This is a genomic window from Amycolatopsis halotolerans (genome assembly GCF_042647905.1).
Classification (GTDB): domain Bacteria; phylum Actinomycetota; class Actinomycetes; order Mycobacteriales; family Pseudonocardiaceae; genus Amycolatopsis; species Amycolatopsis halotolerans.
Window position 1 is genome coordinate 112,053 of record NZ_JBHRWI010000019.1, and the last position, 56,461, is coordinate 168,513.

The 56,461-nt window shown below is 67.2% G+C and carries 51 protein-coding genes (1 of these 51 running past the window's edge); 31 read left to right on the top strand and 20 right to left on the bottom strand.

All coding sequences use genetic code 11. The annotated features are described in order from the left end of the window. The 5 genes from aceB to ACFORO_RS14615 all read left to right on the top strand — a co-directional run. Positions 1-1,173: the 3' portion of a malate synthase A gene (gene aceB / locus ACFORO_RS14595; protein WP_377875001.1), read on the top strand. It extends 432 nt beyond the left edge of the window; the window shows 1,173 of its 1,605 coding nt (coding positions 433-1,605); the start codon falls outside the window, past its left edge; it ends in the stop codon at positions 1,171-1,173. Positions 1,174-2,089: 916 nt separating this feature from the next. Beyond that, positions 2,090-2,407 carry a DMT family transporter gene (locus ACFORO_RS14600; protein ID WP_354739163.1) on the top strand — a complete coding sequence of 106 codons (318 nt, stop codon included), beginning with the start codon at positions 2,090-2,092 and terminating at the stop codon, positions 2,405-2,407. A 34-nt stretch (positions 2,408-2,441) separates the two neighbouring features. Then, complete coding sequence (locus tag ACFORO_RS14605; RefSeq protein WP_377874998.1) at positions 2,442-2,846, top strand: DMT family transporter; 405 nt, start codon at positions 2,442-2,444, stop codon at positions 2,844-2,846. A 150-nt stretch (positions 2,847-2,996) separates the two neighbouring features. Next, positions 2,997-3,782: an alpha/beta fold hydrolase gene (locus ACFORO_RS14610; RefSeq protein ID WP_377874996.1), complete on the top strand. Its 786-nt coding sequence runs from the start codon at positions 2,997-2,999 to the stop codon at positions 3,780-3,782. Between the two features lie 233 nt (positions 3,783-4,015). Then, positions 4,016-4,477 (top strand): MarR family winged helix-turn-helix transcriptional regulator, encoded by a 462-nt coding sequence (locus ACFORO_RS14615; protein ID WP_377874994.1) that lies wholly within the window; start codon positions 4,016-4,018, stop codon positions 4,475-4,477. Between the two features lie 67 nt (positions 4,478-4,544). Here the strand turns inward: ACFORO_RS14615 and ACFORO_RS14620 are convergent, their stop codons facing one another. Continuing rightward, positions 4,545-5,798 carry a glycosyltransferase family 4 protein gene (locus ACFORO_RS14620; protein WP_377874992.1) on the bottom strand — a complete coding sequence of 418 codons (1,254 nt, stop codon included), beginning with the start codon at positions 5,796-5,798 and terminating at the stop codon, positions 4,545-4,547. A 532-nt stretch (positions 5,799-6,330) separates the two neighbouring features. Here ACFORO_RS14620 and ACFORO_RS14625 point away from each other — a divergent pair. Beyond that, positions 6,331-8,145: a glycoside hydrolase family 2 protein gene (locus ACFORO_RS14625; protein WP_377874990.1), complete on the top strand. Its 1,815-nt coding sequence runs from the start codon at positions 6,331-6,333 to the stop codon at positions 8,143-8,145. Positions 8,146-8,673: 528 nt separating this feature from the next. Here ACFORO_RS14625 and ACFORO_RS14630 read toward each other — a convergent pair. Genes ACFORO_RS14630 through ACFORO_RS14640 form a run of 3 tightly spaced genes read right to left on the bottom strand, consistent with a single transcriptional unit; the run spans position 8,674 to position 11,482 of the window. Further along, positions 8,674-9,165 (bottom strand): glutathione peroxidase, encoded by a 492-nt coding sequence (locus ACFORO_RS14630; protein ID WP_377874988.1) that lies wholly within the window; start codon positions 9,163-9,165, stop codon positions 8,674-8,676. 17 nt (positions 9,166-9,182) lie between these two features. Continuing rightward, positions 9,183-10,712, bottom strand: a complete 1,530-nt coding sequence (locus ACFORO_RS14635; RefSeq protein ID WP_377874986.1) for a 1,4-alpha-glucan branching protein domain-containing protein — start codon at positions 10,710-10,712, stop codon at positions 9,183-9,185. Then, complete coding sequence (locus ACFORO_RS14640; RefSeq protein ID WP_377874984.1) at positions 10,709-11,482, bottom strand: class I SAM-dependent methyltransferase; 774 nt, start codon at positions 11,480-11,482, stop codon at positions 10,709-10,711. The genes ACFORO_RS14635 and ACFORO_RS14640 overlap by 4 nt, the downstream gene beginning before the upstream one ends. Before the next feature lie 53 nt (positions 11,483-11,535). Between ACFORO_RS14640 and ACFORO_RS14645 the strand changes: the two genes are divergently transcribed. Further along, on the top strand, positions 11,536-11,967 hold the full coding sequence (locus ACFORO_RS14645) for a hypothetical protein (protein ID WP_354739178.1): 432 nt from the start codon (positions 11,536-11,538) through the stop codon (positions 11,965-11,967). Here the strand turns inward: ACFORO_RS14645 and ACFORO_RS14650 are convergent. Next, positions 11,945-12,784, bottom strand: a complete 840-nt coding sequence (locus tag ACFORO_RS14650; RefSeq protein ID WP_354739180.1) for a DegV family protein — start codon at positions 12,782-12,784, stop codon at positions 11,945-11,947. The two genes, ACFORO_RS14645 and ACFORO_RS14650, sit on opposite strands and share 23 nt — an antisense overlap. Positions 12,785-13,027: 243 nt before the next feature. On the opposite strand from ACFORO_RS14650, the gene ACFORO_RS14655 reads away from it, so the two are divergent. From ACFORO_RS14655 to ACFORO_RS14670, 4 genes are all read left to right on the top strand, one after another. Beyond that, complete coding sequence (locus tag ACFORO_RS14655; protein ID WP_354739182.1) at positions 13,028-13,813, top strand: electron transfer flavoprotein subunit beta/FixA family protein; 786 nt, start codon at positions 13,028-13,030, stop codon at positions 13,811-13,813. A 28-nt stretch (positions 13,814-13,841) separates the two neighbouring features. Then, on the top strand, positions 13,842-14,801 hold the full coding sequence (locus ACFORO_RS14660; RefSeq protein WP_377874980.1) for an electron transfer flavoprotein subunit alpha/FixB family protein: 960 nt from the start codon (positions 13,842-13,844) through the stop codon (positions 14,799-14,801). Between the two features lie 176 nt (positions 14,802-14,977). Continuing rightward, positions 14,978-15,760, top strand: coding sequence for a GNAT family N-acetyltransferase (locus tag ACFORO_RS14665; RefSeq protein ID WP_377874978.1), 783 nt, complete (start codon positions 14,978-14,980; stop codon positions 15,758-15,760). After that, on the top strand, positions 15,757-16,641 hold the full coding sequence (locus tag ACFORO_RS14670; protein WP_377874976.1) for a lysophospholipid acyltransferase family protein: 885 nt from the start codon (positions 15,757-15,759) through the stop codon (positions 16,639-16,641). Before ACFORO_RS14665 ends, ACFORO_RS14670 begins: the two co-directional genes overlap by 4 nt. 427 nt (positions 16,642-17,068) lie before the next feature. On the opposite strand, the gene ACFORO_RS14675 is transcribed toward ACFORO_RS14670, so the two are convergent. Continuing rightward, complete coding sequence (locus tag ACFORO_RS14675; RefSeq protein ID WP_377874974.1) at positions 17,069-17,974, bottom strand: NADP-dependent oxidoreductase; 906 nt, start codon at positions 17,972-17,974, stop codon at positions 17,069-17,071. Positions 17,975-18,414: 440 nt separating this feature from the next. On the opposite strand from ACFORO_RS14675, the gene ACFORO_RS14680 reads away from it, so the two are divergent. From ACFORO_RS14680 to mnmA, 3 genes are all read left to right on the top strand, one after another. Beyond that, a complete protein-coding gene (locus ACFORO_RS14680; RefSeq protein WP_377874972.1) occupies positions 18,415-19,779 on the top strand; it encodes an MFS transporter in 1,365 nt (454 codons plus the stop codon). Positions 19,780-19,843: 64 nt separating this feature from the next. Next, a complete protein-coding gene (locus ACFORO_RS14685; protein ID WP_377874970.1) occupies positions 19,844-21,040 on the top strand; it encodes a cysteine desulfurase family protein in 1,197 nt (398 codons plus the stop codon). Positions 21,041-21,044: 4 nt separating this feature from the next. Continuing rightward, on the top strand, positions 21,045-22,139 hold the full coding sequence (gene mnmA, locus ACFORO_RS14690) for a tRNA 2-thiouridine(34) synthase MnmA (protein WP_377874968.1): 1,095 nt from the start codon (positions 21,045-21,047) through the stop codon (positions 22,137-22,139). Positions 22,140-22,144: 5 nt separating this feature from the next. Here the strand turns inward: mnmA and ACFORO_RS14695 are convergent, their stop codons facing one another. The 4 genes from ACFORO_RS14695 to ACFORO_RS14710 form a co-directional block, all read right to left on the bottom strand. Continuing rightward, the gene (locus ACFORO_RS14695; RefSeq protein ID WP_377874966.1) at positions 22,145-23,419 is read right to left on the bottom strand and encodes a DUF222 domain-containing protein; all 1,275 of its coding nucleotides are present in this window, start codon (positions 23,417-23,419) and stop codon (positions 22,145-22,147) included. 151 nt (positions 23,420-23,570) lie between these two features. Further along, positions 23,571-24,014 (bottom strand): GNAT family N-acetyltransferase, encoded by a 444-nt coding sequence (locus ACFORO_RS14700; RefSeq protein ID WP_377874964.1) that lies wholly within the window; start codon positions 24,012-24,014, stop codon positions 23,571-23,573. Between the two features lie 52 nt (positions 24,015-24,066). Continuing rightward, the gene (locus ACFORO_RS14705) at positions 24,067-25,110 is read right to left on the bottom strand and encodes an MBL fold metallo-hydrolase (protein ID WP_377874962.1); all 1,044 of its coding nucleotides are present in this window, start codon (positions 25,108-25,110) and stop codon (positions 24,067-24,069) included. A 105-nt stretch (positions 25,111-25,215) separates the two neighbouring features. Next, positions 25,216-25,839, bottom strand: coding sequence for a hypothetical protein (locus tag ACFORO_RS14710; protein WP_377874960.1), 624 nt, complete (start codon positions 25,837-25,839; stop codon positions 25,216-25,218). A 221-nt stretch (positions 25,840-26,060) separates the two neighbouring features. Between ACFORO_RS14710 and ACFORO_RS14715 the strand changes: the two genes are divergently transcribed. The 4 genes from ACFORO_RS14715 (at position 26,061) to ACFORO_RS14730 (ending at position 30,537) form a co-directional block, all read left to right on the top strand. After that, positions 26,061-27,095, top strand: a complete 1,035-nt coding sequence (locus ACFORO_RS14715; RefSeq protein ID WP_377874958.1) for a methionine synthase — start codon at positions 26,061-26,063, stop codon at positions 27,093-27,095. 73 nt (positions 27,096-27,168) lie between these two features. Beyond that, on the top strand, positions 27,169-27,879 hold the full coding sequence (locus ACFORO_RS14720) for a hypothetical protein (protein WP_354739206.1): 711 nt from the start codon (positions 27,169-27,171) through the stop codon (positions 27,877-27,879). An 11-nt stretch (positions 27,880-27,890) separates the two neighbouring features. Further along, positions 27,891-30,050 carry an NAD-dependent DNA ligase LigA gene (gene ligA / locus ACFORO_RS14725; protein ID WP_377874955.1) on the top strand — a complete coding sequence of 720 codons (2,160 nt, stop codon included), beginning with the start codon at positions 27,891-27,893 and terminating at the stop codon, positions 30,048-30,050. Next, the gene (locus tag ACFORO_RS14730; protein WP_377874953.1) at positions 30,043-30,537 is read left to right on the top strand and encodes a GNAT family N-acetyltransferase; all 495 of its coding nucleotides are present in this window, start codon (positions 30,043-30,045) and stop codon (positions 30,535-30,537) included. The genes ligA and ACFORO_RS14730 overlap by 8 nt, the downstream gene beginning before the upstream one ends. 946 nt (positions 30,538-31,483) lie before the next feature. Here ACFORO_RS14730 and ACFORO_RS14735 read toward each other — a convergent pair. Further along, positions 31,484-32,137, bottom strand: coding sequence for an amino acid-binding protein (locus tag ACFORO_RS14735; RefSeq protein ID WP_037367388.1), 654 nt, complete (start codon positions 32,135-32,137; stop codon positions 31,484-31,486). 221 nt (positions 32,138-32,358) lie between these two features. Between ACFORO_RS14735 and gatC the strand changes: the two genes are divergently transcribed. Genes gatC through ACFORO_RS14755 form a run of 4 tightly spaced genes read left to right on the top strand, consistent with a single transcriptional unit; the run spans position 32,359 to position 36,193 of the window. Further along, complete coding sequence (gene gatC / locus ACFORO_RS14740; protein ID WP_009073996.1) at positions 32,359-32,658, top strand: Asp-tRNA(Asn)/Glu-tRNA(Gln) amidotransferase subunit GatC; 300 nt, start codon at positions 32,359-32,361, stop codon at positions 32,656-32,658. Next, positions 32,655-34,172, top strand: coding sequence for an Asp-tRNA(Asn)/Glu-tRNA(Gln) amidotransferase subunit GatA (gatA, locus tag ACFORO_RS14745; protein WP_377874950.1), 1,518 nt, complete (start codon positions 32,655-32,657; stop codon positions 34,170-34,172). The genes gatC and gatA overlap by 4 nt, the downstream gene beginning before the upstream one ends. After that, the gene (gene gatB / locus ACFORO_RS14750; RefSeq protein ID WP_377874948.1) at positions 34,169-35,674 is read left to right on the top strand and encodes an Asp-tRNA(Asn)/Glu-tRNA(Gln) amidotransferase subunit GatB; all 1,506 of its coding nucleotides are present in this window, start codon (positions 34,169-34,171) and stop codon (positions 35,672-35,674) included. The genes gatA and gatB overlap by 4 nt, the downstream gene beginning before the upstream one ends. Continuing rightward, positions 35,675-36,193: a hypothetical protein gene (locus tag ACFORO_RS14755; RefSeq protein ID WP_377874946.1), complete on the top strand. Its 519-nt coding sequence runs from the start codon at positions 35,675-35,677 to the stop codon at positions 36,191-36,193. It begins immediately after the preceding gene. A 746-nt stretch (positions 36,194-36,939) separates the two neighbouring features. On the opposite strand, the gene ACFORO_RS14760 is transcribed toward ACFORO_RS14755, so the two are convergent. After that, positions 36,940-38,148 carry a PQQ-dependent sugar dehydrogenase gene (locus ACFORO_RS14760; protein WP_354739412.1) on the bottom strand — a complete coding sequence of 403 codons (1,209 nt, stop codon included), beginning with the start codon at positions 38,146-38,148 and terminating at the stop codon, positions 36,940-36,942. A gap of 58 nt (positions 38,149-38,206) precedes the next feature. Between ACFORO_RS14760 and ACFORO_RS14765 the strand changes: the two genes are divergently transcribed. Continuing rightward, positions 38,207-39,115, top strand: coding sequence for a 2-hydroxyacid dehydrogenase (locus tag ACFORO_RS14765; RefSeq protein WP_377874944.1), 909 nt, complete (start codon positions 38,207-38,209; stop codon positions 39,113-39,115). A gap of 105 nt (positions 39,116-39,220) precedes the next feature. Next, the gene (locus ACFORO_RS14770; RefSeq protein WP_354739220.1) at positions 39,221-39,796 is read left to right on the top strand and encodes a DoxX family protein; all 576 of its coding nucleotides are present in this window, start codon (positions 39,221-39,223) and stop codon (positions 39,794-39,796) included. 706 nt (positions 39,797-40,502) lie between these two features. Here the strand turns inward: ACFORO_RS14770 and ilvD are convergent. Both ilvD and ACFORO_RS14780 read right to left on the bottom strand, forming a co-directional pair. Next, positions 40,503-42,347 (bottom strand): dihydroxy-acid dehydratase, encoded by a 1,845-nt coding sequence (gene ilvD, locus ACFORO_RS14775; RefSeq protein ID WP_377874941.1) that lies wholly within the window; start codon positions 42,345-42,347, stop codon positions 40,503-40,505. 72 nt (positions 42,348-42,419) lie between these two features. Beyond that, entirely contained in the window at positions 42,420-42,962 is a 543-nt protein-coding gene (locus tag ACFORO_RS14780; protein ID WP_377874939.1) for a PH domain-containing protein, read from the bottom strand. A gap of 324 nt (positions 42,963-43,286) precedes the next feature. On the opposite strand from ACFORO_RS14780, the gene ACFORO_RS14785 reads away from it, so the two are divergent. From ACFORO_RS14785 to ACFORO_RS14800, 4 genes are all read left to right on the top strand, one after another. Beyond that, positions 43,287-45,182 carry an acetolactate synthase large subunit gene (locus tag ACFORO_RS14785; protein WP_354739226.1) on the top strand — a complete coding sequence of 632 codons (1,896 nt, stop codon included), beginning with the start codon at positions 43,287-43,289 and terminating at the stop codon, positions 45,180-45,182. Then, positions 45,179-45,685 carry an acetolactate synthase small subunit gene (gene ilvN / locus ACFORO_RS14790; RefSeq protein WP_184780531.1) on the top strand — a complete coding sequence of 169 codons (507 nt, stop codon included), beginning with the start codon at positions 45,179-45,181 and terminating at the stop codon, positions 45,683-45,685. Before ACFORO_RS14785 ends, ilvN begins: the two co-directional genes overlap by 4 nt. A gap of 43 nt (positions 45,686-45,728) precedes the next feature. Then, the gene (gene ilvC, locus ACFORO_RS14795; protein WP_093573946.1) at positions 45,729-46,742 is read left to right on the top strand and encodes a ketol-acid reductoisomerase; all 1,014 of its coding nucleotides are present in this window, start codon (positions 45,729-45,731) and stop codon (positions 46,740-46,742) included. Between the two features lie 98 nt (positions 46,743-46,840). Then, positions 46,841-47,107 carry a DUF397 domain-containing protein gene (locus ACFORO_RS14800; RefSeq protein WP_009074021.1) on the top strand — a complete coding sequence of 89 codons (267 nt, stop codon included), beginning with the start codon at positions 46,841-46,843 and terminating at the stop codon, positions 47,105-47,107. 174 nt (positions 47,108-47,281) lie between these two features. Here the strand turns inward: ACFORO_RS14800 and ACFORO_RS14805 are convergent, their stop codons facing one another. Together ACFORO_RS14805 and ACFORO_RS14810 are read right to left on the bottom strand one after the other, a co-directional pair. Then, positions 47,282-48,106, bottom strand: a complete 825-nt coding sequence (locus ACFORO_RS14805) for a M55 family metallopeptidase (protein ID WP_377874932.1) — start codon at positions 48,104-48,106, stop codon at positions 47,282-47,284. A 221-nt stretch (positions 48,107-48,327) separates the two neighbouring features. After that, a complete protein-coding gene (locus tag ACFORO_RS14810) occupies positions 48,328-48,888 on the bottom strand; it encodes a TetR/AcrR family transcriptional regulator (protein ID WP_377874930.1) in 561 nt (186 codons plus the stop codon). Positions 48,889-48,993: 105 nt separating this feature from the next. Here ACFORO_RS14810 and ACFORO_RS14815 point away from each other — a divergent pair, with 105 nt between their 5' ends. The 3 genes from ACFORO_RS14815 to ACFORO_RS14825 all read left to right on the top strand — a co-directional run bounded on the left by ACFORO_RS14815 (position 48,994) and on the right by ACFORO_RS14825 (position 51,345). Further along, a complete protein-coding gene (locus tag ACFORO_RS14815) occupies positions 48,994-49,551 on the top strand; it encodes a cupin domain-containing protein (RefSeq protein WP_377874928.1) in 558 nt (185 codons plus the stop codon). Between the two features lie 91 nt (positions 49,552-49,642). After that, positions 49,643-50,323, top strand: a complete 681-nt coding sequence (locus tag ACFORO_RS14820; protein ID WP_377874926.1) for a HEAT repeat domain-containing protein — start codon at positions 49,643-49,645, stop codon at positions 50,321-50,323. Further along, positions 50,317-51,345: a HEAT repeat domain-containing protein gene (locus ACFORO_RS14825; protein WP_377874924.1), complete on the top strand. Its 1,029-nt coding sequence runs from the start codon at positions 50,317-50,319 to the stop codon at positions 51,343-51,345. Before ACFORO_RS14820 ends, ACFORO_RS14825 begins: the two co-directional genes overlap by 7 nt. Before the next feature lie 617 nt (positions 51,346-51,962). On the opposite strand, the gene ACFORO_RS14830 is transcribed toward ACFORO_RS14825, so the two are convergent. The 4 genes from ACFORO_RS14830 to ACFORO_RS14845 all read right to left on the bottom strand — a co-directional run bounded on the left by ACFORO_RS14830 (position 51,963) and on the right by ACFORO_RS14845 (position 56,281). Continuing rightward, a complete protein-coding gene (locus tag ACFORO_RS14830) occupies positions 51,963-52,859 on the bottom strand; it encodes a nuclear transport factor 2 family protein (RefSeq protein WP_377874922.1) in 897 nt (298 codons plus the stop codon). 93 nt (positions 52,860-52,952) lie between these two features. Continuing rightward, positions 52,953-54,299 (bottom strand): ankyrin repeat domain-containing protein, encoded by a 1,347-nt coding sequence (locus tag ACFORO_RS14835; protein ID WP_377874920.1) that lies wholly within the window; start codon positions 54,297-54,299, stop codon positions 52,953-52,955. Positions 54,300-54,455: 156 nt separating this feature from the next. After that, complete coding sequence (locus ACFORO_RS14840; protein ID WP_377874918.1) at positions 54,456-55,082, bottom strand: DUF1345 domain-containing protein; 627 nt, start codon at positions 55,080-55,082, stop codon at positions 54,456-54,458. Positions 55,083-55,435: 353 nt separating this feature from the next. Further along, complete coding sequence (locus ACFORO_RS14845; RefSeq protein ID WP_377874916.1) at positions 55,436-56,281, bottom strand: TIGR03620 family F420-dependent LLM class oxidoreductase; 846 nt, start codon at positions 56,279-56,281, stop codon at positions 55,436-55,438. Positions 56,282-56,461: the final 180 nt, after the last annotated feature.

A 56,461-nucleotide genomic window follows, 5' to 3' on the forward strand; every position in this document is an offset into this window, starting at 1 on the left:
GACTTCACCACCGAAGCGGGCAAGCGCTACACGATCGGCGACGACCCGGCGACGATCGTCGCCCGCCCCCGCGGCTGGCACCTGGTCGAGAAGCACATCCGCATCGATGGCCGCCCGGTTTCGGCGAGCCTCGTGGACTTCGGCCTGTACTTCTTCCACAACGCCCGGCAGCTCCTGGCCCGCGGCAGCGGCCCGTACTTCTACCTGCCGAAGCTGGAAAGCCACCAGGAAGCGCGGCTGTGGAACGACGTGTTCCTGCTGGCGCAGAAGGAACTCGGCATCCCGCGCGGCACGATCCGCGCGACTGTGCTGATCGAGACGATCACCGCGGCGTTCGAGATGGACGAGATCCTCTACGAACTGCGCGAGCACGCGGCGGGCCTGAACGCCGGCCGCTGGGACTACATCTTCAGCGTCATCAAGAACTTCTCCGCGCACGGTGCCGACTTCGTGCTGCCGGACCGCGCCCAGGTGACGATGACGGTTCCCTTCATGCGCGCCTACACCGAACTGCTCGTCAGCACCTGCCACCGTCGCGGGGCGCACGCGATCGGCGGGATGGCGGCGTTCATCCCGAGCAAAGACCCGGTCACTAACGAGAACGCGCTCGAAAAGGTCCGTCAGGACAAGGAACGCGAGGCCGGTGACGGCTTCGACGGTTCGTGGGTCGCGCACCCCGGCCTGGTCCCGGTGTGCCGCGAGGTCTTCGACCGCGTGCTCGGCGGCTGGCCGAACCAGCTCGGCAAGCTGCGCGAAGACGTGACTGTCGACGCTTCGGACCTGCTCGATGTTGCGAGCGCCGGCGGTGAGGTCACCGAAGCGGGCGTGCGAGCGAACATCAACGTCGCCCTCCGCTACATCGACTCCTGGCTGCGCGGCACCGGTGCCGCGGCGATCCACAACCTCATGGAAGACGCCGCGACGGCCGAGATCGCGCGGTGCCAGGTGTGGCAGTGGATCCGCAACGGCACGAAGCTCGAGGACGGCACGGCGCTGACCCACGAGCTGGCCGACGAATTCCTGGACGACGAACTGGCGAAGGTCCGCGCAGACCTCAGCCCGTCGGCCCGTCTCGACGATGCCCGGGCGATCTTCACCGAGACTGCCCTCGGCGAGAAACTGCCGAGCTTCCTCACGACGGTCGCCTACGCCCGCTACCTGACCGAGCGGTGACAAGCTCCGGTCGCCAGTGACCTGACCACCGGCGACCGGTTACCCCGCACCACATTTTGGGATGGTGCTGGGAACGGGTCCGGTGGCGGAGGCTCCCCGCCACCGGACCCGGGTCTTTCCGGACCCGCGCTCTTTCGCCGCTGAGCGGCGAGAGGCGCGGGTTTTCGGTTTCTGCGGAGTTTTCTGACGCTCCGGGCTTGGGCGCTCGGTCTGATGTCGGGGCTTCGCGCTGGGGCGTGGCCTGAGTTTTGCTCACTTCTGGACTTCGCTTGGGGTCGTTCGGTTCGTGCTGGCGGCGCTCGGCTTTCTGGGCGCTCATACGCGGCTCTTTGCTCGATTCCGGGACCAGCAAGCCGAGTCGGCCGTTCGCCCTCGGGCACCTGCTGGTGCTTGCCCGGCGAGTCCCGCTCGTTCTCCGCCCTGTTCACCCCGCTCAGCTCGGACGCGTCCAGCAGCCCGATCCATCCGGCCAGGCGTGCCCCGTCGAACAGCCGCGTTCCGCGAGGGTCTTTGCCGAACCGAACGTCCGATCTGCTTAACCGGTATCCGGGCCCCGACCGCGCCAAGTCAACGCGTTCCGGACGGACGACCCCGTCGAGATCAGACACCTCGCCCCGTCCTGTCGATTGACCTGAACGGGCCGCGCAGAAGTCGCCGATTCCGGCGTCGGTCGCCCGAACTACCGTCGCCGCTCAGTGGCGAATACCTGGTCAACGCCGCTTTTTGAGCAACCAGCGCGCTGCTGGCCACCGCAGCCCGTTCCATCGGCAGCGATCCCGGCACTCCTCCTCCCACCTGCTGATCACCCCTTGCCTATTTGATTCGACATACATATATTGCACATGTAACTACCTGGGGGAGCGTCGCCGGCGAGGGTGCCGAGCAGCTTCCGATCTCACTCTCACCCGGAGAAACTATGCACTGGCTCTACCTCGGCATCGCTGTGTTCTTCGAGATCGCTTTCGCGCTCGGGGCCAACGCAACCGACGGGTTCACCAAGCTGTGGCCGTCGGTGTTCACGCTGGTCATGGCGGCCGGCGGCATCTTTTTCCTCAGCCGCGCCCTGCTGACCATGGACGTCGGCGTCGGCTATGCGATCTGGACTGGTCTCGGCTCGGTCGGCATCGTGCTGCTGGGCGCGCTGATCTTCAAAGAGAAGCTCAACTGGCGCAAGCTCATCGGCTTCGGCCTGGTGGTCTGCGGCATCATCGGCCTTCAGCTGACCGGTGCCTGACTCTCTTCTTCCTGCCCTCGAAAGGATTTCCGTCGTGTCCGTTCAGCCAGAAGCCGCACCAGTCATCGCACCGGAAAAGACGCAGACCAGTCGCCGAGCGTGGGGCATTCTCCTCTTCGCCGGTGTCTGCGAAATCGCGTTCGCCGTCAGCACGGACGGCAGCCGCGGCTTCACCAACCTGCCGTGGTCGATCGCCACCGTGATCACTGCCGCCGCAACGATTTTCACCCTCAGCCTGGCCTTGCGCACCATCGACGTCGGCGTCGGCTACGCGGTCTGGACCGGAATCGGCGCGAGCGGTGCGGCGATCTTCGGCGCGATCATCTTCGGCGAAAGCCTGGGACCGCTGCGGATTCTGTTCCTCGCAGTGATCATCACCGGTGTCATCTGCCTCAAACTCGCCGGCGGCTCAACCGATTCGGCGAAATCCGACGACTGACCGTATCCAGCCCGACGTCCCACTGACACTCGCCAGCGGCCGCCAACCTGCCTAAATCTCGCCACAGGCACAGTAATCACGGCTTTTTCACTACGCTGCACCGGCGCGGCACCACTGCCTGCGACGAACCTGGAGGCCAGTCGAATGCCCATGGCAACGGTCAACGACCGCCCGATCTTCTTCGCCGACACCGGGGGAGACGGACCGGCCTTGTTGCTGGGACACGGCTACTTCCTGGATCACTCAACCTTCTCGCCGCAAGCAGAGATGCTCGCGCCGGAGCAGCGCCTGATCACCTGGGACGCCCGCGGCCACGGACAAACCCCGGACGACGACGCCAGCACGTCATACACCTATTGGGACCAGGCCAAAGACGCACTCGGCCTGCTGGACCACCTCGGCATCGAGCGCGCTGTCGTAGGCGGACTTTCCCAAGGCGGCTTCACGGCGCTACGGATTGCGCTGCTGGCACCCAAGCGGGTCGCAGGATTGGTGCTGTGGGACACCGAAGCAACACCGTGCGACCCAGTCGACAAGGCAGCTTACGGCGGCATGTTCGCAGCCTTGCGCGAATACGGACCAGTTGATGACCTGATCATACCCCTGTCCACGCAACTGCTCGGAGAATCGGCCCTCCGTGGCGAATTATGCGCACGATGGCGTGCCGCTCCCGCGCTGCCGCTAGGCCCGGCCGCGCACTGTCTGCTGGAGCGAGACGACGTCTCGAACCGCCTGAACGAAATCACCTGTCCGACGTTGCTGATGTGGGGCGAGCAGGACGTTTCCCTCCCGCGCGACCGCATGGACCTGCTGAGCGAACGCCTGCCAAACGCTGGCGACGTGCACGTCATCCACGGTGCAACCCACACTCCGACCCTGACTCACCCAGAGCAGGTCAACCCGTTGCTGCAACAGTTCCTGCGGACGTTGGCCTGACCGGTTTCGCCAATCACTCCAAGCCGGACTGTTAACTACGCAGCCGACGATTCGTCCAGGCTGCACTCGACCAGAATGCCCGGCTCTCGCCAGCCCCATGCCGCGCAGCTCAACGGTCTCCCAGCGATGCGAGGCTTGCCGAGCGCTCAATTGCATGCACGCACATGTGCTATACAAGAGGTCTCTGCACCACTTCTCGGTGCTGGACAAGGTTTGCCGGAGAGGTCGTTCGCGTGGCCACCACACCTTCCCCTGGACGCAAGTCAGCAGGGGCGAAACTCACCACCCTCGGCGCGATGTGGCCCCGCATGATGGCCCTTCGCAGCCGCGTCGACCACGAGGTCGAGCAAGCGTTGCAACGGCAGTTGCACCTGGGCTTCTCGGAATTCGTCGCCCTGATGTCGCTGGCCGACCGCCCCGACGGCGAGCTCCGCATGCAGGAACTGGCTGACGCGACGTCGCTCAACCAGAGTTCCGCGACCCGCCTCGTCGGCCGCCTTGAGCGTACCGGTCTGACCGAACGACGTCTCTGCGAATACGACCGCCGCGGCGTCTACACCGGAATCACCGATACCGGACGCGTCACGTTGCGCAAAGCCGTCCCGGTCTACGAAGCTGCCCTGGCGAGCGCCTTCGATCGCGTGGCAGCAGACCCCGACTACCGTGACCTGATCGCCGCCGTCGACCCCCGCTGACAAGTGTCCTGATCAGGGATTCGCCACTGAACGGCGAATCTCGCGAGCCTCCGCCGAGCGGCGCGTCCTACACCTCGAACGCGTTGCCAGTCGCGATCTTCGGCCGCCCCAACTCTACCGGCTCGCCGACACGCGCCCGCCGGTAAACCTCGACGGTCGCCTCAGCGATCCGCCCCCAATCGAAGTCCGCGCCGAGCCGAGCCTGCGCCGCACGCGCCCGCCGGGTCGCGGCCGGAACGTCGCTCAAGACAGTCGTCACGGACGAGGCGAGCCCGGAGACATCACCCGGCGCGAACGCCAGACCGGTCTCCCCATCGATGACAACCTCGCCGAGCCCGCCTGCGGTCGACGCCACCAACGGTGCCTTCGCGGCCGCGGCTTCCAGCGCAACGATCCCGAACGGCTCGTACCGGCTCGGCAGCACGACCGCGTCGGCAGCGGCCAGGAGAGCACGCAGGTCGCGGTCGGAGAGATGACCGACGAAGTCCACCGCCCGGCGAATCCGCAGCTTGCGCGCCTGCGCGACGAGTTCGTCGTGATGTCGCCCTTTCCCGGCAACGACCACTCGCGTCCCGGGGAACTGACGGCGGATCCGGGGTAGCGCGGCCAGCAGGTCTTGCACGCCCTTTTCCCACTCCAGCCGACCGAAGAACAGCAGGAACGGAGCACCGTCTGGACTGTGCTGCGCCCGCATCCTCGCGACTTCGCCGGACGAGACGCGCCAGCTGCGTCCCTCGATGCCGTTGTGGATCACCGCGACGTCGGCCGGGTCGATTTCGAAGAGGTGCGCGACCTCTTTGCGCATAGCCTGCGAACAGGTGATCACCGCGTCTGCGCGATTGGCCAGCCACCATTCGACCGAATGCACCTGCTGGTTGAGCGGATGGGACAGCCAGCCCGAATGCCGGCCCGCTTCGGTCGCATGGATCGTCCCGACCAGCGGCACCCGAGCAGCCTCCGCGACAGCAATCGCCGGATGCGTGACCAGCCAATCGTGGGCATGGACGACGTCGGGTTGCCACGTGCGGAGCAAATCCTGCGCCGCCCGGATCATGGCGTGGCCCATGGCGAGCGTCCATGCGACGAGATCCCGCTCGAAGGTCAGGTGCATCGGATCCTCGGCGACGCGGACGACCCGGACCCCCTCGATGACCCGATCGCTGCGCGGATGCGTCGACGCGTCGGTGCCCGCGGTGTGCCGACAGAGGACGACTACCTCGTGGCCCTGCAGCGCGAGGTGCCGCGCCAGCGCGTGAACGTGCCGGGCCAGGCCGCCGATAACCACCGGCGGATACTCCCAGGACAACATCAGCACGCGCATGGCCCGAGGTTACTCGCCAGTCGCTTACCCTGGGGCGGCCGCCCGAACGACCGCCGGAAAGCCGCGTCGACACCCGGCTGAATAGTGCCCGAGCAGTGGAGAATCCGCTGGTCAGAGCGTTTCGCCAAAAAACGGCAACAACCTCTAATCGGCCGGTTGGCCAGCCCGCGACGACAGTATCCGCGCAGCTCAGCACTGCTGTTCCAAGCATGTAACGACCGCCAAGCCGATGAACGAGTTCCTATCGCAGTCACCTGCTGAGACTGCAGCCTTCACCCGCTGCTGGCACCCGTTGCTACCTCGCGCTGAAGCGGGCTCGCCAGCGGCTGACCAGCTATTAGCCACTGAACGGCGAAACGGTCGTCGACACCAGCTCCACGATGTCGTCGCAGGAGGCTCCGCCGAGGACCAGCCATCAGCCGCCGACCGTCGGCAGTCGACGATGGCTCATCGATCAGGACCCGTTCACCGGCTGCCCGAGCATCCCTCAAGCCATGCCGCAGATCGCGATTCTCTGCCACCATGATCGGTGATGACTCCAACAGAGCCCGAATGGCAGCGCGCGGATCCGCCGCTGACCACACCGTGGACCGACCGAGTCGACCCGGCCGCGGTGCTGCCCGAGTACCCGCGTCCCCAGCTGCGCCGACCGGAATGGCTGAACCTCAACGGCATCTGGGAGTACGCGGGCTGGCCTGCTTCGCCCACGGAGCCGCGGCCCGTCGGCTACAGCGAACGCATCCTGGTTCCCTTCGCGCCGGAATCCGCGCTCTCCGGAATCGGCCGACGCGACGAAGTGCTGTGGTACCGGCGGCTGTTCGAGGTTCCGGAAAGCTGGAGCGGGCGACGGGTGTTGCTGCATTTCGGTGCAGTCGACCAGAAAGCCGAAGTGCGGGTCAACAACCAGACGGTGGTCACCCATGAGGGCGGGTACACGTCGTTCTCAGCGGACATCACGGATGCGCTCCGTGCATCAGGACCGCAGGAAATTACCGTTCGCGCAGAGGACCGTACGGACATCGAGCCGTACCCGATCGGCAAGCAGCGCAACGAACCTGGCGGTATCTGCTACACACCGACGTCGGGAATCTGGCAGACCGTGTGGGTCGAGCCGGCGCCGAACGAGCACATTTCCGGCCTCGAAGTCACTTCGGACCTGTCTGGTGTCTCGGTGTTTCCGCAGGTCGCTGGTGGCACTCAAGTGGAGTTGATCGTTTCGCCGCAAAACGGCGACGAGGCGGCGCGCGTTCGGGGCACTGCCGGCGCACGGCTGCGGGCCGACCTTCCAGAACCTCATCCGTGGTCTCCGGATGATCCGTTTCTCTATGACATCACTGTCCGCCTTCTGGACGCGCAGGGTGATGTCCTGGACGAGGTCGCCAGTTACTGCGGCCTGCGAACGGTAGAAATCGTCCCGGATGTCGACGGACGGCCACGGATCGCGTTGAACGGCCGGATCACCTTCCTGCACGGACCACTCGACCAGGGCTACTGGCCGGATGGCGGTTACACAGCTCCGACGGACGAGGCGCTCAGGTTCGATCTCGAGAAGACGAAGGAACTCGGGTTCAACCTGGTTCGCAAGCACGTCAAGGTCGAGCCCGCGCGCTGGTATTACTGGGCGGACCGGCTGGGTTTGGCTGTCTGGCAGGACATGCCGTCGCTGGTCGTCTCGTTCGCTGGCCCGCCCGGGCACGCGCCGGATCCGTTGCCCGAAGGACAACGGCGATTCGAGACCGAGCTGCGGGAAATGGTCGCGCAGCTGCGCAATGTCACGTCGATCGTCGCCTGGGTGCCGTTCAACGAAGGCTGGGGAGAATTCGATACGGCCCGGATAGCGGCGCTCGTGAAGGACCTCGACCCGACCCGGCTGGTGATCGCCAACAGCGGCGTGAACTGTTGCTTCTCCCGCCCGGACACCGGGGCCGGCGACATCTACGACGACCACACGTATGTCGGGCCGGGGGAGCCGCGTGAGGGGGACCATCGCGCATTAGCGGACGGCGAATACGGCGGCCTGGGCTTAGTCCTAGAAGACCACATTTGGCCAGGCCAGCCCAATGCCTACGAAATGACGACCGATTCGGCACACCTCACTCGCCGGTACGCGGAGGTGAGCGAACGCCTCGAAGGGTTGGTTTCCGAGCTGGGATTGTCCGGCGCGATCTACACTCAGACCACTGATGTGGAGAACGAAGTGAACGGCCTCCTCACCTACGACCGCCGAGTGCAGAAGCTCGACTTCGCCGACGCTGCGAACCACAACCGAGCGGTGATCGCGCGTGGTTCGTACCCCGAGGTGCAGACCGCTGCCGAGTTGGCTGACGAGGCTCCGAACAGCCGTTGACCTGCGATTCGCCACTGAGCGGCAACACAAGATATGCAGCCCTGCACAGGGGCTGTGGCCTGGGGGGCAAACCAGGCCACCTTGCGGTTCGCCGCTCACCGGCGACGAACTGGCTGACGGCATATCGAGGGTGACGTGATGCCGCCCGGAGCTGAGGTGCTGCTTCGTGCCCTCGCCGGCCAGCGGCTACAGCGCTGCGGCGACCCAGTGGTGCCGAATTTGCCTGTGAACGGCGACGGCATCGGGGTGCCCGGCGTCCCCAAGGCTGACTTTGCTGCGCCTGGCGAAGACGATCCGTGGCGGCTTAGGTCGTTGGTCGGCAGTTGTCGATGAGAGGCGATAACTGCCGCGGGCGAGCAGGCGTGAGGAACGCCAGACCTTTCGCCACTGAACGGCAACGGCACAAGTCAACGGCCAGCGGTATCTCCTCCGCAGAACCCGGCTGACGCGGCGCTGGCAGTCAGTTGCCGAAAAACGGCGAATGCTCTCCGGCCAGGAAAAACGCAGGCCGGAGAGCACGACCGAAGCTCAAGCAGGCAGCGCCGCTTCGATGGCCGCGACGATCGTCTCGTCTTCAGGCTCGGTACGCGGGCGGAACCGACCGAGCACCGAGCCGTCCGGGCTGATCAAGAACTTCTCGAAGTTCCACTGCACGTCGCCGGCTTCGCCGTCCGCGTCGGGGGTTCCCGTGATGCTCGCGTAGAGCGGGTGCCGATCTTCGCCGTTGACGTCGATCTTCTCGAACAGCGGGAACGAAACTCCGTACGTGGTGGAGCAGAACGTCTGGATTTCCTCCGCGGTGCCTGGCTCCTGACCGGCGAACTGGTTGCACGGGAACCCGACAACCGAGAAGCCCTTGTCGCTGTAGCGTTCCTGCAGTCGCTCCAAACCGGTGTACTGCGGCGTCAACCCGCACTTCGACGCCACGTTCACCACGAGCAGCGTCTTGCCGGCCAGCGAGCCGTCGAGAGTGGCGTCGTCGCCGGACAAGGTCTTGAGCGGCAGGTCGCGGATTCCCATGGAATTCCCTTCGATCGTCACACGGAAGGACGGCGCAGGACGCGCGCGTCCAGATGTCCGAACGGGCCGTCGGCCCGGCGGTATTCCTCGGCCAGGGCAAGCGCGCGAGCTCGATCCCCGCTGCGGAGCAACCCTGCAAGGGCGTCGAATCGTTCGGTGTGCACGCGGGCGCGCCGGCGGGCGTAGTCGGCGGCGGAGTCTTTGGTGACCATGAAGGCCCAGTCGCTGGACAGCGCCATCATCGCCTCGGCGACGGCCTGATCGGCGACGGTGTCGCGAGTGGTCCCATCCTGCTTGTCGACCAAGTCGAGCAGTCGGGTCTGCAGCGCAGTGTTGTCCTGCACCATGTCCGCCACCTGTTCGCCGTCCCAGACTCGCCAGTCCTTGCCGGAGCCCCACGAGGACGCGGGCAGCTGGACCGGCTCGCCCAGGTGGCCAGCCTCGAGCGCGCCGCGCAGCGTCGTCACGCGGACGCCCGCCTCGGGCAGCGCGCGCAGGATTCCTTCGAGCCACGCGGGACCTTCGTGCCACCAGTGCCCGAAGAGTTCCGTGTCGTAGGCGGCAACCACCAGCGATTCGCGGCCGTGTTGTTCACGGAGCGATCGCAGCCGTGCGACGACTGTTTCGACGAAGTCCTTGACGTGTGAACCCAGAACGTCTGCGGCGAGCGCGGGGTCATACGGGGCCTTGTCTTGCGGCTCAACGGTTTTTCCGGTTACGCGCGACGCCTTCAGTCCGACTTCATGCGCCCAGGTGTGGAAATCGCGATACGCCGCATGGCCCGGATAGCCTGCTTTCGGCGACCAAACCCGGTACGTGACTTCGAGATCGCGGCCGAAGCAGACGACATCCGAGTCGCCGACGGGATGCGCGGCCGAGGTGTCACCATGGAGTGAAGGGCCATCGACAAGGAAGCGTCGCACACCGGCGTCGTGATAATCTTGTTCCATTCCCGGGGCATAACCACATTCAGGTGCCCAAATACCCTCTTGTGCGCGGCCAATGCGCAGCGCGGTGTCCTCCAACCCTGCCTGGAGGGCGAACCGTCGCACCCGCCGGTCCAGCAACGGCTGGAACGGATGCGCCAGCGGCCCGCCGAGCAGCTCGATCGTGTCACTGTCCACAAGCGACCGCAGGATTGGCGAGAAACCGTGCCGCCAGCGCGTTTCCAGTTCCTCGGTGGCGTGCATCGCGGCTTGGTGCTCGGCGGCGGCGAGGTCGCGCAGCAACGGATCGCCGTGCCAGAGCGTCGATGCGTGCTGCGTCCGCAGCTGCCAGTGGCCGACCCAGTCGTGGCAGGCGCGGATGGCATACGGATCGTCAAGCTGCGCGGCGAGGACTGGCGTTATGCCGAGCGTCAAGACGTCGCGTCGCCCCTCATCGGCGAAACGGCGCAGCAGGTCGACGACCGGCAGGTACGAATGCGTCCACGCCTGGTACAGCCATTCCTCGCCGACCGGCCAGCTGCCATGGTGTGGCAGCCACGGCAAGTGGCTGTGCAGGACGAGGCAGAACGTGCCTTCGTGTGTGGGATTTCGGGCGCTCACGGGCGCACCGCCACGGCGACCAGGTCGAGGCTCGCGTCGAGGTCGTCGTCGTGCACGGAGAAGTCGTCCGCCCGGATCGCCGCGACGTCCGAGAGGAGGTCCGCGGGCCAGGTGGCTTGTCCGGGAAGGGAGCCCATGACGACGTCCAGCTGGGCGTCGATGATGGAGCCGCCGTAACGGGTTTCGGTGGTACGCAGGGTTTCCGCGTGGTGCAGCCCGTTCAGAGCTGCGACGGTGAACCCGGCCGCGCGCAGCAGTCCGTCCAATTCGGACGGTGCCAGTTCGCGCGTGTGGAACGGGTTGAGCGGGGTGTCGCTGTCCGGAGTGAAAGTGAGCCGGTTCGGGGTCGTGACCAGCAGTTTCCCGCTCGGGCGCAGGACGCGGAAGCATTCGGCGAGGAAGCTGTCCTGGTCCCACAGGTGCTCGATCACCTGGAAGTTCGCCACCACGTCGACGGTGCCGTCCCGCAGCGGGAGGTATGCCAGGTTCGCCCGCGCGACGGCGACATCTGGATACCGGCGTGCGACGTGCTCGATGGTCGGCTGGTCGTAATCCAGCGCGAGCACTCGACGGGCCTGCTGGGCGATGAGCCCGGCGCCGTAGCCCTCGCCGCAGCCGGCTTCGAGCACCGTCGCGTCGGCGCAGTGGGGGAGGAGGGCGAGATATGCGGCTTCATGGCGGCGGAACCAGTAATTCTCCTCGGGGATGCCGGGGACGGTCCGTTCGCCGGTGAGGTGCAGTGCCTCGGCCCGGGTGGCTGCGTTGGTCACCTGCGCGACCCTAGCGCCTGTCACGTTCCGCGCAGCCGTCTCGTTCCAGTCGCATGCAACGGACGATCACGCGCATCCTCCTGATCCTGCTCGGTCTCTACACCCTGGTGCAGGGGCTCTGGCCGCTGCTCGACCCGATGGGGTTTTACCAGGACTTTCCCGGTTTCCGGCACGGCTGGGTCTCCATGGACGGGCCCTACAACGAGCACTTCATCATCGATTTCGGCGGACTCAGCCTGGCGCTCGGCGCGATGCTGGTCGGTGCCGCGGTGATGGGCACCACAACTATTGCGCGGCTGGTGGCGGTCGCGGCCCTGCTGTTCGCCGTGCCGCACCTCATCTACCACGCCGGTCACGTCGGGCACTTTCCGCAGCTCGACCAGGTGCTCATCATCGGCGGGCTCGCGGTGACGGTCCTGCTGCCGCTCGTGGTGCTTTTGGTCCCGGGACGGCGAATCGAGGTCAGTTCGACGGCGACACCGTGATGCTGAGCGCACCCGGGCCGACGTGAGCGCCTATCACGGTGCTCGCGTCGCCCACCACGATCTCGCCCGCGCCGGGCACGCGCTCCCGCAACTTCCGGACGATCTCGCTCTCGTCAGAGCCGAATCGAGTCACGGCGAGATCCACGGGTTGGTCGCCGGCTGCCTTCGCGGCCAGGTCGACGAGCCGGTTCATCGCTCGTTTAGTGCCGGGAACACGGGCGAGCGGGCTCACCTCCCCGTTGCGGACGGTGAGCAGCGGCTTGATCGCGAACGCACTTCCGAGCATCGACTGGGCAGCGCCGATCCGCCCCGATCGCCGTAAGTACTCAAGGGTGTCCACGTAGATCAGTTCGGTCGAGTTGCGCACTCGCCGTTCCGCGGCGTCCAGGACTCGCTCGAGCTGTCCGCCGGCCCCGGCGACGCGGGCGGCCGACACCGCTGCGTAGCCGAGACTCATGCTGGCCGTCCCGCTGTCGAGGATGTGCACCGGAATCCGGACTTGCTGGGCGGCTTCGCGGGCGGCTTCGACGGTCTGCGAAAGCCGTCCGGAGATGTGCAGGCTCACGATGGCGGACGCGCCTGCCGAGGCCGCGTCCTGGTAGGTCCAGAAAAACGCGCCCGGATCGGGCGGCGAAGTCGTGACGGCCGCGCCGGATTTCATGGTCTGGATGAGCTCGCTCCGGTCGAAGCGGTGCTCGTCGTCCGTCTGGTCTCCGACGTGCAGCTGGACCTGGACGACACTGATTCGCCACTGAGCGGCGAGCTGCTCGGGCAGGCACGAGGTCGAGTCGGTGACTACGGCGATGTGCGCGGACATGGTGCCGGAGCGTAACCCCTAACGGCCTACTGCGAGTAAGTGACCGTTGCTCCGATCGGGCGAGCGGCGCGCTGGACGGGCTAACTGGTCAACTACCGGGACGATGGTCCCAATAGATTGCTCATCCAGGTGAATGCCGTCACCTCGAGGGGTCCGGCCGCGGAATTGCCCCTAATCTACCGCTCAGTAGAGCACTGTCCCGCGGCCGAGAGCCGGCCCCAACCGGGAGGTCGAAGAAGACCCATGACGAACATCGTTGTCCTGGTCAAGCAGGTACCGGACACCTACTCGGAGCGGAAGCTCTCCGGTTCCGACAACACCCTTGACCGCGAATCCGCCGACGCCGTGCTCGACGAGATCAACGAGAAGGCCGTCGAAGAGGCCCTCAAGATCAAGGAAGCAGGCGAGGGCGAGGTCACCGTGATCTCGGTCGGCCCGGACCGCGCCACCGACGCGATCCGCAAGGCGCTCTCCATGGGCGCCGACAAAGCCATCCACGTGTCCGACGAGGCACTGCACGGCTCCGACGCCATCGCCACCGCGAAGGTCATCGCCGCCGCTGTCGGCAAGGTCGAGGGCTTCGACCTGATCCTGGCCGGCAACGAGGCGTCCGACGGCCGCGGTGCCGCCGTGCCCGCGATCCTCGCCGAGCTGCTCGGCGTGCCGCAGCTGACCTACGTGCGTCAGCTGACCGTCGAGGGCTCCTCCGTGAAGGCCGACCGCGAGACGGAAGACGGCATCACCCACCTCGAGGCGAACCTGCCGGCGCTGGTGAGCGTGAGCGAGAAGATCAACGAGCCGCGCTACCCGTCGTTCAAGGGCATCATGGCCGCGAAGAAGAAGCCGGTCGAGACGCTGACCATCGCCGACCTCGGCATCGACGCGGGCGAGGTCGGTCTCGGCAACGCGTGGTCGACGGTCGTCGAAGCCTCGCCGAAGCCGCCGCGCACTGCGGGCGAAAAGGTCGAGGACGAGGGCGACGGCGGCTCGAAGGTCGCTGAGTACCTGGTCGCGCAGAAGCTCATCTGAGACACGGTTTCGAGGAGGATTCCAGAAAATGGCTGAAGTACTCGTCCTCGTCGACCACGTCGACGGTGATGTCAAGAAGGTCACGCTCGAGCTGCTGACCGCTGCGCGCGCCCTCGGCGAGCCCTCCGCCGTCGTGGTGGGCCCGACCGGCACCGCGGCGAAGGCCAAGGAAGCGCTCGCCGGCCACGGCGCGGCGAAGGTGTACGTCGCCGAGGGCGACGACGCCGCCGGCTACCTGGTGACCCCGAAGGTCGACGTGCTCGCGAAGCTCGCCGAGCAGGTCTCCCCGGCCGCGGTGCTCGTCGCCGCCAGCGCCGAGGGCAAAGAGGTGGCCGCGCGGGTCGCGCTGCGGTTGGGCTCTGGTCTGCTCTACGACGCGGTCGGCGTCAACGCCGACGGCACCGTGGACCAGTCCATCTTCGGTGGTGCCTTCTCCGTGAAGGCCAAGGCTGCCAAGGGCTCGCCGGTCGTGTCGGTGCGTCCGGGCGCGGTCGAGGCGGAGGCCGCCGATGGCGCGGCTGCCGAGGAGGCCGTCGAGATTCCGGCGCAGGACCCGGCGAAGGCCGCCAAGATCACCGGCATCGAGCCGGTCGTCGGCGGCGACCGTCCGGAGCTGACCGAGGCGTCGATCGTCGTGTCCGGTGGCCGCGGCGTCGGCTCGGCGGAGAAGTTCGACGTCGTCGAGAAGCTGGCCGACTCGCTCGGCGCGGCTGTCGGCGCGTCCCGTGCCGCCGTCGACTCCGGCTACTACCCGGCGCAGTTCCAGGTCGGCCAGACCGGCAAGACGGTGTCGCCGCAGCTGTACATCGCGCTCGGCATCTCCGGCGCGATCCAGCACCGCGCCGGCATGCAGACGTCGAAGACGATCATCGCGGTCAACAAGGACGCCGAGGCTCCGATCTTCGAGATCGCCGACTTCGGCGTGGTGGGCGACCTGTTCAACGTCGCACCGCAGCTGACCGACGCTGTCGACAAGCGCAAGGGCTGACGTTTTCTTTCGCCCGGAAGGCCGTCGCGTGCTCGCCACGCGGCGGCCTTCCGCGTTCTCCGGAACCTTCTCGTCTGTCTGAGAGGAACCTGAGAACCCGCAATTAACTCAACGTGCACTGACCGGTCATCGATTGGCACTCTCCGAGGCCGCTTACCGGCAGGTACACCTTGACCATGACGTCGTCACAGCTCCTCGTCAGTACTGATCAGGCGGGTGCCGACCTTCCCGCAGGCGCGCCGCGGTATTCGCTTCTGGTCGCCAACGGGAACGATGAAGTGCTCGCCGCACAGAAACTGCGATACCGGGTTTTCGCCGAGGAGATGGGGGCGGAACTGCATTCCCCGGAGCCCGGCCGGGATGTCGACTACTTCGACGAATTCTGCGACCACCTCGTCGTCCGCGACGACAACACCGGCGAGATCGTCGGCTGCTACCGCATGCTCCCGCCGGAACGCGCCGCGCAGGCCGGAAAGCTTTACTCCGACAGCGAATTCGACCTGACGACGCTCGCCTCGCTGCGACCGTCCTTGGTCGAGACCGGACGGTCCTGCGTCCACCCCGACCACCGCAGCGGCGCGGTCGTGAGCTTGGTGTGGGCCGGGATCGCGCGCTACATGCTCCTCTCGGGACACCGTTATCTCGCCGGCTGCGCCTCGGTCCAGCTGAACGACGGCGGCAGTTACGCGGCGGGCGTCTGGGATGTCTTGCGCACCAAGCATCACGCGGACGACTCGTTGCGCGTCTCACCGTTGAATCCTTGGGACCCGGACGCGATCGCGCGTCGCGACCGGGCCGTGCTTCCGCCGCTGATCAAGGGTTACGTGCGGCTCGGCGCCAAAGTGTGCGGCCCGCCTGCCCTCGACGCCGACTTCGGGGTCGCGGACTTCTTTGTCCTTCTTGATCTGCAGCAGGTCGACGAGCGGTACTTGAAATTCTTCCTCGGAGCGCAAGGATGAGTCACGCTTGGATGCCGACGTCGCCCTGCGGTGACGGTTGCCTCACCGAAGGCGCACCGACGGTTGCCTTGCCGCGGCGAATTTTGCGTTTCGCTGCAGCGATTTCTGTGGTCTTGGCGGCGCTGCTGGTCGCGCCGGCGTTGCTAGTGATTCGCGGCCGGAGCCGGGAACGCTTGCTGCGCCGGATTTTCCGGGCGGTGCTGAGGGCGTTCGGCGTGCGGATGTCCGTCGTGGGCGGTGCGGACTTCCTCGCCGCTCCGGCGGGCCGCGGCGCGCTCGTGGTGAACAACCACATTTCGTGGCTGGACATCATCGCCATCAACGCTCTGCGCCCGATGCGCGCGCTAGCGAAGATCGAAATCGGCTCCTGGCCGATCCTGGGCACGCTGGTGCGTCGCGGCGGCAGTATTTTCCTGGACCGCAACCGCTTGCGCACCTTGCCGGGCACGATGTCCGAACTGGCCGACAGCCTCCGCGCTGGCGCACTCGTCAACGTCACCCCCGAGGGCACCACCTGGTGCGGCCTGGCCTCCGGCCGCTTCACGACGGCCACCTTCCAAGCCGCGATCGACGGCGGCGTCCCGGTCCGGCCGATCGCTCTTCGCTACCGCCTCGCCGACGGCCGCGAAACCAGCCAGCCGGCGTTCATCGGGCCGGAGTCGCTCATCGCCTCCCTGCGCCGGGTCGCCGCGCTGCGCGGTCTGGTTCTCGAGGTGCACGTGTGCCCGGAGATCGCTCCCGGCCGCGCCGAAGACCGCCGTTCGCTGGCGGCCCTTGCCGAAGCCGCTGTCCACTCGGCCCTCGGCACAGTCCGCATCCCGCCGCAGCGTCGCCGGGTTCTGGTTGGCCGCCGTACGCCCTCCCAGCCGGTTGCGCACTGACGAACTACCTGGTCACGGGCTCTCGGAGGGGTGTTGCCGTTTTTTGGCGACACCACTCCGCAGTCTTCCGCCCCCTGCCGGTTGGTCTTCCGACCGACCCCGGCCAGCCCATTCGCCACTCAACGGCAACAGCCACCCAACTCGCCTCGCCGCCGGTTGGCCACGACTTCCCGTCCCGCCATCTGTAGCCGCCGCCCACCATCCGTCGCCGCCGAACGGCGACGGATCCGCTCGCGTCGGTGCACCTGGTTGCCGCGCCCCGCTTTCGTCGCCGCTGAGTGGCGACAGCCGCATGGGCCACTCCCCATGCTCAGCCCTTTCGCCATTGAGCGGCAACGGCCACTCGCCGCAGTCGCCGCAAATCGGCGACACCGATCCGTCAGGTCACCCGAGCCGCACCATCTTCGAGCCTAGCCGACAATCGCGGTCAGGAAACGGCAATAGTCAGCTTCCCGCCAGGGTGCCCGTTCCGGCTCTCCTCTTGCGCAGCTGCCGCTTCCTCTAGCGGAAAGGTCTTCCCCTGCGCAATCCGCAGTCCATTGTGTACATACTCGAGGATCTTGTTCAGCACCTCTTGCGTCTGCCCATCCTGGCCGCCAGACGAGAAAGGCAACCCGAGCTGGAACGCCGCGCCATCGGCAATGGTCACGATGCGCTCCTTCGACCCTCGCAGCTCGACCGATTCCGGCAAAACGCCATGCCCAGACGCGTCGAACACCGCATCGACCGGACGGTCCGCCACTTCACGGACCCGCTCCAGCCACCCGTCCCCGTAACGCACCGGAATCGCGCCCAGTGCTTTCACCTCATCGAGATTGTGCTGTCCAGCCGTTCCGATCACCGTCGCGCCCAACGCGACCGCGATTTGTGTCGCGAACCGGCCGACAGCGCCACTCGCTCCGTGGACAACCAACAGTTCGCCGGCTTTGACATCGAGCAGACGCAACACGCGCAGCGCGGTTTCGCCAGCAACCGGCAACGCCGCCGCGTCATCCCAGGAGAGGTCGGCCGGCTTGCGAACAATCGCTCCGCCGAGCGCGAACTCCGCGTACCCGCCGGTCGCCGACCAGCCGAACACCTCATCTCCGACGGCGAATTCAGCGCCGTCGCCCGCCGCGTCGACCACCCCCGCGATCTCGAGCCCCGGGATCTGCTGACCCTTGAGCGCCGCGCCGTCGGCCATCGCCCCAGAACGAATTTTCCAGTCGATCGGGTTGATCCCCGCGCGGCGGACAACGACCCGGACCTGCCCCGGGCCAGGCTCTGGCGTCGGCACATCCTTCAGCTGCAGCACTTCGGGCCCGCCATACTCGGCGAATGTGATGGCTCGCATCTCGGTTCGCACTCTCCTTCGGTCGCCGTACGTCCTACTTAAAGCCAACCAGCATCCGGTGCATTCCGAACCGCACGCTCGATTCGCCAGTAAACGGCAACACCGTCGCCCTGTCGCACTCGATCACCCTCGCCTGACCCGGCGTCGTGACGCAGACAGTGCCCGAACGGTGGCATGCAAGAACTCCGGTTCATCGGTCTAGGCGACCACTCCGACGCCTGCGATTACCTGGCGTCATCGACCTCCTGCGCTAATCGCCCCTCGACTACCCGGACGCGGCATCCGCAGGGAGTCCGCAGATCCGGCTTCTCCAGCTTGAGCCGCGGAATCTCGTATTGCCACGGCGAATTTCATGCCGATGCGATGTGCCCCACTGCCGACCCCGAAAGGCCAGCGGATGGCTTGACCTCCAGAGCACTGGAGGTTGCAAGCTCGCGATCATGAGCCAGACCGTCGAAGCACAGCCTCGAAAAAGCGTCCTCTGGAGTCGCGAGCATCGTCTTGTCACCGTCGGTCTGCTGCTTGTGGTCACGCTGGTGGCCTTCGAAAACATGGGCGTCGCCACTGCGATGCCGACGCTGGTCGCCGAACTGCACGGGTTCGCCCTCTATTCCTGGCCGTTCACCACGTTCCTGGTGGCCAGCGTCGTCGCGACTGTCTTGTCCGGACGACTAGGCGACCGCAGAGGACCAGCGCCAGCTCTCCTGGTGGGGCCGGTGCTGTTCGCCGCGGGACTAGCTGTCGCAGGTATCGCCACCACAATGCCGATGCTCCTAGTCGGCCGTGCGCTGCAGGGCTTCGGTTCAGGGTTTCTGCTGGTGTCCGTCTCGCTGTTGATCGCCCTGACGTTCACCGACCGCGAACGCCCCATCATCTATGCGGCCAACGCCGCTGCTTGGGTCCTCCCAGCGGTCATCGGCCCGTCCGTCGCCGGCTTGGTGACCGTGACCGTCGGCTGGCGATGGGTCTTTCTCGGGCTGCTCCCGCTGGTCGGGATCGGAGTCGTCCTCCTTTACAAGATCACCCGCGGTTTGCCCGCCCATGTGCCACTGCCGGCCGGACGTCGTGCAGGCGTCGTCGCCGCTGTTGTAGCGGCGCTTGGAGTCGCCGCCCTGAGCTGGGCCGCCCAACACCCATCGCCTGCCGCGCTTGCCTACGGGGCCGTGGGTCTTGTCGCGCTAGCCGTCGCATTGCGCAAGCTCCTGCCTGTCGGAACCATGACCTCTCGCCCCGGATTGCCCACGGTGGTCGCCTCTCGCGCCCTGCTCGCCGGCGCATATGCGGGCATGGAGGCCTATCTCCCGCTGACCATGACTGCCGTCCACGGCTATAGCCCTGCTCTCGCTGGCTTGCCGCTGACTATCACCGCGCTTGGCTGGTCCGCCGCGTCGGCTCTCCAAGGCCGATTCCTTGACTGGTCGCGGGAGGCATCGCTGCGCACCGGCTTCGTCCTCGTAGCCGTGGGTCTGGTTGGCTTCGGTTTTGTCGCCCAACCGTGGTTCCCCGCCTGGGTGGCCTTCGCTGTCTGCGCAGTCGGCGGCGCGGGGATGGGAATCGCGATGCCCGCCGTCTCGGTCCTCCTGCTGCGCTACTCGCCGGAGGGAGAGCGGGGGTTCAACACGTCCGCAATGCAACTCGCCGACTGGGTCGGATCAGCGTTGCTCATCGGCCTCGGCGGGGTGCTCCTGGCCGCCGTCGCCTCCGCCGCTCAGCCTTCTGCCGCGATGGGACTGCTCAGTATCGCCCTCGTCCTGCTCGCGCTGCTCGGTGTCCGACTCACGAGCCGGTGGCCGAAACAGGTGTGACGTGCCACTCTGCGGCCTGGGGCGAGCTTCGTCACAGGCCGCATCGGTCTACCCTGATAGAGCGATGACCTATCTCGACCACGCGGCAACCACTCCGATGCTGCCCGAAGCCATTGCGGCGATGACTGAGGCTTTGTCCACCGTGGGCAACGCCTCCGCGCTGCATTCTTCGGGACGGCGAGCTCGGCGGGCCGTCGAGGAAGCACGCGAAGTGATCGCCGCCGCCTTGGGCGCGCGGCCGTCGGAAGTCATCTTCACCGGCGGCGGCACTGAGAGTGACAACCTCGCGGTCAAGGGCATCTTCTGGGCCCGAAACGGCGAGGACCCGGCTCGGCGTCGCATCCTTTGCAGCACCGTCGAGCATCACGCGGTCCTTGACACGGTCGAGTGGCTGGAGCAGCACTCCGATGCCGAGATCACCTGGCTTGAGGCAGACGACCAGGGCCGGGTGTCGCCGGAAACGCTCCGCGCCGCGATTGAGTCGGCCCCGGAGACGGTTGCCCTCGCGACGGTGATGTGGGCGAACAATGAGGTCGGCACAGTCAATCCGGTCGCCGCTCTCGCCGAGGTCTGCAACGAATACGCGATCCCGCTGCACACCGATGCCGTCCAGGCGGTCGGTGCGGTTCCCGTCGACTTCACCGCCTCCGGCGCAGCCGCGCTCACGCTGACCGGCCACAAGCTGGGCGGCCCGTACGGTGTCGGCGCGCTTCTCCTCGACCGAGACACCTCGTGCGTCCCTGTCCTTCACGGGGGTGGCCAGGAGCGCAGCGTTCGCTCGGGCACTCTCGACGTCCCAGCGATCGCCGGCTTCGCCGCTGCGGTGCAAGCGTCGATCAGCGGCCGCGCGGAGTATGCCGCCAGGGTCGAGAAGCTGCGTGACGAGCTCGTCGCCGCGGTTCAGCGCGAAGTCCCAGACGCGATTCTTAATGGCCGCGACGGTGAGCGTTTGCCGAGCCACGCTCACTTCACTTTCCCCGGTTGCGCGGGCGACAGCCTGCTGATGCTCTTGGACGCCAAGGGTATCGAGTGCTCCACCGGTTCGGCGTGCACCGCGGGAGTCGCGCAACCAAGTCACGTCCTCCTGGCAATGGGGGCAGACGCCGCCGCAGCCCGCGGCTCGCTCCGATTCTCGCTTGGCCACACGTCGACACTGGACGACGTGCATACCCTGGCCCGAGAGATCAGTGGCGTCGTCACTCGTGCCCGACAGGCCGGTCTCGCCGGCATGCGCAAGCAGACGCAGAAGCAAGAGGTGTAAAGCAATGCGGGTATTGGCCGCAATGAGCGGAGGAGTCGACTCGGCCGTCGCCGCTGCGCGTGCAGTCGACGCTGGCCACGACGTCGTCGGAGTGCACCTGGCGCTTTCGGCTCAACCTGGCACGCTGCGCACGGGTTCACGCGGCTGCTGCACAATCGAGGATTCACACGACGCTCGCCGGGCCGCGGACATCCTCGGTATCCCGTTCTACATCTGGGATTTCGCAGAGCGCTTCACCGAAGAGGTCGTTGAGACGTTCGTCGGCGAGTACGCCGCCGGCCGTACGCCGAACCCTTGCGTGACTTGCAACGAGAAGATCAAGTTCGAGGCGCTGCTTGAGAAGGCGCTCGCTCTTGGCTTCGACGCTGTCGCGACCGGCCACTATGCGCGCCTGGCCACTGTCGACGGCGAGTTGGAACTTCGCCGGAGCGCGGACGACGGCAAAGACCAGTCGTACGTGCTGGCTTCACTGCAGCCAGAGCAGCTTCGCCATGCGATGTTCCCGCTGGGCGACTCTTGGAAGTCGGACGTGCGCGCCGAGGCGGAGCAGCGTGGGCTTTCGGTGGCACGGAAGCCGGACAGCCACGACATTTGCTTCATCCCGGACGGCGACACCAAGAAGTTCTTGGAGAAGCGGCTCGGCGAGCGTCCTGGCGAACTCGTCGATGCCGAGACGGGTGCGGTGCTCGGGCGTCACACCGGCGTGCACGGATTCACCGTGGGCCAGCGGAAGGGCCTCGGCATCGACGCGCCGGCCGCTGATGGGCGACCTCGTTATGTCCTTTCGCTCGAACCTGTTTCGGGCACGGTGAAGCTTGGTTCGTCGGCAGACCTAAGTGTCCAGGCCATCGACGCGGACCGGGCGATCTGGCCGGGCGGACGGGCCTTGGACGGACCGACTGAATGCACCGTCCAGGTTCGCGCGCACGGAGGTATCGCCGATGCGGTCGCCGAAGTGGGTGAAGACGGGCAAGTCTCCATTCAGCTGCGCGAGCCGTTGCGCGGTGTGGCACCGGGCCAGGTCGTTGTCCTTTATCGGCAAGACGACCAGGCTGGCGACCTTGTACTCGGGAGCGCAAAAATCTCTGGCACGCGCTGACTTCCTTATGCCCCTAGGCGTTCCTCTCCAGGCTGTTCTGGTGTGGGTTGGGGATCGTGCAGCGGCGGAGGTGCGCTTTCAGCTTTCTCGCCGGTCGGTGTCGTGACGATGAGCTTCCCGTCCTGCAGGACCTCGTAGCTCCAGTCGGCTCGATTCTTGAGACGGCGATGGCGTAGGCAGTAGCTCAACGTCGAGTCTGCGTCCGCGGAATCGGGCCCGGTTGGTTCCGTCAGGCAGTTCTGTGCGGGCCGCGGGCAGCCGGGCTGTCGGCACTCACGGTCGCGGATCCGCACAAACTCGTCCACGTCGATGCTCGGCCGATACCGGAACTTGCCGACCTCGATCACTTGTCCGGTCAGCGGGTCGGTGATGACCCGGCGGACGATTGTGTCGGGACCGGTGGCGATGTGGCGCGCCAGCTCGGCCGGGATGTGACCGTGACTGGCCAGCTCAGCGGGATTGTCGTTGAGCCCTAAATAGGTCTGCAGATCGACATAGAGATACACCTCGGTCTGCTCCGGCACGCCGCCTTTGCCGCTGAGCAAGAGATCGATCGCGACGTCAGCGCGCAGTTGGTCGAGGGTTCGCTTCTCATCGCCTGTCTTGAGCGATCGAGCGATCTTGTCGACGCGGAGGTAGGCCGCCGTAGCTTTGTCGGTCGAGGCGTTGTCGACTGAGATCCGCGAGATGCCTTCGCTCTGGTGCTGCAGGATGACGCGGCGCTCGGCTTTCCGCTGGGCCAGGCGGTCCATCGCACCGTCCGGGTCGATTTTCGTTGCGGCGTAAGCGGTTGCCTTGCGGACTTGGGTCGGGTTCTTGTCCTCTAACCGGTGTTCGAGCAGGTAGTCGACCATCCGTGCATGGCGGTCGGACAGTTGGCTGGTGCCGTCGGTGACCTTCATGGCGCGATAGAGGTCGAACTTGCCCTCGTCCATCAGTCGGAAGGTTCGAGGCAGACGTTGGGCCAGAGCTTCGGCAGCGGCGATCATCGTTCCGGCTCGGGTATCGGTGATGTGCAAGGCAAGCGCGAGTTCGCACGCTAGCTCGTGCGGGTCTGATCTTCGTCTTCGCATGCCTGCCATGCAATGCAGCTGCAGAGCCTGCAAGCGGGCGATCTGGCGGTTCGCGTCTTTCACGGCTGCCATCAGTTGGCCAGTCTGCAGGCGATTGAAGAGGTCGAGGTTCGCGTGCATGGTGCGAAGCAGGAAGGCGAGGTCTGCGGTTTCGGTGGTCTTGTTGGCCTGATCGGCGTGGTCCGCCGGCGTGGTCGACTTGCTCATGATAGTCACGATACGCATTGTTTCTAGTACTGTCAGCTAAATTGCGCGAAGGGACCCATCGTGCGATCGCTTGGCTTTTGCGTGACAACTCTGGCACGGTGAATGGCGGGTGATCGACGCGTGGACGGCCGAAGCTGCGTGAAGGAGGTGATCAGAGATGCAGCTTGAAACCCGTGTGACTCGCGACGAAGCCCAATCGTTCGTAGAAGCGGTGCGCTGCTGTCCTCGTCGTATCCGAGGTGAGCTGGACTAGGTTGCAGCGGCGTCGCCGTGATTCGTCGATGGCCCATTGCACGAGCTCCGCACCCAAGCCTGAGCTGCGGTGGTCGCGGTGTACGCGCACAGCTTCGATCTGCCCGCGAAGGGCCCCGCGCCGTGCGAGGCCGGGGATGATCGTGAGCTGAAGTGTGGCTATCGGTCGATCGTTTGATGTTGCGACGACCAGCAGCTGATTTGGGTCTGCAGTAATGGTTTTGAACGCTTGCAGGTAGGGCTCAAGGTCGGCCGGCGAGTCGCGGGTTGCGCCAAGCTGGTCGTCCGCAAGCATCTGGACGATTGCTTCGACGTCGTCGGGGCGAGCTCGTCTCACAGTCATAGGAGGCACGGCGGATCAGTATTCCATTGGGGGAGCGATGGACGGTTGGCCGCTACGTGGTCTTGTAGCGGCGAATGCCGTCGACGTCTTCGGCTGCGAGCTTGCTCTGTGAGACCAGGAGATCCAGGTGTGCGCCGGTCTCGAGGACGGCGAGCATCTGATTGAAGGCGTCCATTTCGGACAGTTTGCGGCCGCGGCGTGTCCAGCCGAGGCGGTTGGCAGCTTCAAAAGCGGTGCTCGCTCCGGCTTCGATTTGAGCCGCCATCGTTTCGAGACGTTGCCGGTGGTGTTCGAGAAGCTCGTCGATCCGGGCATGCACGCTGTCGGTGACTGGCCCATGAGCCGGCAACATGCGCCGGTCCGGCATGCCGCGAACCAGACGGAGGGAGTCGAGATAGTCGTTCAGCGGCAACTCAGCCGGAACCGGCTGGAAGCCGATCGACGGAGTGATGTGCGGGAGCACGTGGTCGCCGGAGAACAAAAGATTGGCTGCGCCGTCTACGAAAACCACATGCCCATTGGTGTGTCCTGGGGTGTGGACCACGTCGAACTCGCGATCGGGCAGCACCGCACGCCGGCCGGGCGTCAGCCATTCGTCCGGCTCTTCCCAGAGATTCGCCTCGGTGTGGCGAGGTTCCGAACCGAACAGCTTGCTGAGCGCGGTGATGACCTCTTGTCCGTCGCTGAGGCGGAGGAGATCGAGTTGGGCTTGCATGGGGAATTGGTTCGGGTTGGCGCTCGCGTCGAGCGAAGGCTGCTCGAGCTTCCCGAGGGCGATCCGGTTGCCGAATTCGCGCCGAAGCGCGACCGCCTGCGTGTAGTGATCCCGGTGGACATGGGTGATGAGGAACTCTCGGACATCGCCGAACTCGGCGTCGAGCGCCTTGAGTGCGTCGGCCAGTAGCTGGCGAGATTCGGTGAGGGCCCACCCCGAGTCGACGAGCACGAGGTTCGTGCCGTCGGTGACTGCGTAGACGTTGACCGCGCGCAGGGCGTCGTTCGGCAGCGGCAATGGGATCCGGTAGACGCCCGCGGCCACTTCGTAGACACCGGGATCGGCCCAGTTCGAGTTACTGCCTTCGGGCAACGGCTCCACGGCGACCTCCGTCCAGGCGGGACCTCGGCGTCCCGGACTTTCCTTACATTGGGCCGTATTCCGGTCGCTGTCCACCTGGCGGCGCTGAGACACCGGTCACGTGGATCAGCCGGGTTGTGCGGTCAGCGCGATGTCGATGGTCAACGTTGTCGCGACGAGCATGCTCGCCAGCGGCTCGGGGACCTGCAGCGGGATCTCTACGAGACAGGCGTTGCCGCTGATCGGCGAAAGCTCCGGCGACGGGTGGCCGACGTGCGCGACCTCGGTGCCGACCGGGTCCTCGACGGTCACTTCCCATCGTTGCCGGCCACTGGCGACGACCCTGGCGATTGTCTTGCCTTCGGCACGCAGGGCGAAACGGACGCCACCCGCGTTGGCCGGGATGATTTCGCCGATCGGCGTTCCGTCCGCGCGAGTGACCACGAAGCGGGCCAGCGGGTCCTTCGACGGTTTCTCGACCTTGAGGACAGTGCTCTGGTTCGCGTCGCGGACCTCGAACCTGCGGCTGACGTACTGGTCGGATTTCCACAGCAGCTGAATGACTCTGCGCAGGAAGCTGAGGGTAGTGACAGCGACTCCGCCAATGTGGAGGCCGTGGCGGTCGAACACGCCGTACTCCTGGCCGGCAGCAGTCGGCTTCGCCTCCCGGCTGACGTAAAGGACCGGCTCGGTGAAGAGAGTCCGCTCAAAGGAGCGGCTTGAAGCCCGGCGGTACGGTGCTCCGGGCATAGTGCCCCGCTGCGGCTCCCGGGCGGATGCGTCACCGGGTGTTTTGCCGGGCGGTGGCGGGGCGGAGCTGGTCATGACGATCCAGACTAACGCGGTGACCGCGAATTCGGTGCAGGCAAAGGGATATGCGGCGAATGTCCGGCTATTGCCGCGCGGTCGGGTGAAGCTTGTCCCAAGGGGCGGTGCGGACCGCGGCCGCCCGTTCCGCGACAATCCGGCCTGTGAGTGAACGACCTTGGCCCGCGGGCGCGGCGACGGGAATCGGGTCCATGCCGGGGACCGATCCCGTCGAGGCCGCCGCCGTCGTGTTCGGAGAGCTTCCCGACTTCCCGTATGTGCCCGAGTTGCCGGCCCGCGGCGTCGGTGCCGACATGCTCGGCCGGACCGCGGCCTTGCTCGTGGACCTCGCCGTCGAGGTCGTGCCCAGCGGTTACCGCGTCGCCGGGCGGCCCGGTCACGACCATCGTCGTGGGCGTGACCTGCTCCAGTGGGACCTTGACGCCGTCCAGGCCGCCCGCGAGAACGCTGGTGCGCCGGCAGTCCTCAAGACCCAGATCGCAGGGCCGTGGACACTCGGCGCGGGGATCGAGCTCGCCCGGGGGCATCGGGTGCTCACCGACCGCGGGGCGTTGCGGGACTTCACCTCGTCGCTGCTCGACGGGCTTTCCCAGCACGTCGCGGAGCTGACCGCGAGGACCGGCGCGCCGGTGGTCGTGCAGCTCGACGAGCCGTCGTTGCCCGCTGTTCTCGCCGGAAAACTGGCTACGCCGTCGGGATACGGCAACGTCCCCGCGGTGCCTGAGCCCGAGGTTCGGGAGCTGCTTGCGACGACAATCGAACGGATCGGAGCGATGACTGGGCAGCCGGTCATCGTCCACTGCTGCGCTCCGCGGCCGCCGATCGCGCTCTGCCGCGCTGCGGGTGCCGGGGCCGTTGCGTTCGACCTCAGCATGCTCGCCGGGGCGTCTGCCGAGCTTCTCGACGAGATTGGCGAGGCTTGGGACAGCGGTATTTCGTTCTTCCTTGGCCTCGTACCGGCCACCGACCCCGCGACGGCTCCGGGGTTGAAGGACGTCGCGTCGCCAGCGCTCAGGCTCGTGGACCGGCTGGGCTTCAACCGTTCAATCCTGGCCGAGCGCGCTGTTCCGACGCCTGCGTGTGGTCTGGCCGGTGCCACGAACGAGTGGATGCGCCGGGCGCTCGCTCTTAGTCGCGACCTGGGCAAAGGGTTCGTGGAGCCGCCCGAGAACTGGTGATTTCGCGGACGTGCGGCGGCCGTGACGCGTACCGTGGCTGGTGAAGAGAAACAACCGGGGGAAATTCCGAATCATGCGTTTGTTCCGTCGTCGCCGCTCGGAAGCCGACACCGAAGCCGCGCCGCCAGATCCCCGTACGCCGTGGCCTGAACAGCAGGTGCCGTCCGACGCTGCCGCTGCGGCGGCTGCGTTCTGGGAAGGGTGGTACGACCTCTTGCCCGAGGTCAGTGCCGCGCTGGGCGAGGGTGAGCCGCATCGCGTCGAGCACGATCTGTGCGTGCTGGTCGAGACGCTGCACCCTCGGCTGCACTTCTCGCTGGAGCGCGGCCGGATGGCGATCTACGCGTTGGTCGTCAGCGGACAGGAAGACCCGGAGCTGCGCCCGTACACGGACGCGTGGAAAGCGGCTGGACCGCCGGACGACGCGATCTGGGAGTACCACGATTCGGTGCCCCCGGTCCCGGATCCGACCGGGGTGACGGTGAACCTGGGCGAGCATCGCATCTCGCTGGCTGACGTGCGGGTCGTCGCGCAGGTGGACGACGGCGTGGTTGACGTCGCCGTGCATCACCCCGCGTTCGCTGACCTGGACGAGGCTTCGCGCACCACGATGACGTTCCTGCCGCTCGATGCGACGCTGGGCGAGCGTCTGGCCGCCGAGCGGTTGGGCCGGGTCGAGACCGCCGAGGCCGCGCCGGAAGGCACGATCGATCTTCTGGAGTTCCGGGAGCTGGTCCGCGGGCTGGCGGAGCAACCGGACGAAAGTGTCGGTGCCTCCGACTAGGCTCACCACCTGTGAGCAGCACCGACCTTCCCCAAGACCAGGTGGCCGTGGAGGCCGCCCAGGACGTGACCGACCTACCGGCCGACGTGCGCGAGCGGCACGGCGAGCTGGCCGAGGAGATCCGCGGCCATCAGTTCCGGTACTACGTGCTGGACTCGCCGATCGTCTCCGACGGCCAGTTCGACGCGCTCCTCGGCGACCTCCAAGAGATCGAGGACGAGTACCCGGCGCTGGTCACGCCCGATTCGCCGACCCAGAACGTCGGCGGCACGTTCTCCACCGACTTCACCGCGCACGACCACCTCGAGCGCATGCTGAGCCTGGACAACGTGTTCGACACCGACGAGTTCCTCACCTGGGTCGAGCGCGTCGAGAAGGAAATCGGGTCGACGGAGTACCTGGCCGAGCTGAAGATCGACGGCCTGGCCATCAACCTGCTCTACGAAAACGGCAAGCTCACCAGGGGGCTCACCCGCGGCGACGGGCGTACGGGCGAGGACGTCACGCTCAACATCCGCACTCTCGATCAGGTACCGGACGAGCTCACCGGCACCGACGAGTTCCCCGTGCCGAAGCTCGTCGAGGTGCGCGGCGAGGTCTACTTCCGCGTCGAGGACTTCCTTGAGCTCAACGCGAAGATGGTCGAGGCGGGCAAGCCGCCGTACGCGAACCCGCGCAACACGGCTGCCGGGTCGCTGCGGCAGAAGGACCCGAAGATCACCAGGGAACGCCGGCTCCGGCTGATCTGTCACGGTCTCGGCAAGCGGGACGGCTTCGAGCCGGTCACGCAGTCGCATGCGTACGACGCGCTGGCGGCCTGGGGGCTGCCGGTGTCGCCGCACACGCGGGTGCTGCGGACCGGCAAGGAACTCATCGATCACATCGCCTATTGGGGTGAACATCGGCACGACGCCGAGCATGAGATCGACGGCGTGGTGATCAAGGTCGACCAGGTCGCGTTGCAGCGTCGCCTCGGCACTACGTCGCGCGCGCCGCGGTGGGCGATCGCTTACAAGTATCCGCCGGAAGAAGCGATCACGACGCTGCTCGACATCCAGGTCGGTGTTGGGCGCACGGGACGGGTCACGCCGTTTGCCGTCACCGAGCCGGTCAAAGTCGCGGGCTCGACGGTCGCGCGTGCGACGCTGCACAACCAGGAAGAGGTCAAGCGCAAGGGCGTGCTGATCGGCGACCGGATCGTGATCCGCAAGGCTGGCGACGTGATCCCCGAGGTGCTCGGTCCCGTCGTGGACGCGCGCACCGGCGACGAGCGCGAATTCGTGATGCCCACCGAATGTCCGGAATGCGGGACGGAACTCGCCTACCAAAAGGAAGGCGACAAGGACATCCGGTGCCCGAACACCCGGTTCTGTCCCGCGCAGCTGCGGGAGCGGCTGTTCCACCTCGCCGGGCGTGGTGCGTTCGACATCGAGGTGCTCGGATACGAGGCGGCGGTCGCGTTGCTTGACGCGAGGGTGGTTGCCGACGAGGGCGACGTGTTCGACCTCAACGAGGAGTCCCTCGCCGAGGTGGAGTTGTTCCGTACCAAGGCAGGCGACCTGTCTGCGAACGCGCGGAAACTCCTGGCGAACCTCGATTCGGCGAAGGATCGTCCGCTGTGGAAGGTGATTGTCGCGCTGTCGATCCGGCATGTCGGGCCGACTGCGGCGCAAGCGCTTGCGCGGGAATTCGGTTCGCTGCAACGGATCGAGGACGCGAGCGAGGAGGAACTCGCGGACGTCGACGGTGTCGGTCCGACGATCGCGCATGCGGTGCAGGAATGGTTCGAGGTCGGCTGGCACCGGGAAATCGTCGAAAAATGGCGACGGTCCGGGGTTCGGATGGAGGAGGAGCGCGACGAGTCCATCCCGCGGAATCTCGAGGGCCTGTCGATCGTGGTGACCGGTTCGCTCGATGGGTTTTCCCGTGATGAGGCGAAAGAAGTCATCATGGCGCGCGGTGGCAAGGCCGCGGGATCTGTGTCGAAGAAGACGGCGTTCGTCGTCGTGGGCGACGCGCCGGGGTCGAAGTACGAGAAGGCTGTGCAGTTGAAGGTGCCGGTGCTGGACGAGAACGGGTTCCGCGCGTTGCTGGAGCGCGGTCCGGAAGCGGCTGCGGAACTGGCGCTCGACACCGGTGCGGACGAGGAAGCTGAGGGCGGCGATGAGTGACGTGGAGATCCGCCCGGCGCGGCGGGAGGAGTTCGATGCGCTCGGCGAGGTGACCGTCGAGGCTTACCGGATCGAGGGATTCTTCGACACTGATGCCGCGTACGAGGCGAAACTTCGGGACGTCTCGGGGCGGGCGCAGCACGCCGAGTTGTTGGTCGCGGTCGATCCGGACGGCCGGGTCGTCGGGTCGGTCGCGATTGTTCAGCCGGGGAGCAAGCTGTCCGAGATTTCGCAGCCGGGGGAGTTGGAGTTCCGCATGCTGGCCGTCTCGGCGGCGGCGCGCGGGCGAGGGGTCGGGGAGGCGCTTACCCAAGCTGTGCTGGCACGTGGCCGGGAACTCGGCGTCGACCGGGTGGTGCTGAGTAGCCTCGACGTGATGCGGAAGGCGCACCGGCTCTACGAACGGATCGGGTTCCGGCGGTTGCCGGGGCGGGACTGGCATCCGCATCCGGGGGTCAACCTGATCGCCTACGAGTACGGCTTCTGACGTCTCGTTTTCGCAGGTCAAAGACTTTTGCCGTTTTTCGGCGAAAGCGTTGGGCGGGTTTCATCGCCGGTATTCGCCGTTGAGTGGCGACGGTTTGGTGAGCCTCGTCCTGCCGCTCGGCGGGTGCTTTGCGTGCCTGGGCTGTGAGCGTCTGCCCGGTGTTGAACTGTCACGGCCGTCGCCGGTGGACGGTTGCGTCGGGCGCGCCTGTTTGGCGAGCTTCGACCGGCTATGAGCTGTAACGTGTAGATGTCTGGCTTCGACTCAAGCTGTCACGCGTGAAGTATCGACTCGTATCGTGGAAGCGCGATGACGGCGAAGTCCGTTCAAGCTGCCGTTCCAGTCGTTGGCGTTGCTGCGTTTTGCTGTCGCGTGCAGCGCGGCACCACAACCTGGTGGCACCTCAACGACGGTCACGGCGGCGACTGTGACCGCGACGGTAGCCGAGTCCGCGTCGGCGACCGTGACTTCGCCGATTAGTGCCGCACAGCCGGCGACGATCCAAGTCCCTGACGTGTCCGGCATGGATCATCAGGACGCCATGCGGGTGGCTCGGCTGTATAACCTGCGAGAGGTCGATTCGTCCGGGATAAGCGGGTGATGATCATCACCGGAACTGGTGTCAGACCGGCCAGGATCCCAAGCCTGGTGCCGTAGTTTCTGCTGGCACAGTCGTCACGCTCTATGCCGACAAGTGCTGATTAGCGTCGCCCGGCACGCCAAGGGAACCGGTTGACCGGGCAGGTTCCCCTTCTCGGGGGAGATTGTCTGCACTTGAGGACAGCGGATCGCGAGTAAGCCCACACGCGATGAATCGCTGAGCCAGCCTCATGTCGGCCTCCAACGACGGCCTGGACAGTCGAGTGCCAGCATCCGAAACGTCAAGCCAAACGCGCTCAACGCAGCTGGCTCCGAACCGTTTAGGACAGTCGACCCAAGTTCTGGATCACCCGTCCAGAACCACCGCGACGATCCCAGCGAAATGCGCCAGCCGAGCGACCTCGGCAGCACGGAAGTTAGGCCCGCCCGGGCGAGCGACAAGCATCGCCTTCCCCGGCTTTCCCAGCGGAGTAGCGGCCAGCTCGGTGCCGAGCTCCTTCCACGTCTCCGGAACCCAGGAATCCTCGCCGTCCAGGACAGTCGCGCGTTCCAGCGGCAGCCAAGGCAAGTCCGTGAACGGGTTCTCCGGCGCCGCGCTCGACGAGGCCAAGCGCCGAGGTCCCGATTCCGAATGTTCGACGATCACCGCCCACCCGGCCCGGATGATCTTCGGCACACCCTCGGCGAGCAAGTCCAGCCCGGCTTTCGGCTGGGCCGCGATCTCCTCGACCAGCTCCAGTTCGCGATGCGTGTCGAGGATGCCCGCGTACGGTCGCACCGCGTCGACCTCGACGCCTTCCACGCTCTCGGCCGCGGTGATCAACGCGTCCGGGAGCCGGCCCGACGGGAGTTCGACCACCAAGTCGTCGATCGCGAGCCCGCCGCCGCGTTCCACCACGTCCACGCTCAGGATGTCGGCCCCGACCGTGCCGAGCGCGGTCGCGACCGCGCCGAGAGTGCCGGGGGAGTCCGGTAGCTGGACCCGGATCAGGAACGACACCACGCGCCCCTCTCGCCTCAGGCGTCCCAGCCCTGTCGTGGGACGCGCTTGCCGGGCGCCGATTGTGACAGACCGGGTACCCGCGGGGGCCCGCTGTCCGGCACGCGGGACACCCTGCCCGGCGCCCGCGGCCCGATAACCCGGTCGAACCGTCCGACGCCGTCACCATAGACTTGCAGCTTCCGAGAGCACCCGCACAGCACACCCCGGGAGTCACCCGCGTGCCCAACATTTCCCGAGACGAGGTCGCACACCTCGCCAGGCTGGCCAGGCTGGCCGTGACCGACGACGAGCTGGACGTTTTCGCCGGCCAGCTCGACCAGATCCTCGACTCGGTGGCGAAGGTCAGCGAAGTCGCCGCGGAGGACGTCCCGCCGACCTCGCACGCCGTGCCGCTGACGAACGTCTTCCGCGAGGACACCGTCCGGCCCAGCCTCGAACAGCAGGACGCGCTGGCCGCCGCGCCGGCCGCCGAGGACGGCCGGTTCCGGGTGCCGCGGATCCTGGGAGAAGAACAGTGAGCGAACTCGTCAAGCTGACCGCCGCCGAGCTGGCGGCGAAGATCCACACGCGCGAGGTGTCCGCCGTCGAGGTCGCGCAGGCGCACCTGGACCGCATCGCCGCTGTGGACGACCACGTGCACGCGTTCCTGCACGTCGACACCGAAGGCGCGCTCGGCGCGGCCAAGGCGGTCGACGAGCAGTTGGCCGCAGGAGAGCAGCCGGCGTCGCCGCTGGCGGGCGTCCCGCTGGCGCTGAAGGACGTGCTGACCACGAAGGGCGTGCCGACGACCTGCGGGTCTCGCACGCTCGAGGGCTGGCTGCCGCCGTACGACGCGACTGTCACGCGCAAGCTGCGCGAAGCCGGTGTCGTGATCCTCGGCAAGACGAACATGGACGAGTTCGCGATGGGTTCCTCCACGGAGAACTCGGCGTACGGCCCGACGCACAACCCGTGGGACCACGCGCGCATCCCAGGCGGTTCGGGTGGTGGCTCCTCAGCGGCGATTTCGGCTTTCGAGGCGGCTCTCGCGATCGGTACCGACACTGGCGGCTCGATCCGCCAGCCCGGCTCTGTCACGGGCACTGTGGGCGTGAAGCCGACGTACGGCGGAGTGTCGCGCTACGGCCTCGTGGCGTTCTCGTCTTCGCTCGATCAGGCCGGCCCGTGCGCGCGTACGGTGCTTGACGCCGCACTGCTGCACGAAGCGATCGCTGGTTACGACCCGATGGACTCGACGTCCATCAACGCACCTGTGCCGCCTGTTGTTGCTGCGGCGCGCGAAGGCGCGAAGGGCGACTTGACCGGCGTACGCGTCGGCGTCGTGAAGGAGTTCGGCGGCGACGGTTACCAGCCGGGCGTGCTGCGGTCGTTCGAGGCGGCCGTGGAGCAGCTTCGCGCTCTCGGCGCCGAAGTGGTCGAGGTGTCGTGCCCGCACTTCACGTACGCGCTGCCTGCGTACTACCTGATCGCGCCAAGCGAAGCGTCGTCGAACCTCGCGCGCTTCGACGCGATGCGGTACGGCCTGCGTGTCTCGGACGACGGTGCACACAGTGCCGAAGAAGTTATGTCGCTGACGCGCGAAAAGGGCTTCGGTGCTGAAGTGAAGCGTCGCATCATGCTCGGCACGTACGCGCTTTCGTCGGGCTACTACGACGCCTACTACGGCTCCGCGCAGAAGGTGCGCACGCTCATCACGCGCGACTTCACGCAGGCCTTCGAGAAGGTCGATGTGCTCGTGTCGCCGACGACGCCGACCACGGCGTTCAAGATCGGTGAGCGCGTGGACGACCCGATGGCGATGTACCTCGCCGACCTGTGCACCATCCCGTCGAACCTCGCGGGCAACGCCGCCATGAGCGTCCCGAGCGGACTGTCCGACGAGGACGGGCTGCCGGTCGGCCTGCAGATCATGGCCCCGGCGCTCGCCGACGACCGGTTGTACCGGGTCGGCGCCGCGTACGAGGCCGCGCGCGATGCCGCTGCCGGCGGCTCGCTCGTGCACCAGGTTCCCGAACTGGGAGGAACGAAGTGACTGCCGTGGCCGAGTTGATGGACTACGCCGAGGTCATCGAGCGGTTCGACCCCGTCCTCGGGCTCGAGGTCCACGTCGAGCTCAACACGAACACGAAGATGTTCTGCGGCTGCGTCAACGAGTTCGGCGGCGAGCCGAACACCAAGACGTGCCCGACCTGCCTCGGCCTGCCCGGCTCGCTGCCGGTCGTGAACGGCAAGGCGGTCGAGGGGGCGATCCGGATCGGGCTCGCGCTCAATTGCGAGATCGCGGAGTGGTGCCGGTTCGCCCGGAAGAACTACTTCTATCCGGACCAGCCGAAGAACTTCCAGACCTCGCAGTACGACGAGCCGATCGCGTTCGACGGCTACCTCGACGTGACGCTGGACGACGGCGAGGTCGTGCGCGTCGAGATCGAGCGCGCGCACATGGAGGAGGACACCGGCAAGTCGCTGCACGTCGGCGGCGCGACCGGCCGGATCCACGGTGCCGAGCACTCGCTGCTCGACTACAACCGCGCCGGCGTGCCGCTGATCGAGATCGTCACCAAGCCGATCACCGGCACCGGCGAGCGGGCGCCCGAGGTGGCGCGCGCGTACGTCACCGCGCTGCGCGATCTGCTGCTGGCGCTCGAGGTGTCCGACGTCCGGATGGACCAGGGCTCCGTGCGCTGCGACGCGAACGTGTCGCTGATGGCCAAGGACGCCGCGGAATTCGGCACGCGCACCGAGACGAAGAACGTCAACTCGCTGCGGAGCGTCGAGCGCGCGGTGCGGTACGAGATGACCCGTCAGGCGGCGATTCTCGCCGAAGGCGGGTCGATCCGGCAGGAAACGCGGCACTTCCAGGAGGCCGACGGCACCACGTCGTCCGGGCGCACCAAGGAAACCGCGGAGGACTACCGGTACTTCCCGGAGCCCGACCTCGTGCCGATCGCGCCGTCGCGCGAGTGGGTCGAGGAACTGCGCGCGACGCTGCCGGAGATGCCGGCGGAGCGGCGCAAGCGGATCCAGGAAGAGTGGAAGCTCTCCGACGAAGCGCTGCGCGACCTGCTGAACGTCGGTGCCGTCGACCTCGTCGCGGCGACGGTCGAGGCTGGCGCGAAGCCGGACGAGGCACGCGGCTGGTGGGTCAACACGCTGGCGCAGGAAGCGAACACGCGCGAGGTCGAGCTGACCGAACTGGCGATCACGCCGGCGCAGGTCGCCGAGGTGATCGGGCTCGTGTCCTCCGGCGAGCTGACGAACAAGCTCGCCAAGGAGGTCGTGCAGGGCGTTCTCGCGGGCGAGGGTTCGCCGCGCGAGGTCGTCGAGAAGCGCGGCCTGAAGGTCGTTTCCGACGATTCGGCGCTGCTCACCGCTGTCGACGAAGCCCTGGCCGCGCAGCCGGACATCGCCGACAAAATCCGCGGTGGCAAGGTCGCCGCGGCAGGCGCGATCGTCGGCGCGGTCATGAAGGCGACCAAGGGCCAGGCCGACGCCAAGCGGGTGCGCGAACTGATCATCGAGCGCGTCGGTTCCTGAGTGGGTTTCTCGCTCCGACGCGTCACCTGGCGCGAGTGGCTCGGCCTGGCGGCCGGGCTGCTCGCGGTCGGGTCGACGCCGCTGCCCTGGACTGTGCTGTCAGCGGATACCGCGACGTCCGATGTCCGCGACGCGTTCGGGACGTTGCCGCACAGCGACGTCGTGCGTACGGCGTGGCATTCGGATCCCTTCTCGTGGGGTCCGCCGCTGCTGCTGGCTGTGGTGGGGCTTGCGGTGGTGTTGTTCGGGCAGGTCACCAAGGCACGGGTGAGTGGCCTGCCGCAGCTGTGGCTGGTCGGCGGGCTGGCGACGGTTTTGCTGATGGTGATCGGCTGGACGACGCTGGACTGGGTGTTCGACAGCGATCAACGGGCGTTCCTGGACGCTGCCGGGGTGTCGATCTCTGGTGGGATCGGGCGGTATCTGGGGATGGCCTTCGCGGTCGGGTCGCTTGTGGTGGCGATTGTGGACATCCGGGCTGCTCGGGCGGAGAGCCGGGCTTCGCGTCGTCGCCGCTGAACGGCGACACGGTGGTTGCTGACCGGGGAGCTTCTGGCCGATTCGCCGCTAAACGGCGACGGGGCCTGGCCCCTTGCTGGCGCGGGCTTTGAGTGGATTCGCCGTTGCGTGGCGACGGCTGTTCCCGGGTGAGCGGCGGCTCTTTGCGGATTTGCCGTTGAGCGGCGACTAGGCACTCTCCGCTGGGAGACGGCTTTGAACGGATTCGCCGTTGAGGGGCGGCTGGGTGCTCTCAGTCGAGAGGCGGTTTGGGGATTCGCCGCTAAACGGCGACGGGGCGCTCTTGGTTGAGAGGCAGTTCTTCGTGGACTTGCTTCTGAGCGGCGGGACGTTCGGAGTGGGGGCTGCCGTTGCTGCTGAGTTTGCCGTTGGGCGGCGAACGGATGGCGGGCCGCCGTTGCCGCCGAGTCTTGCGATTGGTCGGCGCGAGGGATAGCGGCGAATCTCCCGGGGCAGCCCGTTGAACGGCGATGGGCCGATGCCGATGTTGGCGGCGATGTCGGGGCGAAGTCGGTCTGGGCGGAGCCCGCCTGCGTCAGTGGCGGGTCGGTGAACGTCGCCGTTCAGCGGCGACTCCGGCCAGAATCGATGCGGGCCGTGAGCGCCCGGAAGGGCAGACGGGGCGCTCGCCTGAGACTGAACATGGCCGATCGCAGCGGCCCGGAGCGGCTGTCGCCATCAAACGGCTAACCGCAGGTCAACCTGCCTGCCGGATCCGGGAAGGGCTCAACCAGGCACGCCCGGCGTCAGTCCTTGCCCGGACCGCCGCCAGTGTCGCTCACCACGATCAGGACCACTCGGTCATCGCTGGAAACCGGTTTGCCGCCGTCCTTGTTGACGGTCCCGGCGACGGCCAGCTGGGGGTTGATCATGCTCATGGAAGAGAGCCGGCCGTACGTCGTGGCGGCCTTGCTTTTGCCGTCGAGGGTGACAGTCGGCTTGCCGGTGACCGCTCCGTCCTTGTTGACCGGCACGTTCTGCATGCCGGTGGACGACGCGATGCCGAGGATGCCGTTCGCGTCGACGAAATCGACGCAGCCGCCCAGAGAGGGCTTGTCCTGCCAGGTCCACGCGGGCGTGCTGAGCGGCTGTCCGGACTGGAGGCGGTACACGGCGTCCGGGCCGCTGGCCGGGTGGTCGGTCACCCAGGTGCGTTTCCCGTCCGACGAACGGCAGATGCCGCCGGGGGAGTGCAGGCCGGACGCGTAGACGGCGGACCCGGATGTCGGATTTCCGGTCGCCGGTTTTCCGGACACGTCGATGCGCAGGACCTTGCCTGCCAGGGAATTCGGATCCGCGGCCGCGGCCGGATTACCGGCATCGCCCGTAGCGACGAGCAGTGCACCGCTTCCGTCGCTGGCCAGCGCGCCGCGGTTGCCGGTCGAGCCCTTCGGGATTCCGGTCAGCACAGGCTTCGGGGCCTGGCCCTTGGCGAAGCGCACGACTCGGTTGTCCGATGCCGTGGTGACGTATGCGAAGACCAGTTGGTCCTCGACGTAGCTGGGAGACAACGCGAGGCTGGTGAGCCCGCCATCGCCGTCGGCTTGGACGTCCAGTTGCGCGAACGACGTCGCGTCGTGTCCGGAGCTGGCCAGCATGACGCGGCCGGTTTTCCGTTCGCCGGCGAGAGCGGCGGGCGCGGATCCCTCGCCGGGAAGTCCGGCGACGGCGGCGACTGTGTCCAGACAGGTGGCGATGACAGCCTTGTCGAAGTCCTTGCAGCCCTGCGGAGGCGGAACCGGCGAGGGCGGCGCTTGCGCGGGGCCGGTGCGGGGACCGTTGCCGGAGCCGTCGCCGTGCTCCTGGACCTGCGGCGGAGATTCCGGGCTCGGCACCGGCGCGGGGGTGAACGTCTGGCCGGCCGCGGTGTCGTCGAACCGGGCGCAGCCGGAAAGCACGAGGCCGCCGCAGGCGAGGAGGGCCAGCGGCGCCGACCACCGGTACCGGGTACGCATGATGCCCCAGCCTAGGTGGCGCGGCGTGAGCCACTGGTAAGTGGCTACCGTGGTGATCATGACAGTCACCGTGCTGGTCCCGGACGACGAGGGCGTCGCCGTGCTGTCCGAAATCCCCCTCGTCCACGCGGTGCGCTACGAATGGGGCCGTACGCTGCCGCCGGAGGCCGTGAAAGCCGAGGTGCTCGTTCCGGCCATGGATTCGGCGGGCGACGACATCTGGGGCGACCTGCCGAATCTCAAGCTGGTGCAGCTCCTGACCGCGGGCGCGGAAGACTGGGTCGGCCGCGTCCCGGACGGTGTCCTGTTGTCCACCTGCCGCGGCGCGCACAGCGGCAGCCTGGCGGAGTGGGTTGTCGGCGTCCTGCTGTCGATGTACCGGAATCTGGACGTTTACGCGGCGGCACAACGTGCCGGGCGTTGGGAGCAGTTGCCGTCGGACACTTTGCAGGGCCAGCGCGTATTGATCGTCGGGGCGGGGGACGTCGGGCGGCAGCTGCGTCGGCGGTTGGAGCCGTTCGACGTCCGCTGCACGATGGTCGGGATGTCGGCGCGCGAAGGCGTGCACGGTGTCGACGAGTTGCCGGATCTGCTGCCGCACCACGATGTGGTGGTCATGATGGTGCCGCTTACTTCGCGGTCGCGGGGCATGGTCGACGCTGGCTTCCTGGCGGCGATGCGTGACGATGCGGTGCTGGTCAATGCTGCTCAAGGGCCTGTTGTGGTCACTGACGCGCTTGCGGCGGAGCTTGCGGCGGGGAGACTTCGCGCCGCGCTCGACGTGACCGATCCCGAGCCGCTGCCAGCGGACCATCCGTTGTGGACTGCGCCTGGTTTCGTGCTGACGCCCCACGTGGCGGGTGCGGTTCGGGGCGTCCGGCGGCGCGCTTATTTGGTGGCCGCGGCGGAAATCGCCCGGTACGCTGGCGGAGAGCTACCTGGCAATCTCGTGCGCGGCGAATACTGATCATTTCCCGAATGTCGGCCTGGCACTCAGGGTGAACCCTGAAAGAGCCCCTGACCTCGGCGTGCTCGCTCGCGGGTCACGGCTGAATCCCCTAATCTTCGCCGCGTGACCACTCAAGGGGACGACTACCAGACCAGCGTGCTGTCCGGTGTCGAGGACTCTGCCGGCAACGACTACGACGAACCGCGGCAGGGCGGTCTCGGCTTCGGCCTGCTCGTCTTGCGCCTGGGGCTCGGCGTGATCATGGGTGCGCACGGCCTGCAGCATTTGTTCGGCGCTTTCGGCGGGCCGGGCGTCGGCGGGTTCGCGCACGTGCTCGAGATGTTCGGGTACCACAAACAGACGACGCTGCTGTCCTGGATCACCGGCATCACCGAGGTCGCGGGCAGTGCGCTGCTGATCGTCGGCCTGTTCACGCCGCTCGCCGCGGCGGGGCTGCTGGGCGTCGCCGCCAACATCGTCTACGCGAAGTTCCACGGCGGCTTCTTCGAGGGCACCGGTCAGGGCTGGGAGTACGAGCTGCTGCTCGGGCTCTGTGCGCTGACGCTGATCTTCACCGGTGCGGGCACCATCTCGCTGGAGCGGAACACGCCGTGGCGGAAGCGGCCGTTGCCCCTTGGGCTCATTTCGCTGCTGCTGGCCGCGGCTGCGTCTGTGGTGGTCATTGTTCTGACTCGCTGACGCGTTCAGCGCCGACGTGGCTGACCGTCCGGATCGGCGTGGCTGACCGTCCGGATCGGCGTGGCGGGCCGTCGGGATCGGCGTGGCGGGCCGTCGGGATCGGCGTGGCTGATTGTCGGGACCGACGTTGCTGGCACGTCGGAGACGGCTGGAGGCAGCGCCGGGTTGGTGGGTCGTTCCGCCGCTCAACGGGCCGTTGGGGTGTTGCCGTTTAGCGGCGAATGCCTGGTCAAGGGCATGATTCAGGCGGTGGCAGTTCGTTTGTCGCCGACGGGATTGGCTCGTGAGCGGCAACGGCTCGGCGGCTGGAGGCTAAATCACAGCCAACAGCAGTCTGGGGTGATTGCCCCGGCGGGGCGCCGGTGAGGGATCGGCAGGGACTCAACAGCCGAGGGCCAGGGTGGCGTGGGTGCTGTGTGCGTGGCTGGTCGGACTCGGCCGGTGGGGTGGGCTCGTAGCCGGAGGAAGGGTCTCCACGTGTGGCGGTGACCCTGCGTCGAGGCGTGTGGCAGCGGTCGGAGATTCGGGTCTTCGAGCAGCCGCGGTGATCGTTAGCCGTTTAGTGGCGAATCGCGTCGACCAGGGCTCCGACGGCAGCGGACCCGAGATTTCAGCGGTTGAAGCCGACTGGCCGAGACACGGAAAGGGGCCCGCGCAACCACACGCGGGCCCCTCCCGGCAAAGCAAAAACCGGAACAGCAGAGGATCAGCGGTTCGGGTCCCGGACCGCACCGGTGTCGGCCGACGTGGCCATCCGGGCGTAGGCCCGCAGCGCCGCGGTGATCGGGCGCTGCCGGTCCTTCGGCTGCCACGGACGTTCCGAAGCGTCCATCTTCGCCCGCCGTTCGGCCAGAACCTCCGGATCGACCAGCAGCTCAAGCCGGCGCTCGTGGACGTCCAGGACGATCTGGTCGCCGTTCTCCACCAGGCCGATCAGGCCGCCCGCGGCGGCTTCCGGCGAGATGTGGCCGACCGAGATGCCCGAGGAACCGCCGGAGAATCGGCCGTCGGTGATCAGGGCGCATTTCTTGCCGAGGCCGGAGCCCTTGAGGAACGCCGTCGGGTGCAGCATTTCCTGCATGCCGGGGCCGCCTGCCGGGCCTTCGTAGCGGATGACCAGCACCTCGCCCGGCTGGATCTCCTTCTTGAGGATCGCCGAGACGGCCTCCTCCTGGCTCTCCAACACCCGCGCCGGGCCCTGGAAATGCCACAGGTCCTCGTCGATGCCCGCGGACTTGATCACGGCGCCGTTCTCGGCCAGGTTGCCGCGCAGGATCGCGAGGCCGCCGTCCTTCGTGTAGGCGTGTTCGACGTCGTGGATGCAGCCGCCGGCGGCGTCGGTGTCCAGTGACGACCAGCGGTTTTCCGTCGAGAACGCCTTAGTGGTCCGGACCCCGCCCGGTGCGGCGTGGAACAGCTCCAGCGCCTTCTCGGACGGAGACTCGGCGCGGATGTCCCACTCGTTCAGCCACGTGGCGATGTCCGGCGCGTGGACCGCGTGCACGTCGGTGTTCAGCAGCCCGCCGCGGTACAGCTCGCCCAGGATGGCGGGGATTCCGCCGGCCCGGTGGACGTCTTCCATGTGGTAGTCGGAGTTCGGCGCGACCTTCGACAGACACGGCACCCGCCGCCCGATGGCGTCGATGTCGCTGATCGTGAAGTCGACCTCGCCCTCCTGTGCGGCGGCGAGGATGTGCAGCACGGTGTTCGTCGACCCGCCCATGGCCATGTCGAGCGCCATCGCGTTCTCGAACGCCTCCTTCGTGGCGATCGAACGCGGCAGCGCCGACTCGTCGTCATCGCCGTACCAGCGCTTGCACAGCTCGACCACCGTGCGTCCGGCGTCGGAGAACAGTTCGCGCCGGGCGGCGTGCGTCGCGAGCGTGGAACCGTTGCCCGGCAACGACAAACCCAGGGCTTCGGTAAGGCAGTTCATCGAGTTCGCGGTGAACATGCCGGAGCAGGAACCGCAGGTCGGGCAGGCGGAGCGCTCGACCTCGGACAGGCCGGCCTCGTCGATCGCCGAGTTCGCGGACGCCGCGATGGTGGTGATCAGGTCGGTCGGGGCGTGCGCGACGCCTTCGACGACCACCGCCTTGCCTGCCTCCATCGGACCGCCCGAGACGAACACGGTCGGGATGTTGAGCCGCATCGCGGCGTTGAGCATGCCCGGCGTGATCTTGTCGCAGTTGGAGATGCACACCAGCGCGTCGGCCTGGTGCGCGTTGACCATGTACTCCACCGAGTCCGCGATGATCTCGCGCGAGGGCAGCGAGTAGAGCATGCCCGAGTGGCCCATCGCGATGCCGTCGTCGACCGCGATCGTGTGGAACTCGCGGGCGATGCCGCCGGCTTCGGCGACCGCCTCGGCGACGATCTCGCCGAGGTCCTTGAGGTGCACGTGGCCGGGCACGAACTGGGTGTAGGAGTTGGCGATCGCGACGATCGGCTTGCCGAAATCGCTGTCGGTCATTCCGGTCGCACGCCAGAGCGAGCGTGCGCCCGCCGCGTTGCGACCGTGGGTGGTGGTCCGGGAACGGAGGTGCGGCACGGCATTCTCCCAGGTCAGAAGGCTGAACCAGGCGGAGGGGAACTACGGCTCCGCAAACTGGTCCTACCAATTCTACTCGGCTGGTTTGCCGTCGCCGCCACTGGTCTGTTCCGCGTCGGCGGAGGGCTTCGGTTCAGCCGGTTCGGGAGAGGGCTCCGGCGCGGCCTCGGCGGCCGGCTTGTGCCCGGTGAGTTCCTCGTCGCTCAGCACGCCCGACGGGTCCTTGATCTTGCCCTCGCTCACCAGCGCCAGTACCGGAAGATGCCGCGTCCGCACTGTGGGAAGCGCGACCTGGGTGTCGTCGCCGAGGACCGCGCGCACGCGGGCCTTGTTCGTGATCGCCAGGCCCTTGAGCGACGACCACGGCAGGTCGCGCTGCCCGAAAACCGTTCGGACCTGCAGGCCTTCGCGGTTCGCGACGGTGCGCGTGCGCGCGACGAACACGAGCAGCGCGAGCGGGAAGACGTACAGCCACTGGAATCCGCCGATCTCGCCCAGTGCGATAGGTGTCACACAGACGGTCAGCAGACCGATCGCGAGGTATGCCGTGGTCGGGATCCGGAACACGGCCTTCCGGCCCTCGTCCGCACGCTGGTCCTGCTGTTTCTTGGCCACGCAGGAATGGTGCACCGGTGCCGGGAGCGATCTGCGTCCGGGTCGCGCGGGAGCAGTACTGGCCGTCCACGATGCGGAACCGCCGTCCCGTAGAGTTGACACTCGCCCGGGCGCGCGACTAACGTCGGGGCCGTGATTACGCAGACCGGTCTCGTACTTCCTCAGCGCGCCGACGCTTAGGAAGAGTCCTCTGCGTCGACGCGCGACCCTCGTGCGACCTTACGGTCGGCGGGGGTTTTTTGTTGCGTGAAACCGGTTCCCCGACCGGAAGTACGGCCCAGACAACCCGAACGAGTGACACCGAGAACCCACGAGGCAGAACCGATGACCAGTGCCACGTCGCGCAGCGACGCGAAGCCCGGGCCGACCGCGCCCGGTGTCCCAGGAGCACGTCCGAAGCCCGCCCCGCCGGCGGGTACGCCGGTGCGCGTCACCGGCGCGCAGTCGCTCGTCCGCTCCCTCGAGGCGGTCGGCGCGGAGGTCGTGTTCGGCATTCCGGGTGGCACCATCCTTCCCGCCTACGACCCGTTGCTCGACTCGACGAAGGTCCGGCACGTCCTCGTCCGCCACGAGCAGGGCGCCGGGCACGCCGCCACCGGTTACGCGCAGGCGACCGGCAAGGTCGGCGTGTGCATGGCGACCTCGGGTCCCGGCGCCACGAACCTCGTCACCCCGCTGGCCGACGCCAACATGGACTCGGTTCCGGTCGTCGCCATCACCGGGCAGCAGTCGCGTGCCCTGATCGGCACCGACGCGTTCCAGGAAGCCGACATCTGCGGCATCACCATGCCGGTCACCAAGCACAACTTCCTCGTCACCGACCCGGCGGAGATCCCGCGGGCCATCGCCGAGGCGTTCCACCTAGCCGCGACCGGACGACCCGGCCCGGTGCTGGTGGACATCCCCAAGGACGTGCTGCAGGAGATGACCTCGTTCTCCTGGCCGCCCGAGCTCCGGCTGCCCGGCTACCGCCCGACGCTGCGGCCGCACGGCAAGCAGGTCCGCGAAGCCGCGAAGCTGATCGCGCAGGCGCAGCGGCCGGTGCTGTACGTCGGCGGCGGCGTGATCAAGGCCGAGGCGTCCGAGCAGCTGCTCGAGCTGGCCGAGCTGACCGGCATCCCGGTCGCGACCACGCTGATGGCGCGCGGCGCGTTCCCCGACTCGCACCGTCAGCACGTCGGCATGCCCGGCATGCACGGGTCCGTCGCCGCCGTCGCCTCGATGCAGCGCGCCGACCTGCTGGTCGCGCTCGGCGCCCGGTTCGACGACCGGGTCACCGGCCAGCTGTCGTCGTTCGCGCCGGACGCGAAGATCGTCCACGCGGACATCGACCCGGCCGAGATCTCCAAGAACCGCAAGGCGGACGTGCCGATCGTCGGCGACTGCAAGGAGATCATCGGCGAGCTGATCGACGCGGTGAAGACCGAGTTCGAGCGCGACCGTCCCGACCTGAGCGACTGGTGGACGCAGGTCGACTCGTGGCGCGACGACTACCCGTCGGGCTACGAATGGCCCGACGACGGTTCCCTGTCGCCGCAGTACGTCATCGAGCGGATCGGCGAGCTGGTCGGCCCGGACGCGGTGTACGCCGCGGGCGTCGGGCAGCACCAGATGTGGGCCGCGCAGTTCGTGAAGTACGAGAAGCCGCGCACCTGGATCAACTCCGGCGGCCTCGGCACCATGGGCTTCGCCGTCCCGGCCGCGATGGGCGCGCAGTTCGGCCTGCCGGACACGCAGGTGTGGGCGATCGACGGCGACGGCTGCTTCCAGATGACCAACCAGGAACTCGCCACGTGCGCCATCGAGGGCGCGCCGATCAAGGTCGCCGTGATCAACAACGGCAACCTCGGCATGGTCCGCCAGTGGCAGAACCTCTTCTACTCCGAGCGGTACTCCAACACCGACCTCGGCACGCACAAGCACCGCATCCCGGACTTCACGCTGCTGGCCGAGGCGCTCGGCTGCGCGGGCCTGCGCTGCGAGGCCAAGGAGGACGTCGACGCGACGATCCGGCGCGCGATGGAGATCAACGACCGCCCCGTCGTGATCGATTTCGTCGTGGGGAAGGATGCCCAGGTGTGGCCGATGGTCGCCGCGGGCACCGGGAACGACGAGATCATGGCCGTGCGCGGCATCCGGCCGCTGTTCGACGACGACGAGGTTTCGCAGGAAGCCGCCGAGGCCGCCGAGGCCGCTGCCGCGGAGGGGGAGCAAGCATGACTGTTCACACGCTGAGCGTGCTGGTCGAGAACAAGCCCGGTGTGCTCGCCCGGGTCTCCGGACTGTTCTCCCGCCGCGGCTTCAACATCGAGTCCCTTGCTGTCGGGCCCACGGAGAACCCCGAGGTGTCCCGGATGACGATCGTGGTCGCCGTTGAGGAGCTACCGCTCGAACAGGTGACCAAACAGCTCAACAAGCTGGTGAACGTGATCAAGATCGTCGAGCTGGAAGCAGGCAGCGCGGTGCAGCGCGAACTGCTCCTCGTCAAGGTCAGGGCCGACGCCACCGTGCGCAGCCAGGTCCTCGAGACCGTCCAGCTCTTCCGCGCCAAGGTGGTGGACGTCTCGCCGGAGGCGCTCACCGTCGAGGCGACCGGGACGTCGGACAAGATCGGCGCGCTGCTGCGGATGCTGGAGCCGTACGGCATCCGCGAACTCGTCCAGTCCGGCATGGTCGCGGTGGGCCGCGGGGCCCGCTCGATCACCGCCACCTCTCCCCGCTGAACACCCAGATTTCGTGTAAGTACGGAAGGAAGTAGTACCCCCCATGGCAGTGGAAATCTTCTACGACGACGACGCCGACCTGTCGATCATCCAGGGTCGCAAGGTCGCCGTGATCGGCTACGGCAGCCAGGGCCACGCGCACTCGCTCAGCCTGCGCGACTCGGGCGTCGACGTCCGCATCGGCCTGCAGGAGGGGTCCAAGTCCCGGGCGAAGGCCGAGGAGCAGGGCCTGCGCGTGCTGTCGGTCGCCGAGGCGGCCGCCGAGGCCGACGTGATCATGATCCTCGCGCCGGACACGAAGCAGCGCTTCATCTACGAAGAGCACATCGCGCCGAACCTCAAGGACGGCGACGCGCTCTTCTTCGGCCACGGCTTCAACATCCGGTACGACCTGATCAAGCCGCCGGCCAATGTCGACGTCGCCATGGTCGCCCCGAAGGGCCCGGGCCACCTGGTCCGCCGCCAGTTCGTGGACGGCAAGGGCGTGCCCTGCCTGATCGCGGTCGAGCAGGACGCTTCGGGCAACGCCCAGGCGCTCGCGCTGTCCTACGCCGCGGCGATCGGCGGCGCGCGGGCCGGCGTCATCAAGACGACCTTCACCGAGGAGACCGAGACCGACCTCTTCGGCGAGCAGGCCGTGCTGTGCGGCGGTGCGTCCGCGCTGGTGCAGACCGGTTTCGAGGTGCTCACCGAGGCCGGCTACGCCCCGGAGATCGCCTACTTCGAGGTGCTGCACGAACTGAAGCTGATCGTCGACCTCATGTACGAGGGCGGCATCGCGCGCCAGCGCTACTCCATCTCCGACACCGCCGAGTACGGCGACCTCACCCGCGGCCCGCGCGTCATCTCGCCGGCCGTCAAGGAGGAGATGAAGAAGATCCTGGGCGAGATCCAGGACGGCACCTTCGCCCGCGAGTGGGTCGCCGAGGACGAGGCCGGACGGCCGAACTTCACGAAGCTCGAGGAGCAGGGCAACCAGCACCCGATCGAGAAGACCGGCAAGAAGCTGCGCGACCTGATGTCGTGGGTGGACCGGCCGATCACCGAGACCGCCTGACCGGTATCTCAGAAGAGGCCCTGTCGTCCGTTCGCTGGACGGCGGGGCCTCTTTTTCGTTCCAAGGCGGTGCCGCCGAACGGCGGATACGCTGTGCCGATGAGCCGCCCGACCGACGACAAGGCGCACATCAGGCACGAACTCGACCTGACCGGCGCGACCTGGATCCGCGCCGAACCGGCGGGCGTGACCCTGGAGCATTGCGCGGAGTACGCGTTCGTCCCGCATTCGGACGGGGTGACCTACGTGGCCATCCGGCAGCCGACGGATCCGGACGGGGCGGTGCTGGTGTTCACGCCGTCGGAATGGGACGCGTTCACTCGCGGGGTTCGGGATGGCGAGTTCGAGTTGCCGGGGGAGTCGTAGATCTCCGCTTTTCGCGGGGGCTTTCGGGCTGGTGAATCGGCCTGATCTGCTTGGCGGACGGCTGTTGCCGATTAATGGCGAATCCGAAGTCCGCTGCACGATTGCCCAGGTCAGCGGCTCAGGTTGAGCGCATCCTCGTGGGCGGGCCTGGCGGATGGGTCCGGTCGGCCGGGATCAGATGGCTCCGAGCGTCGCGATGAGTTCGATGACCTGATAGGCCGTCGGGAAGTCCGGTGCCTGGTAGCGCAAGGTACAGCCGTCGGCGAGTTCCATTCCCGGCACCAGCAGCGCGTGTTCGGTCATCCGGGGCCGATGTACCTGGACTTCCAGCTGGATCAGTCCGTCGAAGCGCAGCGGACGGATGTCCTCTCGACCGGCCAGCGCTTCGGGCACCGCGTGCTCGATACGGTCGCACGCCTCATCGGGATGCAGCATCGCCGCCGCGAGAGCGCCCAGCGCGCGTTTGACCACTATCGAGCGGATGCCCGGCGCTACCTCGGCCGCCTCGGTTGCCACGGTGTCGTCGCCGCTCACCAGCACGGGCGGCGCGCCGTAGTGCGCCGCGAGTGCGGTGTTCAGACCGAGTTCGCCCAACGAACGGCCATTGCAGCGCACGTCCGCGATGGTTCCGCCGGAGATGGTGTGCGCCATGACCGAACGGGGCGTGCCGGCCTTGCCGTGATAGCCGATGAACAGCACAGCGTCCGTCTCCTCGGCAAGTCCCGCCATCATCCCGCCGGGCTTGGGCGTGCCGCGGAGCAACTCGACACGTCGGTCCAGCAGTTCGGGCAGAAGATTCCGGAAGCTCGCGTGCGCTTCGGTGACCTGTACTTGCGCGGCCGCGTCGTAGGCGTAGATCCCGCGGACGGCGGCGTTGGCCTCAGCGGTGAGCAGCCTGCGGTTGCGTTCGTATTCGCTGTGCCCGGGAATGACCTCTTCGCCGTGGACCACCCCGGCGATTCCCTCCATGTCGACCGAGACGAGCACCCGCATCTCCATCACACCTTCCTCGGCGACGGACGGCCAGGAACGCCACCTTATCGAGCGGTCCGGTGGTGGTCGGCTTGCTCGCGCGGATGGGTTCCCGGGCCTGTGAATGCCTGGTTGACCAGGGGTTAGCCGATTCGTGGCGAATCTGTCTTAGCGAGGCCAGAGCCTGTCCCGGCGGATTCGCCGCTGGGAGGCAAGTGCTGCCGCGGCCGGTATGGGCGGACTGACTGTCAGGACGGCAGGAAGATCGCAGCCGCTGCGTCCGCTAGTGCGTCGGGGCTTGGCGAGTCCGCCTCGGTTTGAGCCAGGTGCAGCAGTCCGAGAATGGCCGCGTAAGCGACTCGCGCCCGGTTCACCGCCTGGTCCGGCGGGAGGCCGAGTTCGCGGTAAGTGCTGGTCAGAAGGTTCAGCCGAGCTTGGTTGACGCGGCTGACCGCTTCCTTGACCCGAGGGTCGTTGCGGTCGCCGAGCAGGCTCAGGTGCACCGACGGCGCTAGCGGCTGCACGGAACGCACGACGGCAGTGAGCAGTTCGCGCAGCCGTTGCCCCGGATCGGCGATCGCGGCGTACTCGGCGAGTCCCGCCTCGCCGTGGTTTCGCCACCAATCGGCGAGAGCCGCGGTGATCAGCTCGTCCCGGTTGCGGAAGTGCGCGTAAAAGCTGCCCTTGGTCACGCCGAGCGTCCGCGCGAGCGGTTCGACTCCGACCGCGGCCAGACCGCCGTCTGCGATCGCCTTCAGCGCGGCGCGCGTCCAGTCCTGGGCGGACAGCCGGGGCGAATCGTTCACCATGCGCGGAGGATACGCCACCGTATTGACGACTCCACTAGCACTGGATACGGTGGCGTATGGATACGTAACCGTATCCATACGCTGTCGTACTGAGGGGCGGTCGAAATGGCACACGCGAAGGTTCGCCGAGTAGTCACCGGACACGGCTCCGACAGCAAGTCCCGCGTGGTCGCCGACGGCGCTGTCGAGCCGATCACTTCCGATCTGATGCCTGGCTGCGCGATCTACCGGCTGTGGGGCCGGGACGAACGACCGGTGTTCCCGGACGACGGTTCGCCGCGTCGCGCCGAGGCGCACTACCCGCCGCGGGACGGTTCGCGGTTCATGATCAACACGATCGCGCCCGGCGAGCTGACGCCATCGCCGGACGTCGGCCTGCCAGCAGCCTGGGAAAAGCTGGAGCGGCAAGCACCGGGCGCGGCCGGCGCGATGGAGCCCGACGCGCCTGGCATGCACACCACCGACAGCCTCGATTACGTCCTGATCGTCTCGGGCGAGGTCACGTTGGAGCTGGACGACGGGGACCAGACGGTCTTGCGGGCAGGCGATGTCCTCGTCCAGAACGGCACGCGGCACGCCTGGCGAAACCACGGTGCCGAACCGTGCACGATCGTCGGCGTCGCTGTCGGCGCGGATCGGGCGGAGACCGGGTTTCGCCACTGAACGGCGACGGCTTCTTTTGCCGATCTTTTGCCCGCCGGGTTTGACATTGACATTGTGACAAGGTCTTCACTGGTCGGCGGAGGTGATCCCGATGAACTCGACACAGATGAATTCCCAGCTCACGCGGCTGATCGAGGCGTTGGGCGCCGGGGACTCGTCGACGCGGCTGCAGGTCGCGCTGACGATCGGAACGCACCCGGACGGCCCTGGTCTCGTCGAGGCGCTCGTCGCACGGTGCGCGATCGAGCCGGACTTTTTCGTGCGCGACATGCTCACCTGGGCGCTGACCCGGTTCCCGGCGGAGGACACGGTGCCGCGGCTTCTCGCGGAGCTGCGGTCCCCGGTGGCGCAGGCCAGAAGCCAGTCGCTGCACACGTTGTCCAAAATCGGCGACCGGGACGTGTGGCCAGCGATCACCCGATCGTTGCTGCGTGACGCCGACGACGAGGTCGCGAAAAGCGCCTGGCGGGCGGCTGTCGTCCTCGTGCCCGACGAGGACAAGGCCGGGCTGGCCGCGGAACTGGCGACACAACTCGGCCGCGGTGACCGGACGCTGCAGCTCAGCCTCAGCCGGGCGTTGGTCGCGCTCGGTCCCGTGATCGAGCCGGCGCTGGAGTCCGCATTGACGAGCACCGACGCGACCGTTCGGGCGCACGCCGTCGCCACTGAACGGCTACTTGGTGACCCGGACACCGGTTTCGACCAGGCTGTGGACGAGGCGAAACGGATCGTCGCGCTCGGTCCGGAGCGGGCTCAGGAAACCGCGTGCTGATCGGCGAGGTCGCCCGCCGCTCGGGGGTGAGCACCCGGATGCTCCGGCATTACGACGCCCTCGGGCTGGTGCGGCCGACCGGCCGCACCGTGGGCGGCTATCGCGAGTACTCCGCCGACGACATCCGCCGGATCTTCCACGTGGAAAGTCTCCGGTCGCTCGGGATGTCGTTGCGGCAGATCGGCCGGGCGCTGGAAGACCCTGCCTTCGTGCCGGCGGAGCTGGTCGGCGACCTTATCCGGCGGACCGAAGACCGGCTGAAGCGGGAGCAGGAACTGCTCGACCGGCTCCGTGCGGTCGATGCCTCGGCACCCTCCGGTTGGGAGGGTGCCTTGCGCATCGTCGAACTGCTGCGCGGGCTCAATTCATCCGGTGCCGCGCGTCGGCAGCAGACCGTTTTGGCCCCTGCCGACGATGTGCCGGTCCCCGCTGAGGTGCTGGCCAAAGCAGTTCTCGCCGAATCCGATCCGAACGTCGCCGGTGCCTTGCGATGGGCGCTTGCCCGGACTGGTGGCGACATAGTGGCGAATGTGGCGCCCGGTCTTCGCTCGGACGACGCCGAGATCCGGCGACGCGCGATCCTGGCGCTCATCGAGTTGCCCGGCGACGAGGCGACCGCGGTGTTGATGGACGCGCTCGCTGGCTCGGACGCTGTGGTCCGGCGCCATGCGGCGCTCGCTTTGGGAGCGCGTGGTGCCGAGGAGGCTGTGCCGACGCTTGTAGAAATGGTCGTTGAGGGGCGAAACGACGTCGAGGCGGCTGAGGTTTTGGGCGCGTTGGCGGATGGGGGCGTGGACGGGATTGTCGGCGCGTTGGTGGATGCGGTGGCGGCGCATCCTGCGGATTCCGCAATGCGGATCCGGTTAACGCAGGCGCTTGCGGAGATGCCGGGGACTCTTGCGCAGGGAGCGTTGCGGCGGTTGGCGCGGGATGCTGATCCGGCTGTGGCGTTGGTGGCTTCGGCGCTTGTGAAGGTTGTTGAAGAGCGTGGTGGCGCTGGTGAGGTCTCTGGAAGCGCCTAGGTCGCGCGTGGTTGGCTGGTAGAAATTCGGGGGATCGGTGCTGGTCAGAGGCATTTGCCAGTTAACGGCGAAAGTTGTTGCGGGGCGCGTTGCCGTTCAGCGGCGACTGGCGTGGCCGATTGGGTCGCGGCCTGCGGGAGGAATTGCCGTTGGGCGGCGAAAGCCGTCGGGATGGGGTGCCGCCAGACAGCGGGGCGGGCATTCGCCGCCTAGTGGCGAGAGTTGCGGGGGGACGTGGCTGAGCAGCGAGAGCTGCGATGGCGGGCATTTGCCGCTTAGCGGCGAGGGCTGGGCTGAGTTCTTGCTGCGCATTGAGCCGGGAACCGGTGGCGGATGTTGCCATTGAACGGCGACGGTGGTTTCCACGGTCGGTTGGCTGTTGCCCTGCGACGTGAAGCTGAGTGCCCGTTAATGGGCGAGGTTGTGTTGAACCGTTGCTGTGCGATGACGGTGTCCAGCGCTGGTGAGGATGTTGCCGTTTAGTGGCGACGCATTACTCGGGTGCTGTGGAGCGGCCAGTGTGGCTGGCATTGGTGGGGTGTGGCGTCCGGTGGCGATGGCGGTCAGCGCCGGCCGAGGCGTTGCCGTTTGGTAGCGGCACCGTGGAGGAGTTGCCGCTATTCGGCGACGCTGGCGATGAGCTCAGGTAGGCGGCCGGTGGCTGCGGCCAGGGCGAGGTGGTCGCCGTAGTCGCGGGATTCGACGATCTCTCCGTCTCGGATGCGCATCGCGAAGATGTTGTTCACCTGGAACGGCACTCCGGCGCTGGTTTCGCCCACATAGGTCGACTCGCCGATGATGACTTCTGGGTCGGTGCTCAGGTGAAGCACCAGGTCGGTCACTTCGATTCGGAGGGCCAGCGCGGCACCGGCGGCGAAGTGGGCGCGTAAGTCGTCTCGGGTGCGGAGGACGGGGGCACCGGGCAGGAACGGGTGTCGGATATCGGTTTTCGCCGCATAGAGGTCGGGGAGTTCGGACCAGCGGCCGTCGGCGACGCCGAAGACGACTCGTTGGAATACGCCTTCGCGGCTGTTCGCGGGGAAGAGCCCAGCTGGGCGTGGTGCGATGGGGCGAGGTTCGTAAGCGGGCGCTTGGGCGTATGCCTCGGCTAGACCGGCGGTCGCGTTTTGGATGGCGGCCAGGCGCAGGTAGTCGTGATAGTCGCGGGTGTGGATGAGGAGTCCGTCGCGGGCGCGGAGGACTTGGATGTTGGCCGTTTCGGTTGTCTGGCCGGTGTTCCGTGACTCGGCGGTGTACTGGTATTCGGCGACGATGACCTCGGGGTCGGCGGTTTCGTGGATGGTCACGTCGTGGTGTTTGAGGCGGAGGGTTTGGCCGAGGCCGCTGACGAAACGGTCGTGTAGTGCGGCGCGGCCTTCCAATCGCCCGGGCCTGGGTATCGCGGTGGGGTGTTCTACGACGGTGTCTTCGGCGTAGAGGTGCGCGAGGTCGGCGAAGCGGCCGCCGGTGATTCCAGAGGAGAGCTGGTCGAACAGGTCGCGTGGAGTTCGCATGAGGGCCTCCGCAGGGCGTGGATTAACCGGAGTCTGTAGTCCGTTACGATACGGACTACAGAATCCGGTTGTCCAGCGGGAGAGAGTTGCCGATTAGTGGCGACGGAGGCGGTGCAGCAGTTCTTGGGCGGCGGGGCTGTCGCACGCTTCCGCCCAGCCTTCGGGGGTGCTGTCCCAGAGGGCGTCGCGTGCGGTGAGGTCTGCGCCGGCGCTCACCAGGATTTCGATGACGTCCAGGCGGTTGCTCTGGGCGGCCAGGTGCAGTGCGGTGACGCCGACGCCGTGGCGTGGGCCGCCGAAGGTGCCGACGTGGTTGACGTTCGCGCCCAGTGACAGCAGGGTTTCTGTTGCCGCTGAGTGGCCACACGTCGCTGCCCAGGTGAGGGCGGTGCCGCGGTAGACGTCGGCGTCCAGGTTCGCGCCGCGTGAGGTCAGGGTGCGGAGTGCGGCTGTTTGGTTGTTGCGGGCGGCCCAGGCTAGGGATTCGTCGAGGATTTCGGTGGGGTCGTTTGTTGGCTGCCAGAAGGGAAAGCCGCTGTGCGGGCGGTAGAACTCACGGTGTGCGCCGGCTGCTGGAGAAAGAGTCCCCTTTGGACTGACTAGTTCATCCAGTAGAGCCGCGTCGCCGAGACCGGCTGCGACGCGCAGGTTGCGAGGGGACCGTTCGTGCGTTGCCAGTTTTTCGGCAACAGCGCGATTTCCCCAAAATAGGGCCACAACGAGCGGGGTTCCGCCGTCGCCGCGGCCTGAGACGGCCAAGGGCGCGCCGGCGTTGATCAACATGTCGGCGATCAGTGGTAAATTGCTGTAGGCGGTTTGATGTAAGGCAGTCCAGCCGTGCGCGTTGGCTCGAGCGGGATCGGCACCGTGGTCGAGCAGGATGCGGACGAGGCGTTCGTCGTGGGTCGCGGACGCCATGCCGAGGAGATCGTTTCCGTTGGTGCCTCGGGCGTGGGCCAGGTGCGGAGCTTCGGCCAGCAGTGTTGACAGGCCGTCCACATCTCGGGCTTCTACCAGCTGATAGGCCCGAGCAAACGGTTCGCCGTTTTTCGGCAAATCCTCGACATGGGCCTTCAACGCGCGCCAGGTGGGGAAACCGTGCTCTCGGGCGATGACGGTTAAGGCACCGGTGCGGGTCAGCGGTTGGTCGTGGCGGTCGAAGGCGGCGCGGGCGGCTGGGGTGCCGTCTTCGGCTGAGGCGAGGAGGCCGACGGCACGGCCTCGGTAGTACTCGACGTCCTGGTGGTAGGCGTGCTGGACGTCCGGGCCGTGCTCGGCGATTCGGCGGACGTACGTCTGCAGCTGTGGCCAGCTGGGGAATCCGTAGCGGCGAGCGAGTCGGAACTGCGCTTCCGACAGCGGTATCGAGTCGGCGCGGGCGAGTTCTTTCGCCTGTTTGCGGAGTTGGCCGAGGTTGGGGTTGGCGGGCAAGGCCGTCATCAGGGAGTCCTTCCTTCCCTTGCGCGCCCCGTGGTCCGCCGGCACCGGGCAGGGAAGAAGGAAAGCTCGGCAACTCGTGGTACGGGGGTGGGCTCGGCCCTTTCCGCGGACAGGACGCGGCCCCTGCCGCGCGAGAAACACTGTAACTCACAAGGGTCAACGTCCGCCGGTGATGACGCTGACTGCGATGCCGAGCGTGGCCGTGTTGTACATGAACGACAGGACGCTGTGCGCGAGTACCAGGGAACGGATCGACGTCGTCCGCGTTTCCACGTCCGAGACCGCGAAGCTCGTCCCGATGGTGAACGCGAAATAGGTGAAATCGGCGAGTGTGGGACGTTCGGTTTCGGGGAAGCGGAAGTGCTGGGTCGGGAGGCTGTCGTAGTACGTCTGGGCGTAGCGTTCCGCGTAACCGAAGTGCAGGATCGCCCAGGCCAGCAGGACCGCGGGGACGCCGACGACTTTCGCGGCAGTCGGGTCGATGCCGGTCGTTTCCGGCAACACGATCGACAATCCGCCGGTGACGCCGACGAGGCTGGTCAACAGCGTGAACAGCAATCCGAGCCGACGGCCGAGAACGCCTTTCAGCCACCGGGCGTCGGTGTGGTCGATTTTTCGGCTACGGGACACTCGCGCGATCCGGATGCCGAGGTAGATCAGCGCGAGCAGATCCCAGGAGAGAAGGGCCAGGACGTTGTCGTCCTTGACGAGGGTGACGATCCCCAGGATCAGCAGGACGAGTTCGACCGTCCGGGACGCGGCGATGGCGAGTTTCGTGAACACCGGCGGCTCCCGGGGCGAACGCGGGCGAGGCGTCTCGCGAAGATAACAGCGGGGTTGTGGCCGATGGGCGGCGAAACGGGGTCGACCAGGTCGCCTGTTCAGGGGAAGTTCCGTGTTCGCGGGGGAGGTCTCCGGTAAAGGTGGAAGCGTCCGTACAGCGGAGGCGGACGGTTTCGCCGCTCAGTGGCGAATCAGTGGTGAGCTGGGTTTTCTCACGGTTGGCGGGATGGCGTCGGCAACCTGCGGGTCCTCCAGTAGCCGAATTTTGGCGAGACGTCAGCCGGATTTGGCGAGGCGTCGGGAACGAGCCGGGGTGGGGCTTTCGCGAGAAGGTGCGAAAGCCCCACCGGGAATCAGAGCACCAGGGATGCGAGGCGACGCCAGCCGTCGAGCGGAATCTCCGGTCCGGAACCGAGGACCTGGACGCAGACGTGGTCCGCGCCGGCGTCGCGGTGTGCGCGGACTCGGTCGGCGACTTCCTTCTCGCTGCGGTAGGCCACGATCGCGTCGACGAGACGGTCGCTGCCGCCGTCGGTCAGATCTTCCTCGGTGTAGCCGAGGCGGCGCAGATTCGCTCGTTGGTGTGGGGCCAGCCGCACGTACGTCGCGACGTGTTCGCGGGCGATTTGCCGTGCCCGCGCGGGATCCGGGTCGAGGACCACGGCTTGTTCGGCGGCGAGGTAGGCGTCGGGTCCCATCGTTTCCCGGGCGGACGCTGTGTGTTCCGGAGGGACGAAGTACGTGTGCGCGCCATCGGTACGGGTCGCCGCGAGCTTCAGCATCTTTGGTCCGAGGGCGGCTAGCAGCCGACGCGGCCGAGCACTCGAAGCGCCCTCAACGGGGAAATCCAGGTCTGCCGCATCCATGGCGTCGAGATAGTCCTGCATCGCACTGCCTCCGCCGCCGGGCCGATGTCCGCCTAACCCGAGCGTGAACCGCCCTGGATACGCCTCGGCCAACGTGCGTCCAGCGGCTTCAGTGGCAGCTGCCGACCGTTCGGAGAAGCGTGCGATGCCGGTCGCCACAGTCAACTTCGTCGTCGCCTCGAGCAGCAGCGCCGCCTGGGTGAATGCCTCCCGTCCGCGGTACTCGCCGAACCACAGCGCGGCGAAACCCAGCGACTCGACTTCGGCGGCAGCCGCGCGTACCTCGCCGATTTCCTTGCCGTCAAAGGCGAACGTCCAGATTCCGATCGTCATCGTGCGCCACCTTCCGCGCTGGCGGTCAGTTTTGCGAACACATCCACAACAGACTCCAAGAAGGTTCCGTGGCCGCGAAGGTGCGGCATCGATCCCGGCGCAGCCCGGCTGGTGCGTCCACTGAGGACGCACTCCAGAAACAGAGGCTGCCTCCGGTTACTATACGGAGGAACCCTCCGA

Bases quoted from the DNA above. Each gene is read 5' to 3' on its own strand.
- ACFORO_RS14620 (WP_377874992.1), bottom strand. From the start codon at position 5,798: ATGCGCGTGCTGATGTTGTCCTGGGAGTATCCGCCGGTGGTTATCGGC.
- ACFORO_RS14630 (WP_377874988.1), bottom strand. From the start codon at position 9,165: ATGGGAATCCGCGACCTGCCGCTCAAGACCTTGTCCGGCGACGACGCC.
- ACFORO_RS14760 (WP_354739412.1), bottom strand. From the start codon at position 38,148: ATGCGTACCCGGTACCGGTGGTCGGCGCCGCTGGCCCTCCTCGCCTGC.
- ACFORO_RS14680 (WP_377874972.1), top strand. From the start codon at position 18,415: ATGAGCCAGACCGTCGAAGCACAGCCTCGAAAAAGCGTCCTCTGGAGT.
- ACFORO_RS14830 (WP_377874922.1), bottom strand. From the start codon at position 52,859: ATGCGAACTCCACGCGACCTGTTCGACCAGCTCTCCTCTGGAATCACC.
- ACFORO_RS14710 (WP_377874960.1), bottom strand. From the start codon at position 25,839: ATGCCCGGAGCACCGTACCGCCGGGCTTCAAGCCGCTCCTTTGAGCGG.
- ACFORO_RS14805 (WP_377874932.1), bottom strand. From the start codon at position 48,106: ATGGAGATGCGGGTGCTCGTCTCGGTCGACATGGAGGGAATCGCCGGG.
- ACFORO_RS14785 (WP_354739226.1), top strand. From the start codon at position 43,287: ATGACCAGTGCCACGTCGCGCAGCGACGCGAAGCCCGGGCCGACCGCG.
- ACFORO_RS14835 (WP_377874920.1), bottom strand. From the start codon at position 54,299: ATGACGGCCTTGCCCGCCAACCCCAACCTCGGCCAACTCCGCAAACAG.
- ACFORO_RS14800 (WP_009074021.1), top strand. From the start codon at position 46,841: ATGAGCCGCCCGACCGACGACAAGGCGCACATCAGGCACGAACTCGAC.
- ACFORO_RS14670 (WP_377874976.1), top strand. From the start codon at position 15,757: ATGAGTCACGCTTGGATGCCGACGTCGCCCTGCGGTGACGGTTGCCTC.
- ACFORO_RS14645 (WP_354739178.1), top strand. From the start codon at position 11,536: ATGCAACGGACGATCACGCGCATCCTCCTGATCCTGCTCGGTCTCTAC.
- ACFORO_RS14730 (WP_377874953.1), top strand. From the start codon at position 30,043: ATGAGTGACGTGGAGATCCGCCCGGCGCGGCGGGAGGAGTTCGATGCG.
- ACFORO_RS14810 (WP_377874930.1), bottom strand. From the start codon at position 48,888: ATGGTGAACGATTCGCCCCGGCTGTCCGCCCAGGACTGGACGCGCGCC.
- ACFORO_RS14765 (WP_377874944.1), top strand. From the start codon at position 38,207: ATGACAGTCACCGTGCTGGTCCCGGACGACGAGGGCGTCGCCGTGCTG.
- ilvN (WP_184780531.1), top strand. From the start codon at position 45,179: ATGACTGTTCACACGCTGAGCGTGCTGGTCGAGAACAAGCCCGGTGTG.
- ACFORO_RS14610 (WP_377874996.1), top strand. From the start codon at position 2,997: ATGGCAACGGTCAACGACCGCCCGATCTTCTTCGCCGACACCGGGGGA.
- mnmA (WP_377874968.1), top strand. From the start codon at position 21,045: ATGCGGGTATTGGCCGCAATGAGCGGAGGAGTCGACTCGGCCGTCGCC.
- ACFORO_RS14815 (WP_377874928.1), top strand. From the start codon at position 48,994: ATGGCACACGCGAAGGTTCGCCGAGTAGTCACCGGACACGGCTCCGAC.
- ACFORO_RS14675 (WP_377874974.1), bottom strand. From the start codon at position 17,974: ATGCGAGCCATCACATTCGCCGAGTATGGCGGGCCCGAAGTGCTGCAG.
- ACFORO_RS14650 (WP_354739180.1), bottom strand. From the start codon at position 12,784: ATGTCCGCGCACATCGCCGTAGTCACCGACTCGACCTCGTGCCTGCCC.
- ACFORO_RS14700 (WP_377874964.1), bottom strand. From the start codon at position 24,014: ATGACTGTGAGACGAGCTCGCCCCGACGACGTCGAAGCAATCGTCCAG.
- ACFORO_RS14660 (WP_377874980.1), top strand. From the start codon at position 13,842: ATGGCTGAAGTACTCGTCCTCGTCGACCACGTCGACGGTGATGTCAAG.
- ilvC (WP_093573946.1), top strand. From the start codon at position 45,729: ATGGCAGTGGAAATCTTCTACGACGACGACGCCGACCTGTCGATCATC.
- ACFORO_RS14820 (WP_377874926.1), top strand. From the start codon at position 49,643: ATGAACTCGACACAGATGAATTCCCAGCTCACGCGGCTGATCGAGGCG.
- ACFORO_RS14625 (WP_377874990.1), top strand. From the start codon at position 6,331: ATGACTCCAACAGAGCCCGAATGGCAGCGCGCGGATCCGCCGCTGACC.
- ACFORO_RS14665 (WP_377874978.1), top strand. From the start codon at position 14,978: ATGACGTCGTCACAGCTCCTCGTCAGTACTGATCAGGCGGGTGCCGAC.
- ACFORO_RS14720 (WP_354739206.1), top strand. From the start codon at position 27,169: ATGCGTTTGTTCCGTCGTCGCCGCTCGGAAGCCGACACCGAAGCCGCG.
- ACFORO_RS14655 (WP_354739182.1), top strand. From the start codon at position 13,028: ATGACGAACATCGTTGTCCTGGTCAAGCAGGTACCGGACACCTACTCG.
- ACFORO_RS14695 (WP_377874966.1), bottom strand. From the start codon at position 23,419: ATGAGCAAGTCGACCACGCCGGCGGACCACGCCGATCAGGCCAACAAG.
- ACFORO_RS14600 (WP_354739163.1), top strand. From the start codon at position 2,090: ATGCACTGGCTCTACCTCGGCATCGCTGTGTTCTTCGAGATCGCTTTC.
- ACFORO_RS14685 (WP_377874970.1), top strand. From the start codon at position 19,844: ATGACCTATCTCGACCACGCGGCAACCACTCCGATGCTGCCCGAAGCC.
- ACFORO_RS14845 (WP_377874916.1), bottom strand. From the start codon at position 56,281: ATGACGATCGGAATCTGGACGTTCGCCTTTGACGGCAAGGAAATCGGC.